Here is a 57,671-nt window from a genome sequence, read left to right as displayed (position 1 = left end):
GATCCTGCAGACCCAGGGGCTGACGTGCATGACTCCAGTCCTGCTCATCGGACTCAGCACGGCCTATCACTGCAAGGCACTCGTCGACACAGCCGAGCGGACCGCCACGGCCGCGAAGGATGCGGCCAGGGCCCTCGGCGCCGGCCGCGTCGCCGAGGTAGCCGAAGTGCTCGAATACTCCTATCTTTCGTGGAGCGATCGCGCCGACGGCAGTTCCGTGTCGGTGCAGTCTGCGGAGAAGGCCATGGGGGCCCCGAAATTGGGCGGGTGGTGGTTCGGAACGAACGCCGCCCTGCAACTGGCCTCCGCCTTGAAGATGCACGGTGATGCAGATCGTTGTGCTGCAGTGATTCTCGCGACCGGTGGCGGACCCGAATTGTCGTTCATCTCACCGTCCATGAGGCCCTGGTGCTACGAGACACTGGCCGACGTCGACGCCGACCGGGGCGACTCCGCGACGGCCGATTGGGTGCAACGAGCCCAGGACGCGGCTGCAGGCTCCGGAGCGGCCGGCCATGCTCACGCCTACGCCGTGTTCGCCGCAGCGCATCTCGCACGCATGCAGGAGCGGTACCGGGAAGCTGCCGAACTGTATCGCCAGGGCGCGCAATCCTTTGCGGCACTGGGCATGCGTGGACCGCAGATACGAGCGCTCAACGAAGCGGGTGCGCTCGCCGTGGCCGCCGGCCACGGCGGTGGCGGTACGCAGGAACTGCGAGCGGCCCGAGAACTCGCGCATCAGGCCGGGAAGTCGGTCGTTTACGAGAACACCGAGTCAACCCGGCGCAAGGTCGTACCGATCTCGCGCGAGAGCGTCGACACATCCGCCCTCGCATCGCTGACGAAGCGCGAAGCGGAAATTGCCCAGATCACGGCGACCGGAATGCGCACCAGGGCAATAGCCGACCTACTTCACCTGAGTCCACGAACCGTCGATATCCATCTCACGCACATTTACCGGAAACTCGGAATAAACAATCGAGCGCAGCTCGTTCGACTCATGGTCGAAGCTGCGTAGAAGACAATTCTTGGGACATTCTTGAAATCGTATTTCTCCACCAGCAGAGCATATTTCGCTCATACTGAGTCGAACTTCCTTATCGGAACCTGGATTGTTCGCCACACTAGCTGTACGAGGCACGGACGTTAGTTACGCGGTGCCGGCGGTAAGCGGCGGGCGGTCGTCCTCCGCGTGTTGAATGCGGTCGATGATAATTATAGTGAACATTCCACACCTCGACGGCGGTGCGTCGCTCGGCTTCGCTGGTGTACTCGCGTGAGTAGAGCAGTTCTTCGGCAAGGATGCGGTTGTAGCGTTCCACTTTCCCGTTGTGTTTCGGTGTGTACGGCTTGATGCGGTAGTGCCGAGCTTCTCGCAATGAAGATGTGAAATCTGCTGCCCGATAGCATGATCCGTTGTCGGTGATCACGCGTTCGATACGGGTGATGCCGTGTACAGCGAAGAAGAGTCGGGCGTGGTGCATGAAATCGATGGCCGTTGCGGCGGTTTCGTCGTCGCGTGCCCCCGTGTATGCCAAACGGGTGTTTCCGTCGATCGCGGAGTGCAAGTAGGTGTAGCCGATCCGAGGTTGCTTCGATCGCGCCTTGCGCCGTTGGGATCGTTTGGCCTGCTCGGAGCCTCGCCCATGAACTCGCCACCCGCCACCGTCGGGGATCTTCCCGACTTTCTTGATGTCGACGTGCACCATCTGACCTGGCCGTTTCGTGGCGATGACCTGTGGTTTTCGGTAGGTTTCGCCGTTCGGGTCGATGAACCGGCGACGGTGCAATCCCAGGTTCCGCAGGATTTTCGTGACCGTCCGGCGAGCAATCACGATGCCGTCGGTACGCAGCTCGAACGTGATGCGGGAGGGAAGACCATTTCCGGGTCCGTCGCATCGCTTCGATCTCGGCCACGATCTCCGTTGCTGTGGCAGTCGGGTGATGGTGTGGCGTGCTGGATTGGTCCTGAATGCCCAGGTCACCGTATTGACGATGCCGGTTGACCCACTTTTCAGGCGCATTGTCGGGAGATACCCATTTCGGCGGCGACGTGGGCAATCGGACGAGTTCGGCATCGCTCGATCAGGCGGCGTCTTCCTTCAACAGTAAGTGGGGCATTACGGTGTGTCACAGGGCTGGTCCTTTTTGGTCGAGAACGGTTGTGTCGCAACTCCCATTCTTACGCCGAGGACCAGCCCGTCTACTTCAGTCCCGCGTCAGCAACGTCCATACCCACAACACCTAGTTCGGCGCTACGCCTTCCGAATCGAGTCGGTCTCTGACGGCTTGCGGCATTGTCGAGCAAGCATCAGGCTGGTCGAGAGTATCTTCGAAAGCGGAGGCAGGCTCGGCGATACCGATCGTCGCTGCGACTCCTTCCCAACCGCCCATCTCCGACTCGATCTGCGGTATAAACCACCCGGCAGCTCGGTTCACCGATACCGGAACCAGCCAGAAGGCGTCTTCGCTGAGATCGATTCCACCGTCATGTGCGCGGCGAACGTCCTCGCCTAGAGGAAGCAAGCCGGCCAGCTGCGCAGCTTGGACCGAACTGACGTTCCACGGCGGAACATCGAAGTAGTACCAGGTAGCAGCGCAGACACCGTAGAGATTCGGTCCGAACTGGGCAATGTTCAGATAGATCTCCATCATTCGTTCGTCGGAAATAGTGTAGCCGAACGGCAGCGCAAACAACGCTTCGATGCCCTTTTTTACACTGTTCTGCGAACGATTAAAAAAGATATTCTTCGTGACCTGCTGAGGAATGGACGACCCCGCAGGATCTTTCTCGCCATCGAGCCGAGCTGCGATCCGATCCACGAATTCCCCGTAGTCGAAGGGGGCGAGGCGGGTGCCCAGCTCGCCATCCTCGTGCACGATCACGGCGGAGATGATGTACCGGCTGATGTGGTCGATGGAGACATTCTGCTGCACCGTCGGCCCAGACGCCTCGTCGGTAGCCATGAACATGGTCGACGGTGGCATGAAGAAAATCAGGCCCACCGCAATCGACTCGACGAGAAGGAATAACGCAAAGGACGTCACCGCAATCCGTTTCGCCCAACGTAGGAATACTCCCCGTCGTCGAGGTGAAGGTGGCTCCGGGGAGCCCGGCGGACTGGGGTCGGGCGTCGTGCCGGGGTATATAGGTTGCTGCGCATGGGGAACTGCGGGCGCCTGCGGCCGTTGTAGCCAACTTTCGTAGTCGACAAGTTTTCCATCCGGATCAAGGTTGGAGTAATCGGTAGTGATCACGGTCCGGCCTCTCCGCGTATGAGTCTCTGAGCTACACGCGCTTGTCTTTGGGATATACGTTGATATCCATGTGGATCTCAACTTGAGATCCAATTCGTCAAGATGCTGCGTGCACAGGACCAGCCGGGCTTGGCACTTATGTATGGGTGAGACCATTTCGACCTAAGCTCCGAGTGATACATATTACCGATAATCGAGGGCCCGTGTGACGTACTCTGGGGCCATCATGTGTCAGCCGCGAATCGGATGCCACGTTGGCTGTCGGCGCAGTCATGGTCGATTCTGCGCGGTTGATGTATCGATGCTCGGGCACTGCGGCTATTCGCCTTCCCCAGGGATAGGCGGTGGGTACTCGAAAATCGTCGACGAATTCAGCAATGTCGTAAAACGGATCACACGCAATGTGGTTCGTATCGGCCGTCACCCGGGTACTCGCGGAAGCTGCGGTAACCGAATTGAAAACTCGTTTGGAGTGGGCGCCGTCGCAACCCTGCCCTTGAGCATGACAGGTCCGGCTGGGCCTTCCCCGCGACACGTACCCAGTGCACCCTGAAGCAGCCCGATCCGACAACGGATCAGGCTGCCGCCCGGCGGCAGCCTGATGAAAAAGGAGTCGATGTCGACCATGCGTTCAACCTGCTCCATCTACGTAGATACCGGTTATCTACTGGCATCAGCCGCTACCCGCGTTACGGGCACCTCCCTGCGAAGCGGCATACACGTCGACTACGCCTCACTCATCGCATCGCTGATCTGCGAAGCTGAAAGCAGTTCTGGCCTACCAGTGCTGAGAGTGCACTGGTACGACTCAGCTCGACACGGAGTACCTGACGCGAGACAAGAACGAATCGGCGAACTGTCGAAGGTCAAACTCCGGTTAGGTCGATTCGGCGTCAACGGTGAGCAGAAAGGAGTTGACCTACGCATCGGCCTGGACCTCGTTACCCACGCACGAAACAATGCTTCGGATGTGTTTTTTCTTGTTTCAGGAGATGACGACCTGACCGAAGCTGTCGAAGAAGCACAGGTACATGGAGTGCAGGTCGTGCTCCTCGCAGTACCGACCACCAGCGGAACCCCGCACGGAGTGAGCCGGCACCTCGTGCGAGCCGCCGACGAAATCGCCACCATCGAAGGCGAGATCGTCGATGGTGCGGTAATGAAATTCGACCGGCCAATGCAACTGGCTGCGGTCAGCGCGTCAATCGTTGATTCGCCGCAACGGCAGCACCGGCCTACGCCGATGGACCTCACACGAGGAACCCGACGCGGCGCCACAGCGCATCGCAAAACCATCCAACCCACCAAAGCTGTGCCTGCCTACAGCGGATCCACAGGCCAACAAGCATGGATCGCCCCCCACTTCATCGATGGTGAAGTGCCCCCGGACTCCGTCATCGAGAAAGTCGTTGCGAGCGTTCTCGAGTCTTTCCGAAATAGCACCACTCACGAAGAGCTTGCGGACCTCGAACTCGCCAGGCCATCGATCCCCCCGGAGATCGACCGCGCACTTCTGCGTGACGCCTCCGACGCAATGCAAGTAGACGACCTCGACGAACGCATTCGCCATCAACTCAGGGCACGATTCTGGCTGGCATTCAGTAACGCCAGTTGACATTTGGTAGCGCCAGTTGATCAGTGCAGGTCCATACGCACAGCCCGCTCGTGTCCTACACCTGAGATTCGTTCAATATATTTTGCGAGTGAATTGAGGATTTCGTCCGCAGTTTTGGTCCAGGCAAAGGGTTTCGGATTCTCGTTCCAATCGGCGATCCATTCCCGCACGTCCTTCTCCAGTGACGCGACGGAGGTGTGCACTCCACGGCGGAGCAGTTGATCGGTGAGATACCCGAACCACCGCTCGACCTGATTGATCCACGAGGACCCGGTCGGGTAGGGGTCCCTCCCGCTCGCGGGGGAGAAATGAATATGGAACCGTGGATGTTTCGCCAACCAGTCCCGTACGGTGACGGTTTTGTGGGTCGCGAGATTGTCACAGACCAACTGCACATCGAGTTCGGTCGGGACCATTTTGTCGATCGCGACCAGAAACTGCTTGAATTCGACGGCCCGATGCCGGCGGTGCAGTGCGGAAATGACAGTACCGTCGGCGATATCGAACGCTGCGACTCCCCCGAGCACTACGTGCAGGGAGGTACCCCCCAAGCTCATGACATCGGAACGGACTTCAGTCGTGGCTGCGCCGCTCAGGCATACCGGCCATCATCAGCAGCACCGGTTGGGACCGATCGAGAGCTTGCATTCCGGATTTCTCGTCCACACACGGCACGACCGCATGCTCGGGCGGATTGTGGTACAGGCCAACGACATCGACGACTTTGTCGACGAACTGCGGGTGCGTGGAGAGTGTGAAACCGTCGGTGAGGTGCGGTTTCAGCTCGAACTTGCGCCAGATCCGTCCGATCGTCGATGTCGAGAGCCCGGTCTTCTCCGCCATCGACGTTCGTGACCAGTGCGTCGCCTGGGGCGGTGATTGTTCGAGAGTGCTGGTGATGACGTCTTCGACCCGGTCGAGCAGGATCGACGGCGGGCGGCCGGGCCGTGGTTCGTCGGTCAAACCTTCGAGGCGTTTGTCGATGAACCGAGAACGCCACTTGGTGACGGTGCTCGGGGTGACCCGCAGGTCGTCGGCGACCTGCTTGTTCGACGCGCCCGGCTGCGCGCACGCCAAACACGATCTTCGCCCGCAGCGCCAATACTTGCGATGTTTTGGCCCGCCGCGACCACTGCGTCAACTGTTCGCGTTCTCCATCGGAGAGTTCGAGTCCGGTTTTCGGGCGGCCAGGCCGGGGTTTGTCGGTCAACCCGGCCAATCGGTCCTGCGTGAACCGCCGCCGCCACGCATTCACTGTCATCCGCGAGACACCCACCTCGGATACAACATCGTCGTACACCACACCAGGCTCACTGCACGCCAGAATGATTCGAGCCCCAAACCACCATCCGAGACGACCCCTGCGACCACGTGAGCAGTTGAAACCGTCCACTCTCAGTCAGCACGAACTCAGGCTCGGAACGCTCAACGCGCACCACCCTCGTATCGTAACAATTTATACAGTGAATTTCTAGCGCAGGACACTAGTGTACTGCGTTAGAAATTAAGCATGTTAGTTATTGATTGTTTTCGTCGTGGTTGGGTTGAACTTGGCGAGGTAGTCGGCGAGGGATCTGAGGATCTCGTCAGCAGTCTTGGTCCAGCGGAAAGGACGCGGATTGTCGTTCCAGGTATCGATCCACTCGGTGATCTCGCCTTCGAGGGCTTTGACCGAGGTATGGACACCGCGGCGGATGAGCTTGTCGGTGAGCAGTCCGAACCAGCGTTCGACTTGATTCATCCAACTCGAACCTGTTGGGGTGAAGTGAATATGGAAGCGGGGATGCCTGGCCAACCATGCCTTGATCTCGGCGGTGTTGTGGGTGGCGTAGTTGTCGCACACCAGGTGCACGTCGAGGTCACGGGGTACGGCTTTGTCGATGGTGATCAGGAACTTGCGGAACTCGACGGCTCGATGCCTACGGTGCAGTGCGGAAATGACGGTGCCGTCGGCGATGTTGAATGCCGCGAAGAGGCTGGTAATACCGTGACGAAGATAATCGTGGGTGCGCCGTTCGGGAGTGCCGGGCACGATCGGCAGGATCGGTTGTGACCTGTCGAGGGCTTGGATCTGAGACTTCTCATCGACGCAGAGCACGATCGCCTTCTCAGGTGGATTGTGGTACAAGCCAACAACATCGACCACTTTCTCGACGAACAGCGGGTCGGTGGACAGCTTGAACGAGTCCTGCAGGTGCGGTTTGAGATCGAACTTGCGCCAGATCCGCCCGATCGTTGATTTGGACAGTCCGGTGTGCGCAGCCATCGACGTCCGGGACCAGTGGGTGTCCTTGCTGGGCGTCGACTCCAAGGTCGCGATGATCACGTCCTCGACCTGATCGAGCAGGATCGACGGCGGCCGGCCTGACCGGGGCTCGTCGACCAACCCGTCGAGCCGGTGTGTAATGAAACGCTGACGCCACCGGTTCACGGTCGACTCGTCGACACCGAGATCGGCCGCCGCCTGCTTGTTCGTCCCGCCTTCGGCGCAGCGCAGTACGATCGTTGCCCGCATCGCAAGGTACTGAGCGGTTTTCGCTCTCCTCGCCCACGACGTCAGCTGCGTTCGTTCGTCCTCGCTCAACACCAATTCCGCCTTCGGGCGCCCACTTCGCCCGGCATCGGCCAGTCCCTCGAGCCGCTCGGCGGCGAACTTTCGCCGCCATGTCGCTACCGTGAGATCGAGTTCGCGTGCAACACCCGCGTTCGACGCACCTTCGGCGCAGGCCAACACGATGCGCGCCCGCTCCGCCTGCCGCCGGCCACCCGATTCGACCCTGCGCGTCAGCTCGGCACGTTCAGCCACGGACAACGTGATTTCAACAGCCGAAGGTCCACGATGCGACATGAAACAGATTATAAACTAATTGGTGTAATTTCTAGCGCAGGACACTAGTAGCCTTTGATTCGTGAGTTGCTTCGCACATCGAGGTAGTCAGCCCAGTCGCAGCGAACATAGTCGGCCCACCGACTGGCGGCGTGGATATACCACCCGAGCAGGTCGGCTACTAGTCGGTTCAGGTAGATTTTCGGTGAGAAATACGAGAGCTGAGTTGCGGCGGATCTGATCGGGACGCCCAGTTTGGCGATCGCCCCATCAACGAGCACGGCGTGGCGCGGAAACAAGAACCATGAGGCCGTCTTTGTAGTCAAAGTACGGGATGATGGTTCCTACCAGTCCGACGACTTCCAACGTGACAAACATCCCTGTTTCGGTAAATAGCGTGTCAACCAGAGGTCCGCACGAAGTAATCTACCCTTTGTCCCAACAACGGCCGAAGTATCCGCAATAGTGGGACTACCGGTTTCGGTATCGCGACCGCACAAAGGAAAGGAGCGTGTCCGTTGACTGCGCAACCACGGGCCGTATTGCAGGACCCGATACTTCGGAAGCGACTATCTGCTATTCCGGAAAAGTCATGGCACATCGCATGCCAAACGTATTGGGAGCTTTCACCAAATGAAATGCCAACCAAATCGGTCCGCGATGACGTACGCCAACGTATCCGCTTGGTACGAACACCGAACAGGAAAACGGTGGGTCAACTACCCGGGATGCTCTTGCCCTTCGTGGAGGTAGCGGCCGATCACCTTGCGAGGGAAGGGTTCCTCACTGACGCCGGAATCCCGGACAGTCCAGAAGGCTGGAAAGACTTGCTGGACTGTACAGCGAAACATCTTGGTCCTGACTACGTAAAGTTTTGCCATCTGATCGCCCCGCCCGATCTGAATTGGATTTCCCCCGAACTGTCGGAGGTGACTGAGACCGTGACATACGACAAGGGCCAGTTCGACGAAGACCTGAGATTGGTCCTCCCGGGCGATTCAGCAGAGTCGAGGTCAAGTGACGCAGGAGCCGCAACCAAAGCCACCAGTGAGCAATTGACCGCCATCCTCGATCAATTGCGTTCGACCGCCTCGGATATAATCTATGCCTTCGAGGTGGCGTCCGCCGATATCGACGATGCTCAGTTGATCGACTCGGATCTCGCAAAACTCATCGAATCGTGGAACAACACTCTCACCCTATTCGCCTACGGATTGCACGGCGACGTGCAGTTCACCAACGGTGGTCTAGACGTGTTAGAAGCCGAAGTTGGTCGTGTGAGGGAGGAGGAGTCGCATGCCGAACATCGCGAATTACTCGAGGAGTTGAGCGCGAAGCTGACCCAGTTCGAAGACAAACGCGGTGACGAGTTGTACGACTCGGATGATGACTACCGCGGGTTCGTTGATCGACGGATCACTGATTTGACTCGCGAAATCGAAGGGATGACGTACGCATATAAAGGTGAAGGAGTTGACGTCGCACGACAATCGGAGTTCGACTATTCAGCTGACAACGATAGTCGCGCTACCGAATCCGATGCACCCGCTGTAACTTTCGTCGACACGGATGACCAGTCGGATGACGCCAACGACCTCGATGCGAATTCCTCTGACGAATGTCTCGCGGACTCTGCCGAATCTAATCCAGTCAGCACCCCAGGCACACCTACCAAAATTGATCGCGATGAAGCCGCCAATACGACTGTAGAAATCAATAGCAGAGACGCCGCTGCTACTCTTGACGGAGCGGTCGAAGACGAGGTGGAGGGAAGTGAAAACTCCACCCCTGCCTTGCACGAAGTCCCCCTGCCGAAGCAGACCGCTGCCGCGGAGCCCAGCCCAGTCCAAGACGATCACCGAGTTGGGGTCGATCACCGCAACGTACTAATCGAAGCGGATCTGGCTGTCCTGATCGGCCGTAACCAATGGGCTGCGGCGAGCGCGGTCGCCGCAGCTTCCAACCTAGAAGACGCAGCTATACGAGCGCTCGACTTCTGTTCCGAAGCGTTTTCTCTGTCGATCATCAGCACTGATCCGTACGTGATGCTCGGACGCAACGCGTCATTCATCGTAGAAATGTTGCAGGCACGAGGGACCGACGCAGTGTTGCTGACGGTTGTCGGCGTTCTGCGTACCTGTCTGCAGGTCGGGCGCGAGCAATACTGGCTCCTGACAGAAGAGTCATTGGAAGTACTTCCCGGACAGTGGCGCGAAACTGGACGGGCGTTACGTGACGCGGTCGCCGATGGTTATCAACATCGTTGGGAGAACAAGACTGTCCAGAATTCGATGGTTCCGTCAGCCTTGATAAAGCGTGAATCTGAGAATCTTCGAGTTACCCTTCCTCAGCGCAACAACAAGTTTCAGCGTGCCAGCAAAGTTTTGCGGAGCATGACGAACCCCGGAGGTGACCTGGCATGTGCCCTCGATGCTGTGGTCGCATGGGCCGACGGAGACAGCGACATCGACAAACTCCGCACCTGTCGGCTGATACTGAGCGATCCCCGAAAGCTGATCGATCGAATTGATAGCACTCTTCACGGCGAAAAGCAGAAGAGAGCCCCAATTGTTTCCAAAGCCTACGAGCATCTTGCCGGCCGGATCGGTGAAGTTACGCAACTTCTGGACCGAACAATCTCCATCGCGGAGTCAACGGCGAAGCTGGCCCATGCGATCGGGCCACAGTTGGAGGACATGCGCGACGTTATCCACAATCTTCCGCAGGTTGAACTCGATGGCAGACTGGGTACTGCCGTTCTCGAGCGGTTCCGCACATGGCTTGTCTCCGGCGAAGGACCTACCGCAGATGGGAGTCGGACCTTCGATCAATTGAAATTCGTCTCTTCCCTACCCGCTGTATCCGCAATCCGTGACGAGCACTTCAATCTTCCTGTCAAAAGCCCGATCTCCGTGTACATGATGACGCGTGAGTTGCTGAATCCTGGTTCGGAGCATGACCTGTTCCAGGCATATCTTGAATCTGGAAACCTGATCGCCGCAGGAGCCGTTCGAAGCGATCCCGATACTATACTGGCACTGCGAACCGCGCAACGCGATTGGCGTGACCGGATCAAGACGCAGACAGTGGGGTTGCAATCTGATCTGTTACGGATGCAAACGCACACTCAGATCGACCCAGTTGACCGTGCCCGAATCGAGGGCCGAATCACCGATCTGTCAACAGTTCTCGACGATCGGTTCGATGTCGCATCGAACAGGGCACTGACGATCGCCGACGAACTGGCCACAATGTGGGATGTAGGCCGAATGAACTTGCTCGACAGCCTCAACGAGCTCAATCTGACACTCGGAATCGCTCTTGGCGATGGAGAGCGGATTCGGACCCTGGTCGACCAGAACGATTTCATCACCGCCCGCGAGTTCATGTCGATCATCTCCAACGACAGCGGACGATCATTGCCCCCATTAGAAGACAGCGGACTAACTGAACTGTTGGGATTCCATGCGCTACTGGAGTCGTGGGACCACACCTCGACCAATGCACTCGAGATCACGCAGAAACGTCTCGGCAGCGCACTGCCAGATCGGACAGTGACCGCGTTGAAATCATGGAATCAAGGGCAACGAGCTCGAAAACCCTCCGAATGGCTACGTCTACTACCGAGCATTCTCCAACTACTCGGATTGGACAAAGACCCTCAAATTCCCGTCGCGGACAAGACGAACCGCAATCAGAACCGTGTGGGCAAGTTCCTCGTCAAGGCAACTCCGAACGGAGGCTCATACGTAGCCGCTCTCGGCAGCGGTACCCGGCGCAAAGGGTATGCCGTCTATGTCTTACCTGCGGAGAACTCCGTTGAATCTGTATTCGACATGATCCCGACCGGTGAGCGCCGTGACGCGACCCTGATGTTGTACCCCGGCGTTCTGAGTTGGGACGACAGAAAGAAGATCCGCGCAGCCGCCGAGAAGAAGAAAGTCACAGCACTCGTCATCGACACGCCCACTCTGGTGTACATGGCGATGGAGGGCAACAACAAGTTCACTTCCCTTCAACGAATCTCGCTGCCGTTCTCCATCTTTCCGCACTGGGCACCACGGGTTGCGGGTGACGTACCGGATGAATTGTTCGTCGGCCGCGTCGAAGAGATCGATCAGATCATTTCCCTGAACGGAAGTATCTTCGTCTACGGTGGTCGCCAACTCGGAAAATCTGCTCTGCTGCACCGCATCGAGCGGGACTTCAACCGCATCGAGAACCACCTCGCGATCTACATCGACTTCAAGGTCGAGCGAATCGGCGAAGAGAACCAACCTGAGCATCTGTGGACAGTCCTGCGTAATCGTCTTCAAGATGCAGAGATCATCCCGGCCTCCAACAGTTCGACCAAACCGGATGCGATCGGGAAGAAGATCCGTGAATGGCTGGACGCGGATCCGCACCGCAGGATTCTGCTGTTGTGTGACGAGACTGATGCGTTCTTGCAGAACGAGGCACGGGAACGAATGGTCGAGAATCGGTCTGCATCATTTCCCAATCTGGCAGCACTCAAGGGCATGATGGACGAGACTCATCGCCGCTTCAAACCTGTGTTCGCCGGTCTGCATCAAGTGCAGCGCATCGCAGATACCCCCAATTCGCCTCTTGCACACGGTGGTGAAGACATTTTGGTCGGTCCGCTGAACACCCAAGAAGCGTGGGAACTTGTTGTTCGTCCGTTCAAGGCGCTCGGCTACCAGTTCGAGTCACTGGATCTGGTGTGGCGACTACTTGCCTTCACCAACGATCATGCAGGCCTGGTGCAGATCGTGTGCGACGAATTGTACAAATATCTGCGTTCGCACAGGGTTCTCACATCAGCGCCCCCGTACATCGTTCGAACCGCAGATGTCGATCATGTCATCACCAGCAAGAACGTTCGAGACTTCATCGCAGAACGATTCCGACTGACCATCCAACTCGAAGATCGCTACTTCGTCGTTTCGATGGTCATCGCGCTACTCGGCCTCGACAACGGTTTCGAGAATCGCTATTCACAGGGCGAGATCCTCGAACACTGCCGCGTGTACTGGTCCGGTGGGTTCGAGTCGTTGAGCGAAGACGAACTGTCTGTCTATCTGGACGAGATGGTAGGACTGGGAGTCTTGGTCCGTGGAAACGACAGGCATTACGGCATGCGTTCGCCCAATGTGGTTCACATGCTCGGGGACCGGGACACCATCGAAAATCAGTTACTGGAAGGACGATTCGAACTCCCACTCCAGTACAACGCCAGGGTTTCCCGTCGCAGGCTGAGCGCGTCACGCGGTAGCGAGAAATACAGTCCCCTCACCGAACATGAACTTTCGAGGGTGATGCCCAAACGCACCGGCATCGGCCGTGACCAGTACACATTCGCAATCATCGGCAGCGCAGCGCTGGGCATCGGATCCGTGCAAGGTTTGCTTACTTCTTGCACGGACGGCTACGAGTACGGGCTGGACCTGATCTCGGCCGAAGAATCCAAAGAACTGGTACGCGCAGCGTCAGGGACGATCGCCAAACGGCCCTTGGTCGTGTGCGACGCCACCGATGCCCCCGAGTATCTGGAGGAAATTGTCGAAAGGCTCGGCGCCGCACAAAAAGCCAACATCGGCCGGCGCGGCGTCTTACTAGGCAGATTCGGCGCTTCAGTCAGCCGCGAACTCGCTGCGCTCGGTATCGAGGTTGTGCCTCTCCAACTGTGGACGGTCGAAACAGTGCGTGCGACCATCGACAGTCCCATTACCAATCCAGCACAGCGAGAAGAATTTGTGCAAGTCACAGGCGGCTGGCCATCACTGTGTGAGCGTTACCTTGACGAAATCCGAATGGGTACAGCAGTTTCCGATGCGATCATAAAGGCATCGCAATTCCCTGCCAACGGAGAAGAAGCCAGCACATTCCTTTCTGACACCGGATTGGTCGATGCCGCTGACCTCACGCTACTCACCGCGTGGGCGGACATCACCGAAGACGGCGACGTCATCGACCTGCACACTCTCGCCGAATTGCTCGCAATCAGTGTCGACAATTTGTCCGATGTCGTCGGCCGATTCAACGTGCTCTCCATCGTCGCCGAGCGCTCCGAAGGGATTGCCCTCAACGATGTCGTCCACCGGTCGTTGAAGGCGATGGAGGTGGTCGATGCGTAACAACGACCGTTCACTGTCCAGCCTTCCGGGAGTTCGCCGGTTCTACGCACAGGTCGACCGTGCAGTTGACGACGGACGCAGCGTACTGATCGTCGTTCCGGATTCATCTGTGGAGTTGGGGCTGGCGGAGCAGCTCCGTGATGGGCTCGTTGGTTCTGGCTGTGTTCATCAGTCGCTCGATGTCGAGATTCTTCGTGACCATAACGACTCGATTCCGGATGCAGTTGCAGCCGCGGTCAACTTCCTCGAACCATTGCAGAACGACGATCGCGTCAACCGTTGGCAGGCGTATTTGCACCATGACGATGCTCGCAGCAAGTCAGTTCTCGTGGCAGCGTGGGACGTCGACCTCTCTAACGACGTTCGCTACTGGCTCCGGCTGGTTCACGGATCGTCGATGGATCCTTACGATCGTCCCACGTTTGTCTTCCTGGTCCGTGAATCGGACGTCGATATCGAGCTGTTGGAGAAAGAACACGCACCTCACCTGGCAGTCCTGTGGTGGTGGGGAGTTGTCGGTTTACTCGATTCGGAACTGTGTGTCGATCTCGAGCTCGCAGACCAGGAAGTTACTCCGCTGTGCCGCGCAATGCTCTCGGAGACGATCGGGTGGGAGATCGATCTCGTGCCCGACTGCGCCAGAACGTGGGGTTCCTCCAACGTCCCATCCATCCTCGCGAAGACGATCTTGGAGCACGCAGAGGGGAGAACGTTCTCTCTCGACGACAAAGAAGTCTATGCACTCGATCATGCCTCACTGGCGGATAGGCCGGCGCACGAACTTCGGAACGCATGGAACGAAGGGAAAGTGAACGCATGGAATGGCCGTATACATGTCAGTAGTCGCTACGACAAATTCGATCGAGTTGTGGATCGTCGATTCTGGAACGCCCAAGCACGAATCCTTATGCCGCAGTTCGAACATCGGCGCCAGATTCTGGCCAAACGGTTCGAGAAACTCGCTACCGCATCCGAAATCGCCAATACCCTCAAGCATTCTGATTTCCTCGAGTTAGGACCTATGCTCAATGCTCACACCTGGGGTCGGGTCGATTTCGGCAGGGAAGACGGGGCCCTACTCAGAACACTGGTGGACGCGCGGAACAAGATCGCGCACCATACGAGCCTTGGCGACGATGTCTACGCCGAGATCACGAAAATCTATCAATAACATTCGTACACGATAAAAAGCGTTGAGCGGCCACTTCGGACCCTACTCCCGGGCAAAATCCGATCCTGTTGATGGCTCGGGCCGTGACCCCGTGTGATGGACACGGGTGTGTGATTACGCGGCTTGAGCGATGCTAGCGGGTGCGTGAGCGGTTTCGTAGTCGGCAGGACTGAGATAGTTGCAGTACGAGTGCCGTCGCCGAGTGTTGTAGCGGGCGATCCACCGAAACACCGCCAGCCTCGCCGCCCGGGGTGATTCCCAGCGGGCTGCGCCTTGCAGCGTCTCCCGTTTCAGTGTCGCGTTGAACGACTCGGCCAGGGCATTGCCTGTGCTCGTGCCCACCGCTCTCATCGATTGCGTGACACCCATTTTTCTGCACAAAGACTCGAAAGCTTTTGAGGTGTACTAACTTCCATAATTAGTGTGGAACACTGCACCGGCAAGGCCGCCGCGGGTCAGCGCTGCGGCACCCAAGGCATCTTCGACGAGTTCGGTGCGCATGTGCTCGGCGATCGACCACCCCACCAGGCGGCGGGAGAAGCAGTCGATCACCGTGGCCAAATACAAGAACGCACCGTCCCCGCACGGAAGGTACGTGATGTCGCCGACGTATCTGGTGTTCGGTGCGGCCCAAGGTGAAATCACGGCGAAGCAGGTCCGGCGACGCAGTGTCGGCTGGTTCGGTGATGGTGGTGCGATGTTTTCGGCGCAGTCGCAGGCCTTCGATGTTGTGGACGCGCATGATCCGTGCGATCCGTGTGTGATTGACTCGTTGGCAGGTGGGTCGGCGCGCATTGATCTCGGCGGTGATCCTGGGCCGCCCGTAGGTCTTGTCCATCGTATGGACGGCGCGGATCTGCTCGGCGAGTTCAGCGTCCGCGCCGGCGCGGACAGCCCGCGTGTCGGCGGCGCCTGTCCATGCGTAGTACGAGGAGCGGGCGATATCGATGACCTGGCATAACCGCTTCACCGAGTAGGTGTCGTCAGTGGTCTGCAACGAAGTGGAAGCGGTTCACCAACTCGTCTGGCCGGCGAAATATTTTGCTGCAGATCGCAGGATGTCTCGCTCGGTTTCGAGCTTGGTTTTCTTCGCTCGTAGGTGTGCGACCTCGGCGCGGAGCCTGGCGGCTTCCTGCTCGGGTGTTTCGCCGGGGTCTGGCCGGGGTGCGCTGTTGGTGCCAGGTCTGCGGATCGGGATACCCGCATTTCTTGAGCTATGTGGTCAGCGAGCCGTGGGAGATGCCGAGATCGGCGGCGATCGCGGCCACGGTCGCGCCGTCGGTGTCGCGGTACAGCTCGACTGCGTCGCGGCGGAACTCCTCGGTGTAATTCTTTGTGGTCATCGGGTGAGATCTTCTCGCTTTCCCTGGTCTGAGACCAGGATCAAGCATGTCCAACCCTCGGGGTCAAGGCCCGATTGGCTCGTGATCTCCCAGAGAGGTTTAATCAACACACAGGTCTGCTTGGATGCCCAGCTAGTGGGTGCAAATGTAAGCAGTGAGGTTCACCTCGGATGGTGGACACCGAGATAGCGGGACCGAAGGTTCCGCTGGAAGGATGTCCTCATGTCCCGCAAACGCAGGTCGTTCACGACCGAATACAAGGTCGAAGCCGCCCGCCGGGTGATCGATTCCGGCCGCACCATCGCAGAGGTCGCCCGCGAACTCGACATCAACGAAGCCCTACTCGGGCGGTGGGTCGCCGAAGAACGCCGCCACATCGAGGCGGCCGCATCGTCTGGGGATCAGCCACTGACGGCCGCAGAACGTACCGAACTCGCCAGGCTGCGCAGGCAGGTGTCCGAGCAGGAGAAAGATATTGCGTTCTTGAAAAAAGCGTCCGCGTCCTTCGCGGCCAATCAACAACAGTCGAGCTCTACGCGTTGATGGCTGCGGAGTGCGCGAACTCCGCAATTCACCGGATGTCCAGGCTGCTCATGGTGTCAACCTCTGGGTTCTACAAGCACCAAGGACGCAGTGTGACAACCCGAGTAGGGGAAAGGCAGCAGCGGAGAGCTGATCTGGAGATCAAGATTATTGCGATCCATCAGGAGTCGAAAGGCGTCTACGGAGCACCCCGAATCACCGCAGAGCTCCATGATCGGGGCGAGGTCATCACCGAGAAAACGGTCGCTAAAATCATGCGATCGCTCGGTGTCATCGGGATGCCCCCAAGCACTTCGTGCAGGGAGGTGCCCCCGCCCGCGCACGTTCAAGGTCCGTACCACTGTAGTCGATCCGTTCGCCTCGTTCCCCCACGACCTGGTGCAGCGCCGGATCGATCAGGGCAGGCTCGACGCGGTGTGGACCTCGGACATCACCTACTTGACCTGCGCTTGGATTCCAACCGTCGTCGCGACACCGGCCGGTTAGGCGGGCTCCAGTAAAGCATGAAGCCGTTCGGCAGGGGTATCCCAGTCGAGACTCTTCCGAGGCCGATGGTTGAGCTGAAGTGCTACGGCTTGCAGTTCGTCAGCGTCGTGCACCAACAGATCGGTTCCCTTGGGAAAATATTGACGCAGAAGCCCATTCGAGTCTTCATTGCTGCCACGCTGCCAGGTACTGGCGGGATCGCAGAAGTAGACATCCATGTCGGTAGCCACACGGAAACCGACGTGAGCGGACATTTCGGCGCCCTGATCCCAGATCAGTGACTTCCGCAACGACATGGGCAGCGCCTCGACGGTCTTGACGAGCCCGTCACGAACCCTCTCGGCAGTATGATCATGCGCGAGGTGCACGAGCGCGAGGTAACGACTAGACCGTTCGACGAGGGTGCCGATCGCCGATCTCCCCATGGTTCCGACTATGAGATCGCCCTCCCAACGACCTGGCACCGCCCGGTCCTCAACTTCTGGTGGGCGCTCGGAAATCATGACCATCGGATCCACGAAACGGCCTGTCTTGCAAGCCGGATCGCGCCGGGGCTTGCGGGTGGTGCGCCCACGTCGCATCGCCGAAGCAATCTCACGTTTCAGAGCATCCCTGCCTTGAACGTAGATCGCTCGGTAGATCGTTTCCGCACTCACCCGCATCTCCTGATCGTCGGGAAAGTCTTTGCGCAGTCTGTGACCGATCTGCTCAAGCGACCATCTATTACGATGGGTTCACTGCAACATAAGATTTCAAGTCACTGTGCGGTTCGAGTTTATGTTCTCGAGGTCTTCGGCGGCGGGAAACGGCACTACGGTGCGCCGCATACGGCGGGTAGCCGACCACCGTCGCGGTGTTCCTGGTGAGCTCTCGGCTGATCGTCGACGCACTACGCCCCAACATCCGGGCGATGGCCCTCCTCGACTCACCCCGCGTGCGCAGCTCATGGATCTGTTCCCGCTCGATCACGCTGAGGAATCGAGCATCGACCGGCCGCTCGAGACGTGCCAGATCGGCCGGGACTCCTCGGGTGTAAACATGGCGGGGCTTCTTCACGTTCGCAAGTATCGCCGCCTCCCCATAGCGAACGACACGGCCGTCGGGGTACCGACGGCCACCGCTGAACTCTCGGATGCCTTTGCCCCAGTCCTGGGCGGAACGTTTGTCAACGCCGACCGCCTTCGCCGCGTCTGTGCCGCTGACGCCTTCAGCGCGTAGACGTGCGAATTCCACTCGCTGTGGTGCGGTGTCCTTGCCGGTGAAGATCCCGGCTTGATGTGCCCACTTGTAGCAGGTGACGCGTACAAATCCGAGCTCTTTCGCCACTTTCGAGACATTCCCGACGAGTTCGAGGCGACGGACGAACTCGGCCCGATCTTCGTCGGTGTACGACCGGCTCACCGCTCGAGGCGTGGACACGCCGGCCTCCGTCCGCCATCGATAACAGACACTCGGGCTCAGCCCCAGCTCGGCGGCAACGGCACGAACCGTCCCACCGCGGTCGAGGCGACGGAAGAACCCCTCCCGTTCCTTCGCTTTGTACTGCGAACTTCGTTTCACGCTAGGAGATCCAGTCATCGCACACATTCCTTCACGTTCAAGGTGTCGCGACGACGGTTGGAATCCAAGCTTCCCTGGGGAAGTGAGCGTCAAGCGCGCCATCAGTTCATCTCAGCTTTCCAGTCTGCGCTCGGCTGCCCAAAGCATGGATCTAGTCGAGGGTTGCAAAATGGCGCTGATACTCAACCTAAACACCGAAACGGCGAGCATACGACACATATTCCTCACCGAACCCTTCCCAGCGCGATGACAGTCGCAGGCCTGAAAGACCAGAGCGATGGTAAGAATTACTAAATGTGCATCATGAGCGCTCGGCTTATTGAGGATCGTCCGACTCCCAGAATCGATGCGATATGGTCGACACTTTTGCCCTGATTTCGCAGGGTTCGGGCAGTTTCGGTTCGTTCAGGTGTCATAACGGTGGGCCGGCCGCCGCGTCGGCCTTGCCTGCGGGCGGCTTCGAGGCCGGCGTAGGTGCGTTCGACGATCATGCGGCGTTCCATTTGGGCGAGGGCTGCCATGATGTGAAAGAGAAATTCTCCGCCTGCGTTGGCGGTGTCGAATCCTTCTGTGAGGGACCGGAATGCGATGCCGCGTTCGCCTAGTACGTGGACGGTTTCAATGACGTGGCGGACGGATCGTCCGAGCCTGTCGAGTTTCCAGACGACGAGGACATCGCCGTCATGGTCGCGTAAGTAGTTCAGGCATTCGGTTAGTTGTGGGCGCTGCGCTTTGGAGCCGGATTCGTAGTCGGTGAAGATGCGAATCGCTCCGGCTTGGCGGAGTGCATATTCTTGCAGTTCGGAGTTTTGCTTGAGGGTGGACACTCGGGCGTATCCGATGATGCTCACAGTCTCGGTCCTTCGGGGCGGCTGCGGTGTTGAGGGGTGCTGTGTGGGTTGGTGAAGTGATGCTCGGCTTCGGGTGTCCAGTGGGTGTGAAATTTGCTGGTGTCGAGCTCAGGCGGTTCCACCGCTGCCGCTGCGCTGTTCCAGGTTTGCGTTCAGGTCTCACCTGCAATGATTCCGAATGATGTTGCGGTTATTCATATTTGATCTGACTAGCCCAGGTATAGGTTCGCTCAGGCATGAGGTCGTAGTGTTCGATCATGGCGCGCCAGTGCTGCGAGAAGGTCATTTCTCCGACATGGGTCGGCGCGACGAGGGTGTCGGCGGGGATCTCGGTGGCGGGCCTGATGACTGGTCGGAGTACGTCGGCGAGGATGGTTCCACCGTCCATGTAGGCGAAGTTTCGTCCAGCTTGAATGGCGTCAACGCTGAGCTCTCGCCATTCGATGGCCCATCCGGCGTCTCGGGAGAGTTGGTTGAAGAACACTTTTTGTGTGCGTGAGTTGCCGTCGACGAATCGGATGAGCCTGCAGACGCTGCGGTTGTGGCAACGCCGCTACGAGGTCGATGCCGGTGTGAAGCCTGGGTCACGACCGAAGCGGCGGCGGAAATCAAGCGCCTACAGAAGGAGGTCTCGGAGTTGCGGAAGGCGAACGAGATCGTCAAGGCTGCGAGTAACTTTTTCGCGAAGGAGCTCGACCACCCCTTGACGAGATGATCCGGTTCATCACCGAACACCGCGATCGTTTCGGGGTCGAGCTCATCTGCCAGGTCCTGCGACCGGCAGTGAGAGGATTCCTCACCTCTCGGGGCTTCCGCGCCGCGGTGAACCGCACCCTGTCGGCGAGGCACTTGCAGGACAATCTGCTGGTGCCGGAGATCGTTCACCCGCATGCGGAGAACTATGTCATCTACGGGCGCCGGAAGATGCATGCGCTGATGCGAGGGCAAGGTTGAGATGTTGGGCGGGATCAGACCGAGCGCCTCATGCGGATTGCTGGTGTTCGCGGGGTGCGCAAGTCGAAACGGATATTTACAACGAAGTCCGATCCCGCTCTGCAGAGGCCGACGGACCTCGTCAATCGATAACGCGATGGCGGAGGCAGTGAACTGAAGTGGACCCGGGATTTCGGACAGGGCGTTAGGTGTTGGGTTGCTTCGATAATGGCTGTTGAGGCCGAAGGAGCAACCACAGATGGCACCACGTTGTAAGCGCAGGAATCATTCGCCGGTGAATCGCACCGGAGTTTCCGGAGACTTCATCCTTTGGGAAAGATGGAGTCATGTCGTCAGCAACGAACAAGAGGTACCCACCCGAGCTGCGTGAGCGAGCGGTACGGATGGTCGCCGAAGTCCAACACGAGTACCCATCGGAGTGGGCTGCGGTCGAATCCGTCGCCGACAAACTCGGCATCGGAACAGCGCAGACGCTGCTCAACTGGATCCGAAGAGCGCAAACCGACGCCGGGATGCGTCCCGGTGTGACAACGGAGATGGCGGCGGAGATGCGCAAGCTCCGGGCTGAAAACCGGGAACTCAAGCGTGCCAACGAAATCGAAGAAGTCGGCATCGGTTTTCTTCGCAGCGGAGCAGGGCCGCAACAACAGGTGATCATCGACTACATCGAGAAAAACAAACATGAATTCGGCGTCGAGCCGATGTGCAGGGTGCTCAGCGAGCACGGCTGCTCCATTGCGCCGTCCACCTACTACGAAGCCCGCAACCGTCCTGTATCTCGGCGGGCTGTACGTGACGAAGAGTTGAAGATCGAGGTCAGCCGTGTACATGCCGAGAACTATTCGGTCTACGGCGCCCGCAAGGTGTGGCTTCAGCTGAGGCGAGAGGGCATCGAGGTGGCACGGTGCACGGTCGAACGGCTGATGGGTGTTCTCGGACTCGAAGGTGCGCGACGAGGCAAGACCAAACGCACCACCATCGCTGATCCGCAAGGTCGTCGTGCGGATGATCTGGTGCAGCGAAAGTTCAACCAGGTGGCTCCGAACATGTTGTGGGTAGCCGACTTCACCTATGTTTCGACATGGTCAGGGTGGGTGTACGTCGCGTTCGTCATCGATGCATATTCACGCAGGATCCTGGGTTGGAGGACAGCGACGACGATGACGACACCGCTGGTGCTCGATGCGATCGAGCACGCAATCTGGACCCGACGCCGAGAAGGGATAACCGACTTGTCCGGGCTCATCCATCACAACGACCGCGGGTCGCAAGGCGGATTCAACTGATCGTCGCAACACCGTCCAGTGGGAGTGAGTATACTTGTTCAGCAAGGACTTCCGCGGGCGTTAGCCATTTGAGTTCTTTGCGAGGCCGATTGTTGAGCGCGTCAGCGATTGCATCAACTTCACGTCGATCGTATCGGGACAGGTCGGTGCCCTTCGGAAAATATTGCCGAAGAAGACCATTCGTATTTTCGTTCGTCCCACGCTGCCACGGACTGTAAGGTTCGCAGAAGTAGACACTGATCCCGGTGGCCGCGGTGAGGTCCGCGTGTCGCGCCATTTCCTTCCCTCGGTCCCAGGTCAACGATCGCCGGAGATGCTCCGGTAGAGGCAACAACGCCTTGGTCAGAGCATCACGGACAGCCTCCGACCCGTACCCGGACAGTGCCGGCCCGTTCTTCACGGGTGGTATCGTTCCATATCCGATCTTGCGCGGCAGGTGCAGCAGCACCGTGAATCTGCTGGTCCGCTCGACCACCGTGCCGATCGCCGAACGATTCAATCCAATTATCAAGTCCCCCTCCCAATGTCCCGCAATGTCGCGACTGGCGACTTCCTCGGGCCGCGCGTTGATGGTGACTTCGTCGGTGATGAACCCGGCCGGTCGCTGCCGCGCCCGGGCGCGAGGCCTACGCAACGCTCGCCCTGTCCGCAAACAGGTCACCAACTCCCGCTCCAATCCGCCGCGCCCTTCGATATAGAGCGATTGGTAGATCGCCTCGTGCGAGATACGCATCGACGTATCGTCAGGAAAGTCGATACGTAACCGATTCGAGATCTGCTGCGGACTCCAGGCAGTCGCCCACCGACGATCACGACGCCAAGGCTTATTTCGACCTTTCCATCCCGCGACGTCCGGTCCGGCGACCACTGTTCCGTCTTTGGCATAGACGTATCCGGAAAGCTTGTCTTGCACGTACTCTCGCAACCGTTCGTGCTCTGCGAGCTTCGCCGGCTTCGGGCGCCTCGCTGCGAGGTCGGCCTTCCATTGCGCGGTAGAGGCGCGGTACTCGATCTGCCCGCTTCGGGTGGCGGCGTTGCGTCGCAGCTCTCGCGAGATCGTCGACGGCGACCGCCCGATGTGGCGCGCAATTTCCCGTACGCCGATCTTCTGGGCTCGCAACATCGCAATTTCCTCGCGCTCGGTGAAGGAAAGGTATCTCCCCGAGACCGGGGTCAGCTCAATGGGCGGCATACCCCCAGCGTGCCGGAACCACCGTGTGCCAACCGGTGCCGACACGCCGCATGCGATAGCAGCATCCTCGCTGGTGAGCCCCTTGACGATCTGCGACCAGAATGCCCGTTCGAGGTCCCTGCGTACCGGGGGACGTCCCGGTGACCGCATCACCGCTCGCCCGGTCAACGCTGCCGCCCATCCTGATGGTCGTCCCATCTAACACCTCCATTGTCGAGGTGTTGCGTCCACCGGTTGAACCTGGCCAATATACGTCAATTACCTTCACCGACAGGCTTATTGAGGTTCGTATCGATTCCTCGATCGGGGCTACCGGGTCGAGCTACGACAATGCTCTCGCCGAGACGATCAACGGGCTCTACAAGACCGAGGTGATCAAGCCTCGCGGTCCGTGGCGAACGGTCGAGCATGTGGAGATCGCGACGTTGGAATGGGTGGACTGGTTCAACCACCGACGACTCTACGAGCACTGCGGGGACGTTCCACCGGCCGAACTTGAGGCGTTCTATTACGGTGAACACAGAACTACGCGAATTGCGTAGTTCTCAAATCAGTAAGTCTCCGGACTCGCCGGTGCGATTCACACCGGAGTTCAAGGCCAAGGTGGCTCTGACAGCGCTGCGGGAGGAGAAGACCCTCGCTGAGCTTGCACAACAGTTCGATGTGCACCCGAACCAGATCACCGCATGGAAACGTCAGCTCCTCGATGGGGCGCCCGATGCGTTCGCCGCAGGGACAGGGCATCGCGGGGATGAGTCCAAGGCGAAAATCAACACGTTGCACGCAAAGATCGGCGAACTTACCATGGAACGCGATTTTTTAGATCGCGGGCTCGATCGCTTCGATCCGAAGTGAGGCGGGCCATGATCAACCGCGACCACGACCTGCCGGTCGCCGCGCAGTGCGAACTGCTCGAGGCGAACTGCTCGAGGTGGCTCGTTCTACGGTTTACTACCGGCGACGATCGGCTGATCGCGGTGACACGGACCTGATGCGGCGGATCGACGAGATCCACCTCAGGTTGCCGTTCCTGGGTTCACGCCGCATCGTCGACCACCTCACAAACGACGGGATCGTCGTCAACGGTAAGCGGGTGCAACGCCTGATGCGGATCATGGGCATGACCGCGCTGTATCCCAAGCGCAAGACCAGCACGCCGGCGCCGGGACACCGTATCTACCCGCACTTGCTGCGCGGCAAGAGCGTCGACCGGCCCGGCCACGTCTGGTGCACGGACGCGGGAGTACCTGCCGACGGCGTCCGGGTTCTTGTACCTGGTGGCGATCATGGACTGGCACTCCCGCAAGGTCCTCACCTGGCGGGTGTCGAACACCATCGACACCGCATTCTGCATCGACGCCCTCACCGAGGCGATCAATACCTACGGGCCACCGGAGATCTTCAATACCGACCAGGGATCGACGTTCACCGCGACCGCCTTCACCACAGCGCTCGCCGACGCCGGGGTAAAAATCAGCATGGACGGCCGCGGCCGGTGGATGGACAACGTATTCATCGAAAGACTCTGGCGCTCGGTGAAATACGAGGAGGTCTACCTGCACGCCTACGAGACCGGGGCCCAAGCCCGCGCCGGACTCGGCACCTACTTCGAGTACTACAACACCCACCGTCGCCACCAAGGACTCGATGGTCTAACTCCCGACGAGGCATATCATCAACATCAGCGGCTACCGCAGATCGCATAACAACCCAGCAGCCCGCCACCTACCAACCGCCGCGGACTGTCCAAACCACGGGGTCCATCTCAAACAACCTCTACAAGACTGAACTGATCCGTCAGCGAGGCCCCTGGCGGTCCGTTTAGCCTGGATCCACCGATAGAACTCCCGCCAGTCGGAGTGTCTAACTAAAGAAAGTGCCCCCTGAACTGGGATGATGTGAGTTCTCACACAACAAATCCACCAACTCGGGAAAGGCACTTCCAGTGAAAGTGTCCCACAAGTTCGTCGACGGTTCCGCAGTGTTCGACGAAGACCACATCGTCTCGTGCGCCGGACTGGTCCCAGTGATGACCTTGGCACAACAGACCCGACTGACGGAATTGGTCGCCGAAAAGATCTCGATCACCGCAACGAAGATCACGTCCGGGGCAGCGAACCCGGCACCGAAACTTACGACACTGATCGCCGGAATGTGCGTGGGCGCAGACAGCATCGACGACCTCGACCTACTTCGCTCCGACGGCATGAAAGAGCTGTTCGGCAACGTCTACGCACCCTCGACAATCGGAACACTGCTGCGCGAGTTCACCTTCGGACACAATCGCCAACTCGAATCAGTGCTTCGTGAACACCTCATCTCACTCGCCTCCCGAGCAGACATTCTGCCTGGAATCGCCGATCACGCGTTCGTCGACATCGACTCCCTACTACGACCCGTCTACGGCCACGCCAAACAAGGCGCCTCCTACGGACATGCGAAAATCGCCGGCAAACAAGTCCTCCGCAAAGGTCTCTCCCCGCTCGCAACGACACTCAGTACTGCCGATTCCGCACCGATCATCACCGGGATGCGGCTACGAGCAGGGAAAGCCGGATCGGGCAAAGGCGCAGGTCGGATGGTCACCCAAGCCATCGTCACCGCACGAAAGGCGGGTGCGGTCGGCACAATCCTCGTTCGTGGCGATTCCGCCTACGGCACCCGTTCCGTCGTGACCGCGTGCTTGCGCGCGAAGGTTGAATTCTCGGTCGTGATGGCCAAGAACACCGCCGTCGCGCGTGCTATCGAGTCGATTGCCGATGACGCCTGGACACCCGTGAAATATCCCGGCGCGGTTCGCGATCCCGACACCGGCGCCCCGATTTCCTATGCCGAAGTCGCCGAAACCACTTACACCGCTTTCACTTCCACCAAAGACCCGGTCGCCGCCCGGTTGATCGTGCGCCGCGTCAAAGACGCACGATTCCCGGACGCATTGTTTCCCGTGTGGCGCTATCACCCATTTTTCACCAACACCACCAGACCCACCGCCGACGCCGATGTCACCCACCGTCGGCACGCCATCATCGAAACCGTCTTCGCCGACCTCATCGACAGACCGCTCGCTCACATGCCATCGGGGAAATTCGGGGCGAACTCCGCGTGGGTGTTGTGCGCGGCGATCGCCCACAATCTGCTTCAAGCTACCGGTGTTCTTGCCGGCGACCGGCATTCACATTCCCGAGGCGCGACGCTTCGGCGCAAAATCGTCAACATCCCCGCTCGATTGACTCGACCTGGGCGAAAACCTGTCCTACGACTACCGGCTCACTGGCCGTGGCCCGATGCGTGGCTTCGATTGTAGGCCAACACTATCAGACACATTCCGCCATCCAACGCTTGAAACTTGACCGAATCACCGGCAGCGGCCCGAGACCCTTCAATCGTGGAAAAGCTGGGTAGACCAGCGGCCACACCATGCCTGCAAACAGCACTTTCTCATGCCTTCGATTCGGATTGACTTTCACGGACTCGTCGGTGGATTCAGGCTTAGCTGGTCGGCCAGCCGTCGGATCACTGGCTTCGGCTCCGATTCCCGATAAAACCGCACCGCCCGCTCACGCAGCTCCGACGGATACTTCCTCCTTCCCACAACGATGTCCTTCCTCGGTCTCCACGATCAAACCTGGTTCGGAAGTCTCCGGGGAAGCGGGGGAACCTCAATAACGCGCCACGGCGGTTCCTACCCTCTGGCAATCAGGTGGTCCCATGAACCTGGCGAGCGCCAATATCGAGAAAATTGCACTCATGCGCCTATACACAGTGACATCAGTTGGGAAATTCGCTTCATGCTCAGTTCCGCCGCTGAGGACGTGACGTCACGGCATAGCTATTCGGGTGAGGGTGGGGCGTAAATCCAGGTCCACAGTTGCACTCGCACCAATGATCGCAACCTGCCGAGTCAGGACATCCTCCCGAGCCGGATCGAGAGCGGTCAGAATATATCGTCCAACAGAGGGCAGTGGCAGATCGAACTGGCCGTCGGCGTCGCTGAAAGCCGAAGACACAAACTCTCCGGTTGGTTTTGTCAGCGTGACCAGTCCGCCGGAAAGAGCAGGGCCACCACTGCGAAGCCTGCCCGAGAGCGTCAAGCGTTGTCGCATCATTATCAGGTGGGTACCGATGGCATCTGCGAATCCGACGACCTCAGAGTGCGGAGTCCATCCATCGGCACTGGCGATCATCAAATAGCGGCCTGCTGCAGGCAGCACCAGTGAGAACTTGCCCTCGCTACCGGATCTACTCCAATCGACGGGTCGGCCGCTGGTATCGAGCAGGCTGATCACTGCCTGTCGAACAGGAATGCCTGTCTGGTCGGTCACCATGCCGGTGACGAGGAGTTCAGTCCCGGGGAATACACCGGACGCCAACGTTACCGCACGCGAATCGGACTCGTCGGCGTCGAGGTGCCCCACGTCAGCGCCGACCGAGACTTCCCGCTGCCGCGGGATGGCGAGCGCAACGCTGGCCGCAAGCAAGCTGAACAGCACGGCAGCCGCATACATCGTGTCGAACGCATCGGGAGAGGGTAGCTCCAGCGACGGCCCGTGCTTTACAGTCATCGTGGTGAGGATGGCGGCGACGAAAGCGCTGGAGATAGATGTGCCGATCGACCTCAGCAACGAGTTCAGGCCGTTAGCAGACGCCGTCTCGGTAATCGGGACTGAACGCATGATGAGCATGGGCATCGCCGCGTAGGTTATCGCGGTCCCGATGCTCACCAGCGTCGCGCCGATGACAATCACCGGGATGGAACCAGCCAACACCACCCGCGACAGGTAGGCGACGGCCATCACCATCGCACCGGTGATCAAGGTAATTCGCGGCCCGAATCGATTGGTGATCAACGCCGAGACCGGAGAGAAGACCACCATCGCTACACCTGTAGGGATCATCGCGACTCCAGCCGCGAACGCCGTCATCTCGAGTCCGTACCCCGAAATCTGTGGCATCTGCAGTTGCTGTGTGGTCAGCAGCAAGTTGGCGTACATCACGAACCCGACCAGTACCGACGCGATATTGGTCGCCAGAACCGGCCGCTGTGCTGAGGTCCGCAAATCAACCAGGGGATTGCCGACGCGCAACTCATAGGGAAACCAGAGCCCGAAGAACAGTACGCTGGTCCCGAACAACACCAGGGTTGGCGTGCTGGACCAACCCCAGGTTCCACCCTTGGTGATGCCGACCAGCAAAGTGCTCAGTCCACCGGACAATAGAATCGCACCCAGGAAGTCGAACCGTCCGCGAGTGCGCACCGACGATTCCGGGATGATCAAAGCCGCCGCAGCGAACATGACCGCACCGATACCGGCGGGCACCCAGAATATTCCCTGCCATCCCAGGTGCGCATCGATGAACCCGGCTAGAGGCAACGCCAAGGCCGCGCCGATGCCCAGCGTCGCACTCATCAGCGCAATCGACCCTGCCACACGGGCTTTCGGGAGTTCGTCACGCATGATGGAAATGCCGACCGGCACCAATGACACCGATAGTCCTTGCAGTCCACGTCCGATCACTGCTGCTGCGAAGGTGCCGCTGACAGCGGCGACGAGCGAACCCACGATCATCGCCCACACCGCGAGCAACAACATGCGGCGCTTGCCGAACATATCTGCGAGACGCGAGATGATCGGTGTGCCGACGGCGCCGGTGAGCAGTGTGATGGTGATGAGCCATGAGCTGTCGTCGTGGCTGACCCCGAAGACCTCCGGAAATTCGGGAAGTAGCGGCACGACCATCGTCTGCGGCAGCGAGACGGCAGTGCCGGTCAGACACAGAACCGCGATGATCGCCGCAGTTTTGCCACGCTGTCTGGTCGCGGGCTCGCCTAAAATCGGCTCGGTCGCAGGTTGCAAGGCTCAAATCCTTACGAAGGGTACAGCCTCGTTGCAGAGTTCGCCCTATCCGAGGCTATTCGCGAATTTTTTTGACGTACAAGAAATTCCGCTTCGCATGGAAGCCCTCATCCCCATGCGCGGCTTGACCACCAACGCATCCCAAATTCAAAGAAGATCGGAGGCTCATTTCCGTACATGCACTCGCAGGGTTCTACGAAACGATCCGCACATGGTGTATCCCGTCCGGATTCGAACGTACCCATACGTCGCCTTGCAGAACACCTGGCCCAGCGACGCGGGGTATCTCCGCGAAATCGTCGCTGGGGCCGGCAAAGTCCTGAAACGTATGTGGTGAGCGCTCGCGAAACTACGATTCCAGAACTCGTTCAACTGATTCGGCGTGCATTCCGCCGCTCCCGACTGTGCACTGAGTTGACCGACCGATCACAGGGGCGAATCAAGTCACTGCATAACGCTCAACCGACTGGCTCGCCGCTCACACCTGAGGCTACGCATGCGCCGGGCGCTCAACTAGCGCTTGTGTGCAGCCAACACTTCGCCACGGAGATCATCCCAGATCTGCCGGTGAATCTCGCCGAACTCAGGCGTCAACCGGCATTCGAGGATATCCCGCGGCCGTGGCAGATCGACAACTTGCGAATTGAGAACGGTTCCCGGTGACGCGGTCATCGACACCACTCGGTCGGACATTCCGATGGCTTCTTCGAGGTCATGAGTGATGAAGATGACCGTCTGTCCCGAACCCGCCCACAGGTCGAGCAAATCGTTCTCCATGATGTTTCGAGTCTGCACGTCCAAGGCGCTGAAGGGCTCATCCATCAGCAGTACCTCAGGCCTGTAGGACATGGTCGAAGCGATCGAGACACGCTTACGCATACCGCCCGAGAGTTGGTGAGGGAAATTCGACTCGAAACCCTCCAAGCCGACTCGTTTAAGCCACTCGCGAGCCTTGTCGTTGGCCTCCGATTTACTCGCACCGCGCCAGCGTAGAGGTAGGGCAACATTCTGCAAGGTTGTCCGCCACGGAAGAAGTGCGTCTTTCTGGAAGATCACGCCGACGCGCTTGTCAACGCCGGTGACATTCTCGCCGAGCACCCTGACCTCGCCAGAGTACGGTCTGGTCAAACCTGCGACAAGACCGACGAGGGTCGATTTGCCACAGCCAGACGGGCCCACGATCGAGAGGAACTCTCCCTTACGAACATCGAGGTTCACATCCTTGATCGCAGTGAATGGTCCTGTCTTGGTAGGGAATACCTGGGACACGTTGCGGAGTTCGACCGACAATTCGGCACTCTCCGACACGGCAACAGCCTCAGGACCTGGTATCCGCTCATGTGCAGCCACGGTGTTGGCCTCTCGGTCGGCTTGCAATGGGGTGAGGGACATACCCAGTCACGTTCCTTTCTGAAGATTGAGGTACCTGAAGATCAACGGCGGGCCGGCATCCAACGTGTGGCGCGGTTCTCCACCAGCGTGAGCAACCAGTCCAGGATCAACGCGAGTACCAAAATCACGAGGATCGCGGCATAGACCATGTTGATCTCGAACCCCTGACGCCCCAGGTTGACCAGATAGCCGAGACCGGACTCCGATCCGACGAACTGTGCCGCGATTGCGGCCTGTAGTGCGTAACTCATGGTGACCCTCGATGCTCCCGTCACCCGAAGGGTCAGTGACGGGAGATAGACTTGGCTGGCCATGCCCCACCGTGATGCTCCCAGCACTCGCATGTTGGCGACCAGGTCACCCTGCGTCTCGCGCACCCCGTCTGCCACAGTCACCGTGATCAAAGTGACCACGACCAGCATCACCGTGATGATCTTGGGTGAATCCCCGAAACCGAGCCACAAAACGAAGAACGGGAAGAGTATCAGCCGCGGCATCGCATTGAAGAAGATCAGGAACGGCTCGAACACTGCGTTGAAGAACTTGGACAACCCCATCGCAGAACCCAGCGCGCACCCCAGGACAGTACCCAGAAGTTGCCCGATCACCACGACAGCCAACGTGGCCAATGTGTGCTTCCACAACGACCCGTCCTCGAGCCACAACTGCAGCTCGTCGAATATCTTGCTGGGTTGGCCGTACTTGCTTGCCTCGATAACACCCGAGTTCGCCGCCCACTCCCACAGGAGTATCAGCGCGGCGGTGATTCCAATCGGGGCGATGATGAAGAAGAGGGTCTTCAGACGTTCTTGCATCATGCAACCTGCCATCTAGAGAGACGACGCTGAGTCCACATCAGCAGACGATCGAAGATAAGGGCGATCACAGCCACTACGAAGATCCCGGCGAGTACCTCTTGAGTCCGGAAGTAGGCTTCACCCTGCGAGATCAGATAGCCGAGTCCTTCCATGGCGCCCAAGTACTCGCTGATGACCGCCGCGAGTAGAGCGAACGCAACACTGAACCGCAGGCTCGAGACCAGCCAACTCAGGACGGAAGGCAGGTACAGGTGCCTGATCTTGTTCCAGGTCGACGCACCCAACACACTGAGGTTCTCGATCATGAGTCGGTCGGTAGTTCTGAGCCCGGTATGCACCGAGTGGAAGACGATGATGAAGATCGAGGAGGCCACGAAGTAGACCTTCGACTCCAACGTGATACCGAACAACGTGATGAACAGTGGGATCAAGGCGAGTTTGGGCAGAACGGCGAGCACTGTGATGAAGGGCATCATGAGGCGCTCCACAACACGCGACGATGCCACCAGGGCAACTAGCAGAATCGCGAAACTAACTCCGATCACGTAGCCCAGTGAGGCCTCGAGAAATGTCGCCCAGACATGGTGGGTATAGAACGAACTGTCAGTGAGCCAGACCTTCAACTGTTCAACGACGTCGAGGGGTGTGCTCAACACCCGCTGCCAATGGTCACTCGAGCCGCCCAGGTAGGACCATCCGCCGATCAGAGCGACAAGGATGAGGATACGGACCAGCCACACCGCAACCACATTGGGTTCACCGGTTCTCAGTGGCCGCTCGGTCCCCGACTTCCCCGGTTTCGCCGCTCCGAGATCGGGCTTCTCGAGTGTCTGCTGACTAGTCATCGCTGACCTCTACTGTCACGGACGAGGCGTCGACGTAACTGTTGTCCCAGATGCCGTCGAGTTTGTCCTTGTCGGCCGGCTCGATGTAACCGTAGGAGACCAGGAAGTCGATCATGCCGTCAATATCCTGGGCGTCGAAGCGGCCGTCGGTGTGCAACGCCGGCACGGTGAGTTTCCACGCCTCGGCGAAACCATCACGCATCAGATCCTGGAACTTCTCCGGGAACAACGCGAGGACCTTCTCCGGATCGTCCTTCACGGGATAGAGGGTGTTCATCGCCCTCAGGTAGACGTCGGTCATCGCCTGGGTGAGCTCAGGATTGCCCCTCGCGAAGTCACCGGTCACGATCGGACCGCCACCGACCGTGTTCAAGCTGACATTACTGTTGTAGACCACGTAACCTTTGCCGCTTGCCACGATGGCACCGGCACTGCCCACATCGGTCGAGATGATGTCCAGCCGACCCGACTCGAGACTGGAGATGCCCGCCGGAAGCTTGCCGAACGCAACCGTGTCCAGGTCCTCCCACACGATGCCGGTCCCGCTCACCGCAGCACGTGCCACAGCCTCGGTGGACGAACCGGGTGCCACGTAGCCCCACTTCGCATCCTTGAAAGCCGCAAGATCATTTCCGTGTGTGGATTCGAACTTCTTCGCCGCGACCAACGCGATATTCGGGTTCTCGTAGGCCTCGACCAGTGTCACGAAGTCGAAATCCTTGACTCGGGCGACAGCGTAGGTCGGGCCTGCGGTTCCCAGCACGTCCAGGGCGCCGCTGTCGAGCATCGGCAGGGACTCACTGGTGGCGACGTCGGAGAACTCGAACGTGACATTGTGCTCCTTCTCCACATCGTCGAAGTAACCCTGACCGAGGGCGACCAAGTGCACAGCCCACGGCGTCGTGCCCTGGATACCTGCAGTGCCCCATTTGATCACCCGGGCATTGTCATCGCTGCTGCCACTGCCGCAGGCCGAGACAAGGCCTAGGCAGAGCACCACAAGCGCTGCTCGAACCAAGGTTCGTGAGCGACCGATCATCATTGTCTCCTGTTGTCGTTTCGTTGCCACAAGGCAAACCGGAACGTTGATTCATGCCGCACGACGAAAGTTGCCGCGCAGCGCCACCGAGGAAGAAAAGGGGCACCGCCCCCGAACCCCGCCCGTAGGGCGATTCCGAGTGACGCGCCTGCCACTACCGAAACACTACGTGAGGTCCATCACTTTGTAAACGTTCATGTTGAAACATTTTGATCAATGAACCTGCATCAATAGCACCAGTGCCTGAAAACCGCGATTTCTACTGTTACACAATACTTCTCAGCTAATATTTGCCGACGTTCACCGTCACGGACGAGGCGTCGACGTAACTGTTGTCCCAGATGCCGTCGAGTTTGTCCTTGTCGGCCGGCTCGATGTAACCGTAGGAGACCAGGAAGTCGATCATGCTCGCAATCTCATCGGCGTCGAAGCGGCCGTCGGTGTGCAACGCCGGCACGGTGAGTTTCCACGCCTCGGCGAAACCATCACGCATCAGATCCTGGAACTTCTCCGGGAACAACGCGAGGACCTTCTCCGGATCGTCCTTCACGGGATAGAGGGTGTTCATCGCCCTCAGGTAGACGTCGGTCATCGCCTGGGTGAGCTCAGGATTGCCCCTCGCGAAGTCACCGGTCACGATCGGACCGCCACCGACCGTGTTCAAGCTGACATTACTGTTGTAGACCACGTAACCTTTGCCGCTTGCCACGATGGCACCGGCACTGCCCACATCGGTCGCGATGATGTCCAGCCGACCCGACTCGAGGGACGCAATACCAGCAGGGATCTTTCCGTAAGCGACCCGATCCAGGCCCTCCCACACGATGCCGGTCCCGCTCACCGCAGCACGTGCCACAGCCTCGGTGGTCGAACCGGGTGCCACGTAGCCCCACTTCGCATCCTTGAAAGCCGCAAGATCATTTCCGTGTGTGGATTCGAACTTCTTCGCCGCGACCAACGCGACATTCTGATTCTCAAAGGCCTCGACCAGTGTCACGAAGTCGAAATCCTTGACCCGAGCGAGTGCGTAGGTCGGGCTGGGCTTGCCCAGAACGTCCAGGGCGCCGCTGTCGAGCATCGGCAGGGACTCACTGGGAGCGACGTCGGAGAACTCGAACGTGACATTGTGCTCCTTCTCCACATCGTCGAAGTAACCCTGACCGAGGGCGACCAAGTGCACAGCCCACGGCGTCGTGCCCTGGATACCTGCAGTGCCCCATTTGATCACCCGGGCATTGTCATCGCTGCTGCCACTGCCGCAGGCCGAGACAAGGCCTAGGCAGAGCACCACAAGCGCTGCTCGAACCAAGGTTCGCGAGCGACCGATCACCATTGCCTCCTGTTTCCGCTTCGTTGCCACAAGGCAAACCGGAACGTTGATTCATGCCGCACGACGAAAGTTGCCGCGCAGCGCCACCGAGGAAGAAAAGGGGCACCGCCCCCGAACCCCGCCCGTAGGGCGATTCCGAGTGACGCGCCTGCCACTACCGAAACGCTACGTGAGGTCCATCACTTTGCAAACGTTGATGTTGAAACTACTCGCAGGCGCGTCTCGCATACCGAGTCAAGTCCTGACACCGACGCCGAATCTCAAATCGGGCGCATCCACCGACGGACCGCTAAGCCGACGCTCCACTCGGAGTCAAGACGTGACTACCTGTCGATAGACAGCCATCCGGAAGTCGTTGTACTCCTTGGCAGTAGCGGGCGCCATCGGCTCGTTCAGGCTCTCCGCCATCTCCCAGTTGTCACGGACCTCTTCCACACGCAACCCTGAAGGCTCCGGCGACTGATAGCCACGCGCCGCCGAGGTGAAGATCCGACGAACACTGCCCGCCGCGGCGGCATAGAACTGTCCGGAGACCGAACTTTCAGGGTGCACCAGCCAGGCGGCCACCGGCGCCACCAGCGCAGGTGACCGATCTATTCGGTCACTCCGGTAACCGACCACAACAGCGGCGTTGGCACGGGTAGTGGCACCCGGAAGGAGTCCGTTGACTCCGATACCCAGCGGGGCCCCTTCAGCCGCGAGTGACCGAGTCAGGCCCATCATCCCGCCCTTGGCTGCGGCATAAGCCGTGAAGCTCGGATTACCGACAAGGACTCCTTCAATCGAACAGACGTTGAGGATTCGACCCCCTCCTGACTCGCGCATATGCGGCCACGCGGCCCGAGCCAGCGAGAAAGCGCCTCCGACGTGCACGCCGTGCGCAAGGCGAAGATCATCGATGACCAACTCCTCGAGTGGAGCAAACGGGACCACTCCGGCGCAGTGAATAATGCCATCGATCCCGCCAAAGACATCGACCGCACGCTCGACGAGAGACTCCGCGGAATCAGCGGCAGCAACGTCCGATCGGTCTCCGACTGCGGAGCCCCCGGCTGCGCCGATTTCAGCCGCAACCCGATCCGCAACGTCTCTAACGAACGCATCCTCGCCCAGGGGAGAATCATCATCGGCGGGCGCGTAGCGTTCCGCGTCACCGGCCACGCCGATGTCGTTGACCACCACGTTCGCACCTAGCCGCCCGAGCAGTGCGGCGAACTCACGCCCCAACCCGCGCCCGGCCCCAGTGACGATGACAGTCTTCCCGTCGAAGCGCACTGGTACAGTCGAATCCATAGCCATGCCTGGCCTTCCTGATTGCTTGACGGCCCACCGGTCGTATGTGGACACCTGATTGATTCTCTCCACCCGACCCTGTTCGTCAGCGCACGGTCGTGATGCCCATATGGCGACATCAAGTCAACGGAGGAAGGAGTGGCGACCGATTCGACGGTAGCATAATCAACACAACCGTTGATTAGTTGATCACATGGAGATCATGTCGAGGGGCAGCAGGCCTGCAGCACGAAACATTTCCATGCGACCGCACCCCCACGATCAACGGACCCATGTCGACAGCACCTGAATACCGCGATTTCTACTGTTACACAATACTTCTCAGCTAATATTTGCCGACATTCACCGTCACGGACGAGGCGTCGACGTAACTGTTGTCCCAGATGCCGTCGAGTTTGCCCTTGTCGGCCGGCTCGATGTAACCGTAGGAGACCAGGAAGTCGATCATGCCGTCAATATCCTGGGCGTCGAAGCGGCCGTCGGTGTGCAACGCCGGCACGGTGAGTTTCCACGCCTCGGCGAAACCATCACGCATCAGATCCTGGAACTTCTCCGGGAACAACGCGAGGACCTTCTCCGGATCGTCCTTCACGGGATAGAGGGTGTTCATCGCCCTCAGGTAGACGTCGGTCATCGCCTGGGTGAGCTCAGGATTGCCCCTCGCGAAGTCACCGGTCACGATCGGACCGCCACCGACCGTGTTCAAGCTGACATTACTGTTGTAGACCACGTAACCTTTGCCGCTTGCCACGATGGCACCGGCACTGCCCACATCAACCGAGATGATGTCCAGCCGACCCGACTCGAGACTGGAGATGCCCGCCGGAAGCTTGCCGAACGCAACCGTGTCCAGGTCCTCCCACACGATGCCGGTCCCGCTCACCGCAGCACGTGCCACAGCCTCGGTGGACGAACCGGGTGCCACGTAGCCCCACTTCGCATCCTTGAAAGCCGCAAGATCATTTCCGTGTGTGGATTCGAACTTCTTCGCCGCGACCAACGCGATATTCGGGTTCTCGTAGGCCTCGACCAGTGTCACGAAGTCGAAATCCTTGACTCGGGCGACAGCGTAGGTCGGGCCTGCGGTTCCCAGCACGTCCAGGGCGCCGCTGTCGAGCATCGGCAGGGACTCACTGGTGGCGACGTCGGAGAACTCGAACGTGACATTGTGCTCCTTCTCCACATCGTCGAAGTAACCCTGACCGAGGGCGACCAAGTGCACAGCCAAAGGGGCTGTGCCCTGGATACCTGCAGTGCCCCATTTGATCACCCGGGCATTGTCATCGCTGCTGCCACTGCCGCAGGCCGAGACAAGGCCTAGGCAGAGCACCACAAGCGCTGCTCGAACCAAGGTTCGTGAGCGACCGATCATCATTGTCTCCTGTTGTCGTTTCGTTGCCACAAGGCAAACCGGAACGTTGATTCATGCCGCACGACGAAAGTTGCCGCGCAGCGCCACCGAGGAAGAAAAGGGGCACCGCCCCCGAACCCCGCCCGTAGGGCGATTCCGAGTGATGAGGCTGCCGCCGCCGAAATATTACGTGAGGTAAATCACATTGTAAACATTAATGTTGAAGAGCGAGGCACTTCCGTTCAATATCTCCATTCGCGGACTTCGTCACCTCGGACGCCCGTCCAATAGCAATGGATGACGGGCTGCGCCCGATGTGTTGCTCCACAATCGAAGCCACACATCGGACCACGACGAGTGGGTCGGTAGTCGCAGAACAGGTTTCCCTGCGGCCGACACAATCGAGCGAAGATGGGGGAAATGGCTTCCAACGCCAGGGATATTGACGACCTTGCGCCGAAGCGTCGCCCCATGGGGAATGCACATGCCGGTCGCCGGCAAGAACGCCGGTTACCCGAAGCAGATTGCGGGCGATCACCGCGCAGGACACCCAGGAGGAGCTCGCCCCGAACTCCCCGGCGGCATGTGCGCAAGTGGTTCGTCGATGAGGTCGGCGAAACGATTTCGATAATCGCGCGCCGGCAGTGGGTGACATCAGCAGTAGCCGTCGGTAGAGCAGCGTTGATGAAGGCGGTGATACCGACAGACGGGGAACAATGCGTCCGGGAATCGTGCGTCTTGGCACGATGCACGATCAACCCAGCGGTAACCGAGGTCTTCATTGAAGCAAAGGCGGTATAAGCAGTTTCGGCGACCCCGGCATCGGATATCCAGGCGTCAGTCTCGGGGCCGCGAACCGCACAGGGATATTTCACGGGCGCCGAGGCATCATCGGTAATCGACTCGATAGCGCGCCGCACGGCGGTGCTCTTGACCATCACGACCGAGAATTCAACCTTCGATCTCAGGCATGCGAAATGCCTGAGCGGGCGTCTTAAGCGTAAACACCACGAACGAGAATCGTTCCGACCGCACCCGCCTTTCGTGCGGTGACGATGGCTTGGGTGGCCATTCGGCCTGCGCCTGACCTGATCCAGCCTGCCTGCTCGTAGCCGCATCCCGGTGATGACCAGTACGGAGTCGGCGGTACCGAGTGTCGTTGTGAGCGGTGCCCGCGAATGATCCTTCAAGACCGTTCACCCGCTGAACTTTTCGCCGCACTGTTACGCTCCGAACCATCCTCGGTGTTGCAACGCTTACTGGAACCCACCCCGATGATCGCTGATCAGTATTCAGCCGTCGTCGACAACTGCGAAACCGTCGATGAACCTGTGGGACACTTTCACCGACTGCGCCTTTCCCGAATTGGCAGATTTGTTGCGCGAGGACTCAAATCATCCAAGTTCAGGGAGCACTTTCTTCTATTAGACACACCGACCGCCGGAAGTTCCATCGGTGGATTCACGCTAAGCCCTCACATCTGTGATTCAACGCTAACGTTGACGAATCTGGACATTAGCTCTACAGTGTGACCCACACCTCGTCTGCCATGCGGAATTTCTGCACTCGATCCCGGCCGGACGAAGGTCCTGAACGTCTTCTACCGGAGGGAATTACGGCATGGGAATTCTGGATGCAACGCTCACTGAGAACCAGGAACGCGCAACACGCATCCTAGGACGGACCTGGGCTCTCTCCATCGGAGGCACGGCCCGGCAAGCAGTCTCGGGGGCCACGTACTCCGTGGTCTCTCCGTACACGCACGAGGAGATCGCACGCGTTCCTGACGGAAGTGGCGAAGACTCCGAACTCGCGGTCGCAGCAGCAGCTCAGGCGTTCACCACCTGGCGCCGGACAACCGTCGCCGAACGAGTGAAGTACATCGAAGCCTTGGCGGTGGCTATCGACGAGCGAGCCGCGGACTTCGCAGTTCTGGACAGCGTCGATGCGGGTATCCCCATCGCCTACATGGCAACTGAAGTCCAGACCGTAGCCGCGTATTTCAAATACTTCGCCGGTCTCGCTATGGAAGCCAAGGGAACTACGATCCCGGCCAGTAGCAATATCCACTTCACCGAGCGTGTTCCGTTCGGCGTCACAGTCAAGATCGTCCCCTTCAATCATCCCCTCATGTTCGCGGCCAAGAACATCATCGCGCCACTGATCACCGGCAACACCGTAGTCCTCAAGCCATCTGAACTCACTCCTCTGTCGGCCCTGTTCCTCGGCGAGGTGGCCAACGAAGTTCTTCCTGCCGGCGTCCTCAACGTCGTCGTCGGCAACGGCCCCGAGGTGCCCAAGACGCTTGTTGCCCATCCGCAGGTCCGGCGGATCGGTTTCACAGGCAGTGAGCCGATCGGACGAGCAGTCGTCCAAGGTGGCACTGAAGGTGGTATCAAGGACTACGCCCTCGAACTCGGTGGAAAGAACGCCCTGATCGCATTCCCCGACGTCGATCCGAAAGTCGTCGCCGCAGCTGCGATCCGGAACATGAATTTCATGTGGTCAGGTCAGTCGTGCAGCTCCATGTCACGCCTTCTCGTCCACGAAGACATCGAGAAGGCAACTCTCGAGGAGATCACGAACCAACTCGAGGGCCACAAGGTCGGCAATCCCCTCGATCCCGAGGTTCGTCAGGGGGCGATCGTGAGCGAGCGTCAATACGACCGGGTCCTCGGCTTCATCAAGCGCGCGGTCAAGGACGGCGCACGCATTGTCGCCGGCGGTGCTCGCCCAGAGGGCGCCGAGTCGGGCTGGCTCGTCGCACCCACAGTGTTGGCAGACGTCGAGCCCTACTCCGAGGTTGCACAGGACGAGATCTTCGGCCCAGTCCTCTCCGTAATCCGCTGGCGTGAGGAGGAGGAAGCCATCACTATCTCCAACAGCGTCGAATACGGTCTCACCGGGGCAGTCTTCACTCATGACATCAAGCGTGCACACCGTGTCGCCCGCGAGCTCGACGCTGGAATGATCGGTATCAACGGTTCTGCCGTGGTCGGTGTCGGTCTACCCGCCGGCGGGTTCAAGGGTTCCGGCCTGGGTCGCGAGCAGTGTCTTGACGAACTGCTCGGCTGCACCCAGGTAAAGGTCACCACCATCCACCTCGACTGAGCGGACAGAGATGAATTCGACACGTACCAGCCGCGCCGCCGTTTTGGTGGAACGTGGCAAGCCTCTCGACATACGCGCAGTACCCATCCCGAGCGAACTCGAACGTGGCGCCATCCTGGTGCGCAACACAGTGGCCACCGTGTGTGGCTCCGATGTCCACGTCTGGGAGGGAGCTGCGGGCGCGGACCGTGCTCTTCCACTGGTGTTGGGACACGAAATGGTCGGCGAAATCGCCGAGCTCGGCCCGGACGCCACGACCGATTCGATCGGTCAGGAGTTGACGGTCGGAGACCGGATCACGTGGAGCCACGGCCAGTGTGGGCAGTGCTACTTCTGCGTTGTGGAGCGGGAGCCCACTTTGTGCACCAATTGGCGCGGCTACATGGTGGGCGACCCTGCGATATACCCCAACTTGGTCGGAGGATTTTCCGAATACACCTACGTCTACCCAACGTCCGGACGGATCAGACTCCCCGACGACGTGCCGGACGCACTCGCCGCTGCCTCGTCGTGCTCATTGCGCACCGTGATCGCAGCATTCGAGCGACTCGGGACCATCCGGGAGCACCACACCGTGGTAATTCAGGGAGCAGGTCCGGTCGGTTTGTTCGCTGCGGCCAAGGCCGTGTCAGCCGGTGCCGCACGGGTCTTTGTGATCGGTGGCCCCCAAGCGCGACTTGATCTGGCAACGGCATGGGGAGCCGTTCCGGTGCCACTAACCACCTCACCGGCCGATCGTCTGGCAGCTGTTCACGAAGCAACTGGTGGCCGCGGAGCGGACATCGTCGTCGAGGCGTCAGGTGCACCACAGGCATGGAACGAAGGAATCAACCTCCTACGCCGGGGCGGTCGCTACCTGATCATCGGCCAGGCGCACGACGAGTCTGTATCGTTCAATCCGTCGGTGCTGCTCGCCAAGCACCTGACAGTCATCGGCAGCCTATCGGCCCATATCAGGCACTACCACCGTGCCCTGGAGTTCATCCGTCACAACGCAGAACGCTTCGATTGGAATCTGATGCTCTCCAACACCTATCCGCTGACCGACATCATGACAGCGATGGAACGAATGCAAACGTGGGACGAGATCAAACCGGTAATCGATCTGCGTTCCTGACCCGCCACGGCAGACCTACACGGTCTCTGCGGGTTCCTCGGTCCCCTAGCTCCTTCGACCCGAAGGAGCTAGGGGACCACTTCATGCCTCGGATCGAACGCGGACTGATCGCTCTGGCACTTGGGCTTCCGGTCGAGCATGCGGCAAAGCCAGATTCGGCAGCCGAGTTCACGGGTTACCCATGTTCGTGCCTGAACGCAATTGCCACTCCACCGACACCCAGACGGGCCGGCACCCTCCGATGCGGCCCGTCATGATGTCCTGTCCGCCTATCGTGACGTTGCGAATCAGCTCACCTCGACCCTCACCGTCGAGGTGTCGACCAAAGAATTGTCCCAAATACCCTCGAGGAGAGCGGCGTCCTTCTTGTCGACCGAACCGTAGGTGGTCAGATAGTCGATGGTTTCCTTGACCTGACTTTCGTCGAAACGCCCGTCGGTACGCTGAGCGGGCCGCGCGATCACCCATGATTCGGCGAAGCCGGAGCGCATCAGGTCCTGGTAATTCTTCGGGAAGAGTGCCAGTACCTTCTCGGGGTCGTCGACAACCTTCTGCAGATCGTTCATCCCCTTCAGATAGGCGTCCACCAGCGCTTGGGCCACCTTCGGGTTCTCCTTGATCCAGGAAGCCTTGGCCGACGGCCCACCACCGACGATCTCAGTTCCCACATTGCTGTTGTAGACCACATACCCTGTCCCGTTGGCGACCATTTTGCCGGCGTTGCCCACGTCGATGGCAATGATGTCGATACGACCCCCCTCGAGTGCAGCCACACCTGCCGTCAGTTGCCCGTAGGCGATCTTTTCCACGCTTTCCCAGTCGAGTCCCGCACGGGTCGCCGCGAGATTCGACACTGCTTCTGGCGACGATCCGGGCGCCGGATAGCCCCAACTGGCGTCTTTGAACGCAGCCAGATCGTCACCCCGGTCTTTCTCGTACTTCTTCAGCGCCACCAGTGCGATGTTGGGCTTCTCCCAACCCTCGACCAGTGTCTGGAAGTCGAAACCCTTCACCCGGGCCAGAGCGTAGGTGTCCATCGCCGTGCTCAGCACGTCAACCGAGCCGCTATCCAGCATCTGGATTGCCGCGCTCGGATCGATGTCGGTGAACTGGATTTCCACTCCGAACTCGTTCTCGACCTCGTCGTAGTACCCCTGTCCGAGCGTGGTCAGATGCGCAGCCAGAACTGCCGTACCCTGAATTCCGGCGGTACCGAACTTGACGACCTGAGTGTCCTTGTCATCGCCTCCACATGCGGCCACAAGGCCCAGGCAAAGAGTGGCAGCCGCAACCGAAGCCGCGAATCGAGATCGCCTCATCATGAATCTTCTCCTTCTATTCGCAATGACAAATTCAGAATGCAACTCAACGAACGTTCTGGATCGCAGCCACAGCTGCCGCCAGATCCACACGGTCGACGGCGATCTCGACGCCCGCGCGCTCCAACTGGAGCTTGAGATACGCGCGTGCGTCCTCGTCCCCAAGACCCCTGCCGAGTGCCTCGGTCATCTCACTCAACGTCAGATCTGCCAGCCGCATGCTGACCCCCAACTCACGACCCAGAGTTGCCCCCATCAACATGTCCTTGCGGGCGATCGTCAACGACATCTCCCGGTTCTCGTATTCGCCTGGCAGAAACTGACCGACCAGCAAATCCAGCGGAGAACGGCGACCCATCACACCGGTCCGCAGTGACTTCCACAACCCCAGCGGGTCGGCTCCTGCCTTGACTGCCATCGAGAACGTCTCCGTCAGCGACAGCAGGATCATGTAGCCGATCATGTTGTGGCTGACCTTCGTCAGTGTTCCCGATCCGAAAGCGCCCACGTACTGCGGATGGTCGCTGAACGTTCGGAGAACCGGAAGGTGACGCTCGAAGACCGTTTTCTCACCGCCCACCCAGATAGCCATGTCTCCGGACACAGACCCCGCGACCCCACCGCTGACCGGCGCATCGAGCAAGTCCACACCATGCTCGCCCAAGGTCTCCTTCAGCTGTCGCTGCAGGGTAAGCGAGTTGGTGCTGGTATCGAAGATCGTCGTGCCCTGGCGACTGTTCTCGAGAATTCCATCCCTGCCGAGAATGACCTCGCCGACCTCGGTCGGCCCAGGTAGCGAGAGGAAGATGAGGTCGCAATCGCGAGCAACCTCGGCGACGCCCCTCGCCGCCTTGGCTCCGACCTCCACCAGGGCTGCGACGGCCTGATGGTTGATGTCGAAAACCAGTACTTCGTCTGACGAACGTCTGACCAGATTGGCTGCCATGCCGCGCCCCATGTTGCCGAGGCCGATAAAACCAATCATTCAAGCTCCTTGAATTCGTTGGTTCACGAAACCGATTCGGGCTCAATCAGATCAGGGGAAGACCTGGCGCCACCCCCCGTCCAGCCGGAACGTTCCGGCGTTGGCGTACTTGGCCTCGATCAACGCCAAAGCGAAGACCGCGTAGTCATCGGGCACCCCGAGACGCTGCGGATTGGGGATCCCACTCGCGACGCCGTCCTTGAACTTGCGTGAGAGTCTCGCGGTGAGCGGGGTCTCGAATCCGCCGGGCTCGATGGCGTTGATCCGGATTCCCTCACCCGCCATCTCACGCGCGACAGGAAGCACGACCCCAAGTAGACCTGCCTTCGACGCACAGTAAGGTGCCTGGCCCGGAACGCCTTCGAGGGATGCCATCGAACCTGTTACCAGAATGACACCGCGCTCGCCGTCCTCGTCGGGCACGTTCCTCCGCATAATCCGAACGCATGCGTCCACCGCGTTGAGTGTTCCTACCAGGTTGACCGACAGCATCCGCTCCAGAAGTGGAAGGAACTCAGGCTCGGTGACTTTGGCCGAATCGATCTGTCCGGCGGTGTTGATACTGATGTCGATACCACCGAACTTCTCGACCACTGCATCGAGTACCGAGTAAACCTGCTCCCGGTTCTCCATGTCGAGTTGCCAGCCGACGATCTCACCGCCTGTCTCTGCTGCCAACTCCGCAGCAATCCGGGGGCTGTCCTCTTCGAAGGAGAGGATCGCGACACGTGCACCTCGTTCTGCCAACAGTCGAGCTGCACCGTTTCCCATGCCGGAGGCGCCACCGATGACGACTGCGGTCTTTCCAAGAACCTTCACTACAGATCTACCTCTTCATCTAGAAATGGTCATCCACGACATGTGTGCGCGATACCCGAGCGCACGCGGAGACAAAAGCGTGGCAGGGACAAGCAGCTACAACCCCGCTGATCGAGGTCCCACCTGCTGGAGTTCCTGATCCGAGAGCCTGTGATTTCGAGGCAACCCAGACCGTCATTGTGCGGCTTGAGCTTTAAGCATCTTCAGTCACCGACTTCGCCGCACATCTAGTGTGCGCCAAATCATATCCTTATGTCAACAGTGTTGTTGACAAATTCTCGATTGCGGTGAATTAAAAAATCAGTAAGGGCAAGCTCGCCAAAGAAGAAGATCAAATGGGGCGAATGGACCTTTCGGTCAATTCGCCCCATTCGGATTCTGACGCTTCAGATTCCGAGAAGAACTCGAATCTCTTCGGTCGATGCGGTCTCACCGATCAACGGGAAAACCTGGTCGACGCTGTGTCGATGCGCCGCCGCATTCACATCTGCGATGGCATCTGTTACCACCGCAACGTTGAATCCCCGATCGAAAGCACTTCGCGCGGTAGACTCGACACCGGCGCTCGTAGCGATTCCTGCCAGAACGATCTGGTCGCAATTCAACTTCTCGAGGAGCGCGTGGAATCTTCCATCATGGAAGGCACCCCATGCATGCTTGGTGAATGTTTCGTCACCCTCCTGCACCCCCAGTTCGGAGACGAGTTGGGTCCATTCTTCCGGAAACTGCCCACCTCCACCACCAGGCGCTTCGGTACGCCCGGCCGGAGCGCCGGCCACGTTGACCCAGATTACCGAACGGCCTTTGCTACGAAAGTCTTTCGCTAGCGACGCGGCTGCGGACACTACCGATGCAGGATCGAGGGGTTGTGTGGGCAAAGCTGCAGTTGCGGTCTGAAGATCGATGACGACAAGCGCTGCATTATCGGAAATGGTCGTTATTGGCACAACTGTCCCTAACTGATCGTTGTATTAACTTCAGGAGTGTGTTGACTACCCAGAATTTGATGCGCCGCAGGCGAACTGGACCAGGAAGATGTCCATCCACCATCCACGACCAGCGTCTGGCCGGTGATCATCGCCGCCGCCCGAGTGAGCAGGAAGACGATCGGCGCACTCATCTCCTCCACCGAGGCAGGCCTGCCCATCGGCATCCGCTCCCGGATCTCGTCGGCAAACCCGGGGCGGCTCTCGAGGGCTCGGCGCACCGGGTCGGTCAACGTCACTCCGGGAGCCAGCGCATTCACCCGAATCCGATGAGGCCCCCACTCGACGGCCAACGCCCTGGTGAGATTGATCAATCCGGCCTTTGCCGCACTGTAAGGCGCACGGTGCATGCTGCCGGAAATTCCGGCCTGGCTGGTGATGTTGACGATCGCACCTCCATCCCCTTGCGCGATCATCTGCTTGGCCGCCGCGACACTCGCGAAATAGGCAGACTTCAAGTTGATGTCGATCAGCTGGTCGAACTCGATCTCGCTATAGTCGAGCGCAGGCCGGCGGGTATCCCAGCCGGCATTGTTCACCAGGGCGTCTACCCCGCCCAAATCCGCGACAGCCTCGGCAACCATGGTCTCGACCCCGTCGACGGTGGACAGATCCGCAACCACCGCAGATATTGCGGCACCATGGCGTTGCCCGTCGGCAACGAGAGAATCCAAGTCACTCGCAGTTCGGCTGCATGCGAGGACAAATGCGCCGCTGCGCGCCAGCTGCAGAGCGAGAAACCTCCCGATCCCACGCCCGGCGCCCGCTACGACGATTCGACGGCCGTAGACCTCGAATACTCCACCGTCGGTTCCTTCGCCGGTCAACGTCAACTCCTCAGTACGGAACGATCTCGTCGGAGCCGTTCTCCTTCTTGAAGCGAACAACAGTGTCGACCCAACGGAAGACCTTGTCTTCCTTGAACTGGATGACGCTCAGCCCGAAGAAGGTGATCTCGGCGCCGTCCGCGGTGTGCCCCTTGTGCGTGTACTGCACGAACGCCTCACCAGCAGGGTCGATGACCGCAATACGCTGAGGGATGAGCCTCCGATTACCTTGGAGAGCCAACTGCCGATTCTCCATACCGACCAGACCTGCCGTATCCACCTTCCGCCCGTTCGGGTACGTCGCGCTCGGGCGCTCTTCGAGCGTTCCCTCCGGGTGCATGATGACGGCGGCATAGCCCTTACCCTTGTTGTACTCCTCGATGAACCAATTCATCAGCTCCTCAGCCGATTTGGTGTTCTTCAGGTCGCTCATGTGCAGTCCTCTCGAATCGATCTCTACCTACGGCCCGGCATCACCGTGCTCGCACCGGAAACCCCACCAAGCTCCGGACGTGGCGAGCCTAACATTGAAAATACAGATTTTTCAACGGAATGGTTGGAAACGACCACTGCAATATATGCAGTTAAAAGAAGCAACTTGGTATTTGTAGTCTGAAAATTTACATATATGTTGAAACTTCGAAATCGGTGCGGCTTCGCCGCACCGACCGGCAGAGCCGTACCGAATCATTCCAGCGTCTCGGACATCGCTCGAACTCAGGGCCACATCCTCGTGAGCAGTGAGGCTCCGCCGTCGACGATCATCGTCTGACCGGTCATGTACGAGGACAGTTCAGAACTGAGGAACAGCACACTGTTCGCCACCTCTTGCTGACTGGACACCCTGCGCAGCGGAATTGCCTGCGCGTAGTCGGCGGCGGCCTCCTCGCTGACCGCGCTTCGATCGGTATCCACGATTCCGGGAGCTACGGCATTGACGCGAATCCCGTAGGGACCGAATTCTACTGCAGCAGAACGGACGAAGGAGTCCAGAGCCGCTTTGGCCGCGCCGTAGCCGGAACGCATGGGAAACGGCACCGTCCCTGCCAAAGAGGAAACCAGAGTCATCGCTGCCTGCCGACCTTCGGCCATGCACCTGCGCGCAAACGCGCCACAGAATTCCACATGATGGCTGTAGTTGACTTTCATCAAGTCCAGACTCTGCTCGAAGGTCTGCTCCGCAGCAGCGATCTGTTGCCCACGACCGACAATGTTCACCAGTATGTCCAATGGACCCAACGCATCCGAGGCAGCCTGTACCGCACGCTCGCCGACCCCGGCGGCCGTGACATCCTCATGAACGCCGAACGCGGACAATTCCCTGCATGCCGCACCGAGCCGGTCCTCCTCTCGCTCGACGAGGGCCAACTGCACGCCGCTAGCCGAGAACGTCCGGGCCACTGAAAGTCCGATACCGAACCCGCCACCAACCACAAGCGCGCGCTTACCACGAATGCCGATCAATTCCTCCAGTTCACCGCCTCCGCGCGTCGTCCCCATGGGATAATCCTCTCTGAAACACCTCGGCATGAATCCAAGCGGTTGTCCGGTCTGGGGTCATTCGAGAACGACGACCATCTTGCCGGTGTTCGCTCCGGCCAACATTCCGATGAATGCTCCCGGAAGCGCCTCGAGACCGTGCCATTGTGTCTCCAACGCCTTCAGCGCACCAGCCTTCGACCAGGCTGCGAGTTGCGCGGTTGCGGACGGAGCGAACTCCGAGAAGTGGTACCGCGCAAAGCCTACGAATTCGAGACGCTTGGCGTGGATCGGCCGAATGTCGACCATCCACCCGCCTCCGGCGTCGTCGTAGGTCGAGATCTGGCCGCACTCGACGACTCGACCCCCTACTGGCATCGCATTCATCACCGCCTGCGACACCGCACCACCTACGTTGTCGAAGTAGATGGTATGCCCCTCCGGGATTTCCTGCTCGAGTCGCGAGGCGAGATCAGGCTCCCGATAGTTGATCGCGGCGTCGAATCCGAGTTGCGAAGTAAGAACCTCGCACTTCTCGTCCGTACCTGCCAAACCGATCACCTTGCCTGCACCCAGAATTCGAGCGATCTGGCCTGCCAGTGAACCAACTGCACCGGCGGCGCCCGAGACCACGACGGTGTCACCGGCACGAATCTTGGACACGAACACCATGCCGTAATAGGCGGTCTCACCCGAACTGCTCAGCAACCCGAGATGATGGGTGATCTTGACATCGCTGGGCATTGCCGGACGTAAATCGGTTCCGGCGCGAAAGGCTGTCTCCGGCGACATCACGCTATAGTCCGCCCAGGCAAATCGGCCGGTCACGAGGTCACCGACCCGGTAGTCGGGATGCTCCGATCGCACGACGCGCCCGACCCCACGAGAGTGCACGGGCTCGTTGAGCTGAAATTGCGGGTGGTAGAAGGTCTTCACACCGGTCATGGACCCCCTCAAGACAGGGTCGACAGACATGGCGAGCGTCTTGGCCAAGACGGTGCCGGGCGCCGGCTCTGGAACCGGCCCTGTGTCGAGTGTGAAGTCCTCTGGCACTACCACGCGCCCATCCACGTAATTCCTGAGCCGGAAGGACCTGCACAGTGCTCCAGGTTCAACGGCCTCATGCGTTTCAGTCACTGTGAAGGCCTCTTCAGTTCGTAGATGCGGGAGCCGTGTCGGACGTGTCCCAGGTGATCATCAACTTCTCAGTGATTCGCAGAGTCGCATTTGGGACACAGGTCAACTCGTTCGAGGCAAGCTGGACCGAAGGCAACCGTGCGGCGAGTGCTTCGAACGCTGCGGCGCCCTCTCTGCGAGACAATCCTGCCCCGATGCAATGGTGTGTGGCCCGCCCGAAAGTGAAGTGCAGGCGGGCATTTTGACGACCAGGGCAGAAGCCGGCGGCATCTTCGAAGACCTCGGGGTCACGGTTGGCGGCAGCGTTGACGCAGTAGATACGTTCACCAGCCTTCAAGTTCTCCCCTCCGAACTCCAGGTCCTCGCCCGCCTTGCGCCAGACCGCACGGACCGGACTGTCGAACCGCAAGGTCTCCTCGACCAACTCGGACGTAGTGATGTCGCGGTTACAGTAGTCCTCCCACCGCGCGCGCTCGGTGAGCAGGTGGTGCATCGACAAGGTCAGCCAGTTGGCCGTGGTCTCATGTCCACCGGTGACAAGTCCCATCGTCTGCTCTACGATCTCGGCCACGGTCATCGGCTCAGCGGCACCCAGCGCATTCTGTACGAAGTCACTCAAACCATCGTCGCGCGGGTTCTCCTGCCGATCGACCACCTCTGCCCGGATGAACTCGTAGAATTCGACCATTCCACGGGCTGCGTCCTTCCACTCTTCCAATTCCATCTTTCCCCAGGCTAACGAGACTCGACAGGCAGCCCAGCGGTGGATCCGGTCGGCCACATCGTCAGAGAATCCAAGTAGGCCCGAAATGACCCGCAGCGGAAACGGATAGGCGAACGAGGCCCGGAAGTCACATGAACCCCGCTCGATGAAATCGTCGATGAGTTCGTCGGCGATCCGGCGAATCATGGGCTCCAGCGCCGCGACCCGACGGGGCGCTACAGCAGCAAGAGTTGGTCGGCGCTGCCGGGTATGGTCCGGCGGATCGGTGGCCCGCAGCGGCGAGACGAACTCGATCGCCGAAAGAATCTCCTGGACCTCGGCAGGCGGTTGTGTCATCACACCGAGACCACCACTGGGGAAACGCTTCGGGTCGCGGTGAATCTCCTCCATGAGCGCGTGCCCGGTTACCACCCAAGCGTCGAGCACGTCCGACCAGAAGAGCGGAGCGATCGAGCGGGCGTGTGCCAACGTGGCGTAAGGGGTCTCTACCATTTCGTGAGTGAAGGGGTCGAAGGACGAACGCAATGCGTCGACCTCGGACTGTGTGCTTGTCATACGAACCAACTCTCCTCAACTTGTCGGTACCCGATTCCGGAGGGCGCTCTGCGCTCCGTCCAAATTTCGCGCGGCGGGACTTCCTCGGCTGTGTGTCTCATTCGCCGTCGAACTTGATTGCCATCACCGGACAGGATTCCCAGGCTTCACGGACCTCGGACTCCAACTCCTCGGGCACATCGCCGGAAAGTGCCTGCGCAACTCCGTCACCCCGCTGTTCGAAGACATCGGGTGCGAAGTCGACACATTGTCCTGATCCGACACACAGGTTTCCGTTGATCGTGACCTTCATCGGTGCGCTCCTCGGGCCTGCAGGTGCTGTTCGTTGTTCATCGTCCAGTTTTCCGCCACCGGTCAGCCGTGGATGAGGGGACGATGCAAATCACCACGGAACTGCGGCTCAACCTCCGGCGCCGTCAACACCTCATCCAAATCCAACCCCGACCGCTCCACCACCGGCCCCAACGCCGCCACATCAAACCCGTACAACTGCGCAGCATTCCCATACAACATCCGCTCAGCCTCCGCAGGCGCCACACCCTCAGCACCAAACGTCGCCTGCAAATAACGCAACGTCCCATGACGCCACGCACCCTCACTATGCGGAAAATCAATACCAATCATCATCTTGTCCACACCAATCTCCCCACGCGCACCAATCTCCGCACGAGAAAAAATCGACGAACCCAAAAACCCCTGACGCGCCCAATACTCACTCGGACGCATCTTCACCACATCCCGAATATCCCGCTTCAACTCAGAATTCGTCCACGAATGATCCATCCGCGCCAACGCACCCAACACCCAATCCGAATGCGTCTCCGTGAACACCACCTTCAAACCAGGAAAACGCTCCAACACCCCACCAAAAATCAACGACGGCAACAAACCACGAATCCCCGTGAACACATCAGAACCAACCAACGCACGACCAGACGTCGCCGTCGGCGCACCCACATACGTCGGAATACTATTCGCAATCGCCACATGAAAATTCGCGACCAGACCCAACTCCTCCATCACCGCCCACACCGGATCGTACTCAGCCTGATAAATCCGAGCCGTATCCTCCACCGCCGGAATCGCCACCCCACCACAACCCAACCGCGCCGCAGCCCGAATCTCCTCCACCGCAGCACCCAAATCATGAAAACTCACCGCAGCCATACCAATCCACCGCTCCGGAGCCACCGAACGAAAATCAGCCAACCACCGGTTATACGCCCGAAAACCCGCAGACAACTGCTCCACACTCGCCGGAGCCAACCCCATCGCCATCGCCCGCGTCGGCGAACTCATCATGAACGGCGTCGCGAACTCCTGAAACAACACCTCCGCCGAAATCCCCTCACGATCCAACTCCACAATCCGCCGCTCCGGATCCCACATCGAATCCAAACGACCAGGCTCGGCAACCTTCTCCAACCACTCAGCCGCCGCCTCCGGATCCAACCGAGCATTCACATTCTCGGCATCAACGGTCACCACACCATACTTCTCGTACTGCACCAAGAACTCGTCAAAATCCGCACGAAACTCAACATCCAAATACGGACGATAATCAGCCATCCGAGCAGCCACATGACCATCAGACGAAATCACCGGAACACGACTCACAGCAACCAACTCCCAAACAAGCGACGGACCACCTGAAGACACAGACACACTGGTCGAGGCGGGGACATGGAGACTTCCAGAGCAGCCAACAAATGCTGGCATTCGCATCGTATCCACCATATTGTTCACAAGTCAACGTTTATGTTGACAATTTTATCGATAGATTCGGTGCACTGTAACGGAAGTAAGCCACCGCTGGACGCGACGTTGCGCCACACTCCACCCCGCGATGCCGATTCACCACCGCCGTGGTCCCATCACACCTACCCATACCGCCCGAGACCTACTCGCCAGGAAAGCGGAGTTAGGTAAGCCCCTACCTGCAACCCTGCATGTGATCCTTGGCACCATTTACACAAAGAATGGAGGGGCAGGCAGAGCCGATCTGGTCCGCCAGACGTCGATTGCCGCAAACTACCCAACCAACCGGACATCAAGAGAACCAGACCTCCAAGCGACATCCACCATGGTCAACGATATCGTTGAACCAAGAGACGAGCCATCAAACGACGCACTCGCCACGATTCAACGTTTGCGTCAGATTGCTATGGCAGACTCGATCCCGAATACGGGAAGCCGACAACGACTAACAAGGCGCGGAGAACGTGATGGCCAAGAAACCGAAAGCAGCGCCAACGCTGGCCGCCAAGCGCGAAGAGGCACAGCGCAAGGATCATGCGAAGTACGGGGCGAAGCGCAAGGCAATCCTGGACGCGGCCGGCCCGGTACTGCAACGTCACGGTCTCGCCGGCACGACGATCAACCTGATCGCTCAGGAAGCCGGAGTCGATCGCGCGACGATTTACTACTACTTCAAGGACAAACACGCGATCTTCCACGAAGCCATCCGCGGTGGCTTGTTGGAGATGGTCTCTGCGCTCGAGGAGGTCGCCGACAGCGGAATCGATCCAGAGGAGCGCCTCCGGCGCTCTATCCACGTGGTGATGCACGCTTACGAAAAGCACTACCCACAGCTTTACCTGTTCTTTCGCGGCGGGCCGACGCCGGAGATCATCGACAACGAACTCTATGACGAGATCGTCGCCTCGGGTCGCCGGTACGAGGATCTTGTCGAGGAGACGGTGCGAGCCGGTATCGCTGCGGGTGTCATCCAGGTTTCGCTGCCGCCGAAGGTATTCGCCAAACTCGTCGTTGGAATGCTCAACTGGACCTCGTGGTGGTATGTGCCCGGCGGACCTCTGACCGCCGTCGACATCGCCGACGGTATGGCCGAGGTAGTCCTGACCGGCGCCCTCGCACCGGACGCTCGCCCCCAACTCTCCAAGCGGGGTCACCCGGCGTCCGCCGGCTGAACAACCGGATACGGTCCGGATCAGATCAGTGAGGTACTTCCACGACCTGGTCCGGGCCCACCTGGATGTCGATGACGAGGCACTTGTCGTGGGTACGTATCGCCTCGACCGCGGCCGAAACATCTTCGAGTCGACCGACCGTCACCCCGGCCGCGCCCAGCGCCGTTGCCACATCGGCGAAAGAGGGCCATTCGAAAAGGGAGAGGTCCGGCCGAACCCCCTTGGCAACATACTGGTCGTACTCGGCCCCGTAACTACCGTCATTGCAGACGAGAACCGTCAACGGAATCTGCTGTCGCACCGCGGACTGTAGCTCAGCCAGCCCGTTCATCATGAAGCCGCCGTCACCGGTGACCAGGACCGTGGGCTCCCCAGATGCCGCCACCGCAGCACCGATCGCGGCACCCATGCCCATCCCGATCGCGCCGAAGGACGTCGAGAGCACCTGGCGCGCTACGCCCGGAGCGTGCACGTGGGCAAAGGCCTCACCGAGGAACCGACCACCGTCGAAAACGACCGTGCGCTGCTCGTCCACGGCTGCCATCAGATCGGTCAGTACGCCGGCAAAGCTGAGTCGATCCCGCGAGACCGGGGCGGCTTCGAGATCATGTGCAACCAAGTCGGAGGCAACGCGCGCACGGAACGTCGCCGGCTCGATCTCACCCTCGTCCAACCAGGTGGTGATCGCCTCGGCGACAGTGGCCGCGTCTCCGCACACCGGCGCCGTCACCGCGGTGAACCTGCCTAGAGTGGCGCGCTGCACGTCGACGTGAACAACGGGCTTGCCGGTGAGCAATGTGTTGTGTGCCGTGGTCCACGTGTTGAGGCTCGCTCCGAACACCACTACACAGTCGGACTCGACGATGGCTTGAGCGCCTTTCTCGCTGGAGAGAGTGCCGAACACCCCCAGCGAACCATCTCCTGCGCCATAGAGATTACGCGCCCGAAGCGTGGTCAACAGCGGCGCTCCGAGCCGTTCGGAGAAATCCTTGATCGTCTTGCCCGCGTTCGAATCCACGACACCGCGACCCACGACCACCAACGGCCGCGTTGCCGACGCGATCAACCCGACCGCGGTATCCAACTCCGCCTCGTCGAGCTCGTGCTGTACAGCCGATGCAGCCTCGATGAATTCCTCGGAAGGGTCGAGCGCCGGCTCCGCGACTTCGACCCACATGTACTCGGTCGGGCAGTTCACCACCACCGGTCGCGATTGACCGGCCGCGATGCGTAGTGCACGACAGACTGTCTCGGCCGCCGTCTCCGGTGATTCGACCAGGAGGTACTCGGCTCCGGTGGCCCGGACGAACGGCTCCTGGGCGAGGCTCTGCAGATTACGCAGGTTACTCGGAGCCGTGTCGCCGATCAGCATCACGAGCGGCGTACTCGCGCGCACGGTCTCGACGAGCGCAGTGGCGGTGTTGGTGAGTCCGGGGCCCTGAGTGACCGTTGCGACACCGACTCGACCGCTACGAGAGGCATACCCGTGGGCCATCATCACCGAGCTTGCCTCGTGCACGGCCGAAACATATCTACCGCCGTGGGTCTCCACGAACTCGTTGACCATAAAGAGGTTGGAGTCCCCGATGAGCCCGAACATCGTGTCCACGCCACCACCGATCAGGGCGGCCGCGATGGCCTGATTGACCTGCATTTTTGTACTCCGATGTCGTGTCAGGCGGACGGACGCTACGCCTGTCCACTCGGTCGGCTGTTTCAGTACCCCACGTCAGCGGGGAAGGGTTTCCTTCAATCGGAACTTCTGGACCTTGCCGCTGGCGGTGACCGGAAGTTCGCTGACGAAATGGATCGAGCGTGGACGCTTGAAGAAGGCCAACCGATCACGGGCATGCTCGCGTAATTCCTCACTCAGGGCGTCTGTCGAATCCACGCCCGTCCCGGCCCGCAACTTGACCCATGCGTGCGCGACGGACCCGAGCCGGTCGTCTGGCACTCCGAGGACCGCGGCCCGTTCGACGGCTGGGTGGCTCTGCAGTGCAGCCTCCACATCGACGGGGTCGACGAACTCGCCCCCGACCTTGAAGTGATCGCCGCTGCGGCCGACGAAGGTCAGATTACCCCCGGCGTCGAGCCGGGCGATATCCCCAGTCTTGAACCAGCCGTCGGCACCGAATGCGGCCTCGGTCGCGTCCGGGCGCTCGTGGTAATGACTCAAGACCTGCGGCCCGCGCAATTGCAGGGATCCGGCCACACCCTCAGCGACCTGGTCGCCGGTCACCGGATCCACGATGCGTACCTCGAGTCCGTCCAGCGGTCGACCAACCGTACCGACCGCAATCTCTTCCGGGTCGTCCAACGCCGGAAGAAAAGCCATCGAAGCGGTCTCGGTCATTCCAAAGGTGTTGAGGCACTTACCGAAACGCGTCGATACCCGGTCTACGAGATCGCGCGGAAACGGGGTAATCGAGAGACGGACCGCGGAGAGGTCACGGTCGGCGATCCCCGGATGTCCGAGTTGATCGATGTACGTGGTCGGAATACCGTAGACGATGCTCGCCTTCTCCGACTCCATCAACTCCAGCGATTTGGTGCTGTCGAACTGACCCATCAGCACGATCCTTGCCCGAGCCGCCGTCATCATGATCAGCCCGGCCATCAGCCCGTAGACATGAAACAGTGGCAGATAGAGCACGACGCAGTCGCGCTCGGTCAGCTGCATCCGTTTGACCGCAGTAAGCAGGGACTCCAAGCACCGGTGCGTGTGCACAGCGCCCTTCGGAGCACCGGTTGTTCCGGAGGTGTAGAGCATCATCAGCGGATCGTCCGGCGAAGGCACATGGTCGAGCCCGGGACCTGTTGCCTCAGCGACTTTCTCCCAAGCGATCGTACCTTCCGGCACCGTGGCACCGATTGAGATCACCGTAGCTCCTGGCACCTCGGACAATCCGGCGATCGCCTCGAGTGCCAGATTTCGTGAGTGGTGATCGGTAGCGGCAATCAGCACCGTGGCTCCGGATTGCCCGATCTGGTACGTTACCTCGTCGCTCATCAACCCTGTGTTCAGGGGAACAACCACCGCACCGACACGCACTGCCCCGAAGAACGAGACAACCCATTCGATGCAGTTCGGCGCCCAGATCGCAACCCGGTCACCGGGAGAGACGCCCAGGTCGGCCAGGCCCGATGCAAATCGGTTCGCAGCCTCCCCGAGCTGAGCGAAACTTATCCGCTGCTCGCCGTCCACGATCGCCACGGTGGCCGGATCGACCTCACCGGCGCGCCGAAGTAGACCGTCCACGGTCAGAGCATGTCCGCTCGACTCCGCAATTCCGAGCGCGAACACTGAGCTCATCGGCGCCTTCCTCCCTCAACCAGACAAACAAATGGGCTGCGGCGGGAACCAGAGTTCTAACGCCGACCGCAGCATCGAGCCTGCCACAATGATAGCCTTTTATCAACATATATGTTGATAAAAGGCATTCGATATTGTTACGATTCGGCCGTCATACGCTGGAGTTGCCCGGCATGTACCGTGACCCACGGGTGCGCACCCCCACGTTCAAGTTGAAGCAGTGCCTGAAGGCGCCGCGTGTCGATTAGGGATATCTAACCTTGTCCGTCAACGTCACCTCGTGCGAAACTCACGTCCAGATCGGCATAGCCAGACCTCCGGTCAATGCCTTCTCCGAGAGCATGCTGCGCGACTTCATCGAGGCCCTCACCCGCCTACACGACGACCCACGACCGATTGCCCTGGCCGGTGACGGAAAAATCTTCTCGGCGGGATTCGACACCAAGGATCCTGGTACTCCAGAGACCGCAAACATGCTTGCACAGCAGTGCATCTGGTCTGTACGTAACCACCCCACCCCCGTGGTCGCCGCCGTCGAGGGGGCAGCCGTGGGATTGGGCCTGTTGCTGGCCACTTCGGCCGACGTCCTGGTCATCTCTCGCACCGCGCTCGCCCGGATGCCCGAAGTGACCATCGGCCTGACTGCCGATCCCGAAGCGCTGCGTCGGTTCCTCCCCGATCCCTGGATTCGCCGCCTGTGCCTACTCGGGACTCCTCACACGGCCGAAGACCTCTCGCTCGACCGCACCGGCGCCATTCTCTGCGAGCCCGGCACCGCACGCGAGGTCGCAAGATCCTTGCTGGACAGTATGTCCGGTAACTCTCCCGAATCCCTCGGCCAGATGAAGTCCGCCCTGACCGTTCCGACTACGAGGCAGTAGACAACAGCTGTCGCGGTAGGTACTACATCCGATCGCACACCTGTCAAGACTCTCGAGCACCACGAAGGAATGTGAGCCTCTAATGAACGACATCAACGTCCCCAAGCAGCGCTGGTCGGCCGGTCAGGTGGCCTACGGCGCCTGGTCCTCGACCGGTTCCCCGTTCATCGCCGAACTCCTTGCCCGCCAAGGCTTCGACTTCATCGGTCTGGACGCTCAGCACGGTCCGTTCAGCTTCGACGCCATCTTGCACTCATTGATGGCAGTCAGCGGCACTGGTTGCTCGCCCATCGTGCGAATGCCGTCATCCGATCCTCATGCAGCGGCGAAGGTGCTCGACGC

39 protein-coding genes and 7 pseudogenes (2 of these 46 running past the window's edge) are annotated in these 57,671 nt (G+C 59.7%); 16 read left to right on the top strand and 30 right to left on the bottom strand.

Annotated features, from left to right (window positions below; all coding sequences use genetic code 11):
- Positions 1 to 1,018, top strand: the 3' end of a protein-coding gene (locus ABH922_RS27655; protein ID WP_424810216.1) for a LuxR C-terminal-related transcriptional regulator. The gene continues 1,712 nt to the left of window position 1, outside the view; 1,018 of the gene's 2,730 nt are visible here — the last part of the coding sequence; its start codon lies off the left edge, out of view; it ends in the stop codon at positions 1,016 to 1,018.
- Positions 1,019 to 1,124: 106 nt separating this feature from the next.
- On the opposite strand, the pseudogene ABH922_RS27650 reads toward ABH922_RS27655, so the two are convergent.
- Positions 1,125 to 2,134: pseudogene (locus tag ABH922_RS27650) on the bottom strand (IS481 family transposase).
- A gap of 110 nt (positions 2,135 to 2,244) precedes the next feature.
- Positions 2,245 to 3,351 (bottom strand): transglycosylase domain-containing protein, encoded by a 1,107-nt coding sequence (locus ABH922_RS27645; RefSeq protein ID WP_424810215.1) that lies wholly within the window; start codon positions 3,349 to 3,351, stop codon positions 2,245 to 2,247.
- A gap of 532 nt (positions 3,352 to 3,883) precedes the next feature.
- Between ABH922_RS27645 and ABH922_RS27640 the strand changes: the two genes are divergently transcribed.
- Entirely contained in the window at positions 3,884 to 4,873 is a 990-nt protein-coding gene (locus ABH922_RS27640; RefSeq protein WP_424810214.1) for an NYN domain-containing protein, read from the top strand.
- A 20-nt stretch (positions 4,874 to 4,893) separates the two neighbouring features.
- Here ABH922_RS27640 and ABH922_RS27635 read toward each other — a convergent pair.
- Together ABH922_RS27635 and ABH922_RS27630 are read right to left on the bottom strand one after the other, a co-directional pair.
- Positions 4,894 to 6,083: pseudogene (locus tag ABH922_RS27635) on the bottom strand (IS630 family transposase).
- 303 nt (positions 6,084 to 6,386) lie between these two features.
- A complete protein-coding gene (locus ABH922_RS27630; RefSeq protein WP_424810312.1) occupies positions 6,387 to 7,502 on the bottom strand; it encodes an IS630 family transposase in 1,116 nt (371 codons plus the stop codon).
- 1,139 nt (positions 7,503 to 8,641) lie between these two features.
- Here ABH922_RS27630 and ABH922_RS27625 point away from each other — a divergent pair.
- Entirely contained in the window at positions 8,642 to 13,837 is a 5,196-nt protein-coding gene (locus ABH922_RS27625; protein WP_424810213.1) for a hypothetical protein, read from the top strand.
- Positions 13,830 to 15,008: a hypothetical protein gene (locus tag ABH922_RS27620; protein WP_424810212.1), complete on the top strand. Its 1,179-nt coding sequence runs from the start codon at positions 13,830 to 13,832 to the stop codon at positions 15,006 to 15,008. The genes ABH922_RS27625 and ABH922_RS27620 overlap by 8 nt, the downstream gene beginning before the upstream one ends.
- Before the next feature lie 114 nt (positions 15,009 to 15,122).
- On the opposite strand, the pseudogene ABH922_RS27615 reads toward ABH922_RS27620, so the two are convergent.
- Positions 15,123 to 16,351 (bottom strand): annotated as a pseudogene (locus tag ABH922_RS27615) (IS3 family transposase).
- 222 nt (positions 16,352 to 16,573) lie between these two features.
- On the opposite strand from ABH922_RS27615, the gene ABH922_RS27610 reads away from it, so the two are divergent.
- Positions 16,574 to 16,894 carry a transposase gene (locus ABH922_RS27610; protein ID WP_424810211.1) on the top strand — a complete coding sequence of 107 codons (321 nt, stop codon included), beginning with the start codon at positions 16,574 to 16,576 and terminating at the stop codon, positions 16,892 to 16,894.
- Positions 16,894 to 17,394 carry an IS3 family transposase gene (locus ABH922_RS27605; protein ID WP_424810210.1) on the top strand — a complete coding sequence of 167 codons (501 nt, stop codon included), beginning with the start codon at positions 16,894 to 16,896 and terminating at the stop codon, positions 17,392 to 17,394. The genes ABH922_RS27610 and ABH922_RS27605 overlap by 1 nt, the downstream gene beginning before the upstream one ends.
- Here the strand turns inward: ABH922_RS27605 and ABH922_RS27600 are convergent.
- From ABH922_RS27600 to ABH922_RS27590, 3 genes and pseudogenes are all read right to left on the bottom strand, one after another.
- Positions 17,377 to 18,613 (bottom strand): annotated as a pseudogene (locus ABH922_RS27600) (IS30 family transposase). The gene ABH922_RS27605 and the pseudogene ABH922_RS27600 overlap by 18 nt on opposite strands.
- Positions 18,614 to 19,230: 617 nt before the next feature.
- Positions 19,231 to 19,791, bottom strand: coding sequence for a recombinase family protein (locus tag ABH922_RS27595; protein WP_424810209.1), 561 nt, complete (start codon positions 19,789 to 19,791; stop codon positions 19,231 to 19,233).
- Positions 19,792 to 19,981: 190 nt separating this feature from the next.
- Complete coding sequence (locus ABH922_RS27590) at positions 19,982 to 20,275, bottom strand: hypothetical protein (protein WP_424810208.1); 294 nt, start codon at positions 20,273 to 20,275, stop codon at positions 19,982 to 19,984.
- Between the two features lie 227 nt (positions 20,276 to 20,502).
- On the opposite strand from ABH922_RS27590, the gene ABH922_RS27585 reads away from it, so the two are divergent.
- Positions 20,503 to 20,745: a hypothetical protein gene (locus tag ABH922_RS27585; RefSeq protein WP_424810166.1), complete on the top strand. Its 243-nt coding sequence runs from the start codon at positions 20,503 to 20,505 to the stop codon at positions 20,743 to 20,745.
- 326 nt (positions 20,746 to 21,071) lie between these two features.
- Positions 21,072 to 22,016: pseudogene (locus ABH922_RS27580) on the top strand (IS3 family transposase); the annotation flags it as partial.
- Between the two features lie 7 nt (positions 22,017 to 22,023).
- Here the strand turns inward: ABH922_RS27580 and ABH922_RS27575 are convergent.
- On the bottom strand, positions 22,024 to 23,421 hold the full coding sequence (locus tag ABH922_RS27575; RefSeq protein ID WP_424809851.1) for an IS30 family transposase: 1,398 nt from the start codon (positions 23,419 to 23,421) through the stop codon (positions 22,024 to 22,026).
- A gap of 47 nt (positions 23,422 to 23,468) precedes the next feature.
- Between ABH922_RS27575 and ABH922_RS27570 the strand changes: the two are divergent.
- The 3 genes and pseudogenes from ABH922_RS27570 to ABH922_RS27560 form a co-directional block, all read left to right on the top strand.
- Positions 23,469 to 23,765 (top strand): annotated as a pseudogene (locus tag ABH922_RS27570) (integrase core domain-containing protein); the annotation flags it as partial.
- Positions 23,766 to 23,796: 31 nt separating this feature from the next.
- A pseudogene (locus ABH922_RS27565) lies at positions 23,797 to 24,929 on the top strand (IS3 family transposase).
- 239 nt (positions 24,930 to 25,168) lie between these two features.
- Entirely contained in the window at positions 25,169 to 26,527 is a 1,359-nt protein-coding gene (locus ABH922_RS27560; RefSeq protein ID WP_424810207.1) for an IS1380 family transposase, read from the top strand.
- 514 nt (positions 26,528 to 27,041) lie between these two features.
- On the opposite strand, the gene ABH922_RS27555 is transcribed toward ABH922_RS27560, so the two are convergent.
- The 8 genes from ABH922_RS27555 to ABH922_RS27520 form a co-directional block, all read right to left on the bottom strand.
- Complete coding sequence (locus ABH922_RS27555) at positions 27,042 to 29,078, bottom strand: MFS transporter (RefSeq protein ID WP_424810206.1); 2,037 nt, start codon at positions 29,076 to 29,078, stop codon at positions 27,042 to 27,044.
- A 513-nt stretch (positions 29,079 to 29,591) separates the two neighbouring features.
- Positions 29,592 to 30,470: an ABC transporter ATP-binding protein gene (locus ABH922_RS27550; RefSeq protein ID WP_424810205.1), complete on the bottom strand. Its 879-nt coding sequence runs from the start codon at positions 30,468 to 30,470 to the stop codon at positions 29,592 to 29,594.
- Positions 30,471 to 30,511: 41 nt separating this feature from the next.
- A complete protein-coding gene (locus ABH922_RS27545; RefSeq protein ID WP_424810204.1) occupies positions 30,512 to 31,288 on the bottom strand; it encodes an ABC transporter permease in 777 nt (258 codons plus the stop codon).
- Positions 31,285 to 32,133 (bottom strand): ABC transporter permease, encoded by an 849-nt coding sequence (locus ABH922_RS27540; protein WP_424810203.1) that lies wholly within the window; start codon positions 32,131 to 32,133, stop codon positions 31,285 to 31,287. The genes ABH922_RS27545 and ABH922_RS27540 overlap by 4 nt, the downstream gene beginning before the upstream one ends.
- Positions 32,126 to 33,070: an ABC transporter substrate-binding protein gene (locus ABH922_RS27535; protein WP_424810202.1), complete on the bottom strand. Its 945-nt coding sequence runs from the start codon at positions 33,068 to 33,070 to the stop codon at positions 32,126 to 32,128. Before ABH922_RS27535 ends, ABH922_RS27540 begins: the two co-directional genes overlap by 8 nt.
- 385 nt (positions 33,071 to 33,455) lie before the next feature.
- Positions 33,456 to 34,400, bottom strand: a complete 945-nt coding sequence (locus ABH922_RS27530) for an ABC transporter substrate-binding protein (protein WP_424810201.1) — start codon at positions 34,398 to 34,400, stop codon at positions 33,456 to 33,458.
- Between the two features lie 414 nt (positions 34,401 to 34,814).
- The gene (locus ABH922_RS27525) at positions 34,815 to 35,795 is read right to left on the bottom strand and encodes an SDR family NAD(P)-dependent oxidoreductase (protein ID WP_424810200.1); all 981 of its coding nucleotides are present in this window, start codon (positions 35,793 to 35,795) and stop codon (positions 34,815 to 34,817) included.
- 325 nt (positions 35,796 to 36,120) lie between these two features.
- Positions 36,121 to 37,065 (bottom strand): ABC transporter substrate-binding protein, encoded by a 945-nt coding sequence (locus tag ABH922_RS27520; protein ID WP_424810199.1) that lies wholly within the window; start codon positions 37,063 to 37,065, stop codon positions 36,121 to 36,123.
- Between the two features lie 1,701 nt (positions 37,066 to 38,766).
- Between ABH922_RS27520 and ABH922_RS27515 the strand changes: the two genes are divergently transcribed.
- A complete protein-coding gene (locus ABH922_RS27515) occupies positions 38,767 to 40,257 on the top strand; it encodes an aldehyde dehydrogenase family protein (RefSeq protein ID WP_424810198.1) in 1,491 nt (496 codons plus the stop codon).
- A gap of 10 nt (positions 40,258 to 40,267) precedes the next feature.
- Positions 40,268 to 41,374, top strand: a complete 1,107-nt coding sequence (locus tag ABH922_RS27510; protein ID WP_424810197.1) for a zinc-binding dehydrogenase — start codon at positions 40,268 to 40,270, stop codon at positions 41,372 to 41,374.
- Positions 41,375 to 41,661: 287 nt separating this feature from the next.
- Here ABH922_RS27510 and ABH922_RS27505 read toward each other — a convergent pair whose 3' ends face one another.
- From ABH922_RS27505 to ABH922_RS27455, 11 genes are all read right to left on the bottom strand, one after another.
- Positions 41,662 to 42,696, bottom strand: a complete 1,035-nt coding sequence (locus ABH922_RS27505) for an ABC transporter substrate-binding protein (protein WP_424810196.1) — start codon at positions 42,694 to 42,696, stop codon at positions 41,662 to 41,664.
- A 43-nt stretch (positions 42,697 to 42,739) separates the two neighbouring features.
- Positions 42,740 to 43,678: an NAD(P)-dependent oxidoreductase gene (locus ABH922_RS27500; protein WP_424810195.1), complete on the bottom strand. Its 939-nt coding sequence runs from the start codon at positions 43,676 to 43,678 to the stop codon at positions 42,740 to 42,742.
- Positions 43,679 to 43,729: 51 nt separating this feature from the next.
- Positions 43,730 to 44,497, bottom strand: a complete 768-nt coding sequence (locus tag ABH922_RS27495; RefSeq protein ID WP_424810194.1) for an SDR family NAD(P)-dependent oxidoreductase — start codon at positions 44,495 to 44,497, stop codon at positions 43,730 to 43,732.
- Between the two features lie 386 nt (positions 44,498 to 44,883).
- Positions 44,884 to 45,444: an isochorismatase family protein gene (locus ABH922_RS27490; protein WP_424810193.1), complete on the bottom strand. Its 561-nt coding sequence runs from the start codon at positions 45,442 to 45,444 to the stop codon at positions 44,884 to 44,886.
- Between the two features lie 8 nt (positions 45,445 to 45,452).
- On the bottom strand, positions 45,453 to 46,310 hold the full coding sequence (locus tag ABH922_RS27485) for an SDR family NAD(P)-dependent oxidoreductase (protein WP_424810192.1): 858 nt from the start codon (positions 46,308 to 46,310) through the stop codon (positions 45,453 to 45,455).
- A 10-nt stretch (positions 46,311 to 46,320) separates the two neighbouring features.
- Positions 46,321 to 46,743, bottom strand: a complete 423-nt coding sequence (locus tag ABH922_RS27480) for a hypothetical protein (protein ID WP_424810191.1) — start codon at positions 46,741 to 46,743, stop codon at positions 46,321 to 46,323.
- A 284-nt stretch (positions 46,744 to 47,027) separates the two neighbouring features.
- Complete coding sequence (locus tag ABH922_RS27475; protein ID WP_424810190.1) at positions 47,028 to 47,810, bottom strand: SDR family NAD(P)-dependent oxidoreductase; 783 nt, start codon at positions 47,808 to 47,810, stop codon at positions 47,028 to 47,030.
- Between the two features lie 57 nt (positions 47,811 to 47,867).
- Positions 47,868 to 48,926, bottom strand: a complete 1,059-nt coding sequence (locus ABH922_RS27470) for a zinc-binding dehydrogenase (RefSeq protein WP_424810189.1) — start codon at positions 48,924 to 48,926, stop codon at positions 47,868 to 47,870.
- A gap of 13 nt (positions 48,927 to 48,939) precedes the next feature.
- The gene (locus ABH922_RS27465; protein ID WP_424810188.1) at positions 48,940 to 50,205 is read right to left on the bottom strand and encodes a cytochrome P450; all 1,266 of its coding nucleotides are present in this window, start codon (positions 50,203 to 50,205) and stop codon (positions 48,940 to 48,942) included.
- A gap of 97 nt (positions 50,206 to 50,302) precedes the next feature.
- Positions 50,303 to 50,497, bottom strand: coding sequence for a ferredoxin (locus ABH922_RS27460; RefSeq protein ID WP_424810187.1), 195 nt, complete (start codon positions 50,495 to 50,497; stop codon positions 50,303 to 50,305).
- 62 nt (positions 50,498 to 50,559) lie between these two features.
- Positions 50,560 to 51,822, bottom strand: a complete 1,263-nt coding sequence (locus tag ABH922_RS27455; RefSeq protein ID WP_424810157.1) for an amidohydrolase family protein — start codon at positions 51,820 to 51,822, stop codon at positions 50,560 to 50,562.
- A 608-nt stretch (positions 51,823 to 52,430) separates the two neighbouring features.
- Between ABH922_RS27455 and ABH922_RS27450 the strand changes: the two genes are divergently transcribed.
- Positions 52,431 to 53,135 (top strand): TetR/AcrR family transcriptional regulator, encoded by a 705-nt coding sequence (locus ABH922_RS27450; protein WP_424810186.1) that lies wholly within the window; start codon positions 52,431 to 52,433, stop codon positions 53,133 to 53,135.
- Between the two features lie 25 nt (positions 53,136 to 53,160).
- Here the strand turns inward: ABH922_RS27450 and ABH922_RS27445 are convergent, their stop codons facing one another.
- Both ABH922_RS27445 and ABH922_RS27440 read right to left on the bottom strand, forming a co-directional pair.
- Positions 53,161 to 54,789, bottom strand: a complete 1,629-nt coding sequence (locus ABH922_RS27445; RefSeq protein WP_424810185.1) for a thiamine pyrophosphate-binding protein — start codon at positions 54,787 to 54,789, stop codon at positions 53,161 to 53,163.
- A gap of 75 nt (positions 54,790 to 54,864) precedes the next feature.
- Complete coding sequence (locus ABH922_RS27440) at positions 54,865 to 56,448, bottom strand: class I adenylate-forming enzyme family protein (protein WP_424810184.1); 1,584 nt, start codon at positions 56,446 to 56,448, stop codon at positions 54,865 to 54,867.
- A 260-nt stretch (positions 56,449 to 56,708) separates the two neighbouring features.
- Between ABH922_RS27440 and ABH922_RS27435 the strand changes: the two genes are divergently transcribed.
- Positions 56,709 to 57,329: an enoyl-CoA hydratase-related protein gene (locus ABH922_RS27435; protein ID WP_424810183.1), complete on the top strand. Its 621-nt coding sequence runs from the start codon at positions 56,709 to 56,711 to the stop codon at positions 57,327 to 57,329.
- 82 nt (positions 57,330 to 57,411) lie between these two features.
- Positions 57,412 to 57,671 carry the start of an HpcH/HpaI aldolase family protein gene (locus ABH922_RS27430; protein ID WP_424810182.1) on the top strand. 502 nt of this gene lie beyond the right edge of the window, so 260 of the gene's 762 nt are visible here — the first part of the coding sequence; the start codon lies at positions 57,412 to 57,414; the stop codon falls past the right edge of the window.

This window comes from Rhodococcus sp. 27YEA15 (genome assembly GCF_049739425.1).
Classification (GTDB): domain Bacteria; phylum Actinomycetota; class Actinomycetes; order Mycobacteriales; family Mycobacteriaceae; genus Rhodococcus_F.
The sequence above is the reverse complement of the archived record's forward strand: the minus strand, read 5'-3'. Positions and strand labels throughout refer to the sequence as shown.

Excerpts from the sequence above, each read along its gene's own strand:
- ABH922_RS27640 (WP_424810214.1), top strand. The coding sequence starts at position 3,884 with ATGCGTTCAACCTGCTCCATCTACGTAGATACCGGTTATCTACTGGCA.
- ABH922_RS27460 (WP_424810187.1), bottom strand. The coding sequence starts at position 50,497 with ATGAAGGTCACGATCAACGGAAACCTGTGTGTCGGATCAGGACAATGT.
- ABH922_RS27450 (WP_424810186.1), top strand. The coding sequence starts at position 52,431 with ATGGCCAAGAAACCGAAAGCAGCGCCAACGCTGGCCGCCAAGCGCGAA.
- ABH922_RS27475 (WP_424810190.1), bottom strand. The coding sequence starts at position 47,810 with ATGGGGACGACGCGCGGAGGCGGTGAACTGGAGGAATTGATCGGCATT.
- ABH922_RS27515 (WP_424810198.1), top strand. The coding sequence starts at position 38,767 with ATGGGAATTCTGGATGCAACGCTCACTGAGAACCAGGAACGCGCAACA.
- ABH922_RS27500 (WP_424810195.1), bottom strand. The coding sequence starts at position 43,678 with ATGATTGGTTTTATCGGCCTCGGCAACATGGGGCGCGGCATGGCAGCC.
- ABH922_RS27505 (WP_424810196.1), bottom strand. The coding sequence starts at position 42,696 with ATGATGAGGCGATCTCGATTCGCGGCTTCGGTTGCGGCTGCCACTCTT.
- ABH922_RS27545 (WP_424810204.1), bottom strand. The coding sequence starts at position 31,288 with ATGATGCAAGAACGTCTGAAGACCCTCTTCTTCATCATCGCCCCGATT.
- ABH922_RS27610 (WP_424810211.1), top strand. The coding sequence starts at position 16,574 with ATGTCCCGCAAACGCAGGTCGTTCACGACCGAATACAAGGTCGAAGCC.
- ABH922_RS27605 (WP_424810210.1), top strand. The coding sequence starts at position 16,894 with ATGGCTGCGGAGTGCGCGAACTCCGCAATTCACCGGATGTCCAGGCTG.
- ABH922_RS27575 (WP_424809851.1), bottom strand. The coding sequence starts at position 23,421 with ATGGGACGACCATCAGGATGGGCGGCAGCGTTGACCGGGCGAGCGGTG.
- ABH922_RS27445 (WP_424810185.1), bottom strand. The coding sequence starts at position 54,789 with ATGCAGGTCAATCAGGCCATCGCGGCCGCCCTGATCGGTGGTGGCGTG.
- ABH922_RS27480 (WP_424810191.1), bottom strand. The coding sequence starts at position 46,743 with ATGAGCGACCTGAAGAACACCAAATCGGCTGAGGAGCTGATGAATTGG.
- ABH922_RS27585 (WP_424810166.1), top strand. The coding sequence starts at position 20,503 with ATGATCCGGTTCATCACCGAACACCGCGATCGTTTCGGGGTCGAGCTC.
- ABH922_RS27620 (WP_424810212.1), top strand. The coding sequence starts at position 13,830 with ATGCGTAACAACGACCGTTCACTGTCCAGCCTTCCGGGAGTTCGCCGG.
- ABH922_RS27540 (WP_424810203.1), bottom strand. The coding sequence starts at position 32,133 with ATGACTAGTCAGCAGACACTCGAGAAGCCCGATCTCGGAGCGGCGAAA.
- ABH922_RS27525 (WP_424810200.1), bottom strand. The coding sequence starts at position 35,795 with ATGGATTCGACTGTACCAGTGCGCTTCGACGGGAAGACTGTCATCGTC.
- ABH922_RS27550 (WP_424810205.1), bottom strand. The coding sequence starts at position 30,470 with ATGTCCCTCACCCCATTGCAAGCCGACCGAGAGGCCAACACCGTGGCT.
- ABH922_RS27465 (WP_424810188.1), bottom strand. The coding sequence starts at position 50,205 with ATGACAAGCACACAGTCCGAGGTCGACGCATTGCGTTCGTCCTTCGAC.
- ABH922_RS27510 (WP_424810197.1), top strand. The coding sequence starts at position 40,268 with ATGAATTCGACACGTACCAGCCGCGCCGCCGTTTTGGTGGAACGTGGC.
- ABH922_RS27440 (WP_424810184.1), bottom strand. The coding sequence starts at position 56,448 with ATGAGCTCAGTGTTCGCGCTCGGAATTGCGGAGTCGAGCGGACATGCT.